We start from the raw sequence: 57,671 nt of genomic DNA on the forward strand, positions 1-57,671 counted from the left end.
GGCCGTATGGCCGTCCCTCCCTTGCGGAGTGGTGCAAAGATAGGGACTTTGGAACCGTATTTCCAAGACCCAGGGCGAACATTTTTCTCGGTAACGCCGTAACTCGCTAGACTATTGGGAGATAATTTTATCCAGATGGACCGAAAATGTACAGGATATGCCGCAATATGGTCGGAAGCCTGTCCAGGGGCAGCTTTTGGAAAGATTGGATCGGGAAGGGAATTCCCAAATACGTCCGTACTGTCACCGTCCTATCGGGAATGTGCTTCTGGGCGGATTCCGAGGGGTTCTGTTCGATACTCCTTCGGATCTCCTTCGGAACTCGTTCGGAACTCCTTCGGATCTCGTTCGGTTCAGACCGAACGAGATCCGAACAAGATCCCTATCAGATCCGACAGAATTCCTTGGGAGTATCGAAGGAAAACGGGGGAAATTAGGGGTTGGATATGAATTATAATGTAGTCATTATATTATCTATATAAAGAAAACCTTAGAATTAATGGGAAGACAATAAGGAGAACTTTAATTATAGGGAGAAATAGGTATTGAATAATATGCTATTCCAGGATAAACCCATAGCAATTAGTAATATGCTGTATCCTTATATATACGTATATACACAACACATTCTATTCTGGACACGTTCAATTAAAAAGAAGAGTGGACAAATAATGATTAAACAGAATGATTTTGTTTTTTTCTTTTATTGGAAGCTTTGGCTTTGGGGTTATAATAAAGACAAGCTTGCATCCAAAATTCGAAGTCATCGTTTCGGAGGTAACCTTCAGGTTCTATATAAGCATAGCCTTGCAATTCTTTACCTTTCATAATCATTGGTTCGAACCCGGGTCTTTGAGAAAATTGTTCCGTCAGTTCAGGAGCAAAGCGAAGCATCAATCGATTATCAGAAATATTGATGCACATTTTTCCATCTACTATAAAGGCTAATCCGGAAAACATTTCCTTTTCTTCAATGGAGGAACTGCAGTATTCCGCTAGGTATTCTCTTACCCTATTGCTCAACATGATGTCATAAGCCATAAGAAACTCCAATAAGATTAATTTTTTATTATGAATCGATATGTCATGGAACAAAATAAGCCTTAGAAAGTTTTGGAATAGCCCCCTATTGTTGAAAATAAATAAGGGAATTAATGATTAATTCCTAATGAATTTAAATTTTAACAAATTTTTAAAGCCTGTATATCAACACTTTAATTAAATTTAACACAAATTAAGAAAAAAATATTTTGACATTACGAAATCCTTCGTAGATTTGATTACGAAATAATTCGTAGATAAAGAAAAGCCAGGGATATGAAACCGACTGATAGCGAAATGGAGATCTTGCAAGTATTGTGGACGAAGGGACAAAGTAGTGTACGCGAGGTATTTGAGACATTAGACAAGAAAGATGTGGGGTATACGACCATTTTAAAATTAATGCAAATTATGCATGAGAAAGGAATGGTTGCTCGAGACACCAGTTCTAAAACCCATTTATACCAAGCTAACATTGAAAAGGAATCGACTCAGGGTCAATTTTTGGATAAGATGATCGATACGGTGTACAACGGATCGACAGCGAGATTGGTGATGCAGGCCTTAGGCAACGATCGGACAAGTGAAAGGGAGTTGGAAGAAATCAAAGCATTTTTAAGAAACCTAGAAAACAAATAGTCATGGAAACTACTGCTTATAACCTTATACAAGCCTTGGGATGGAGCATGCTTCATTCGATATGGTTCGGTGCAATCGCCTATTTATTGGTGAGCTTATTTCATTTTATTAATCCGAAACAACGATCTAGCCAGAAATACAACTTAGCATACGGTTTACAAATAGCGCTTTTCCTAGGCTTTATCTTAAGTTTTCTACATTACTACGGACAAGCAAAAGCTGTGAACAACGAATTTGTTATCGATCCGCAGCAATTGACAGTTTATTTACTTTCACCACAAGAGCATATATTCGGATTAGAAGGTATGTTTCCGTATCTCAGCATTGTCTATATCGTCGGATTTAGTATTCAACTGTTTATTTTGGTCAATAGTTATCTACGATTACGAAAACTCAAATACAAAGGACTAGATAGTATCCCTAGCACATGGACTAGTCTATTTGAAAGAGCAAAAAGCAATTTGGGGATTCAAAGACGTGTGTCCTTGTTTTTATCCAACCACATCAATGTTCCTTTGACAGTAGGTTTCATTCGACCATTTGTATTGTTTCCTATCGCCTATGTCAACCAATTGAACAGTGCACAAGTGGAGGCTATATTATTGCATGAGTTGGCTCACATAAAAAGGAATGACTACCTATTTAACTTAATCAAGGTCGTTATCGAGACCATATTATTTTTTAATCCATTCATTTGGGCTATTTCGAGAGTTATAGAGCGTGAGCGCGAGCATGCTTGTGACGATATGGTATTGGCTCAAATTGGTAATCCTCTACCCTACGCCAAGGCCTTGGTGGAATTGGAGGAATTACGCAAGAACAGTACTCCGGCGTTGAGTTTGGCATCGACGGGAAAGAAAAATCATTTATTTCAACGTATTAAACGAATTACAAAAATGGAAACCAATCATAGAAATGTTAAGCAGCAACTAATTGCTGTATTAGCAAGCAGCATCGCTTTAATTTGTATCGCGATATTAATTCCAGCCCAGGAAAGTAAAGCCCATGAAAAAGAAGTTGATAGTTGGGACGTCCAAGTTCTAGAGCCAAATGTTCCACGTGCTCCAATTCCTTCAGTTGCAAAGGTTCAGGTGGACACAATTAAGAAACCCAATCAGGTAATACGAGTTAACCATCATGTGGTTGAAGACACAACTATATTACCTCCTGCTATCCGTCAGAAACTTCGTTCAATTCAAATGGATAGCAAGGAAATGGCTAAACACACGAACTCACCAGAGTTTAAGGCTCAAATGCAGAAAATTAAAACTGAAACGGATAAGGTGAATGCTTATTTTCAATCGGATGAATGGAAGGATAAAATGAAGGCTATCAACCTATCGAATGCGGAGATATCGAAATTAATTTCATCTCAAAAATGGAAAGATATGCCTGCAAAAGATGTTCACAAATATTTTGAAGGCAAGGAATGGAAAGATGCCATAGCAAAGCTTCAGAATCAGACAAGTAAGATGACTACGGAATATTTTGAATCGGATGCTTGGAAAAATCAAATCGCAACCATTAATAGTGAAGCGTCCAAGATTAAAGATCATTTTAATTCTCCAGCATGGAAGGAACAAGTAAAACGGATAGAAGAAGCAGGCAAAGAGGTTGATCTTTACTTTAAAAGTGCTGAATGGAAGCAAAAAGAAAAGGAGATGAAGGAGTTGTATGATTCTAAAGAATACCAGGAGATTCAAGAAAGATACGAGCGTGACTTGGAACTATTAAAAAAGGAAAGAGCGCAGAAAAGAACTTCAACTTCCAAAAATTAACATAACCAGAAAATATCATTTGTTTGTTGTTTAGTTTAAGCGGGTTCCAATGGGCTCGCTTTCTTTGTGCCATACAGCTTGATTTTGTAAGTGATTTTTGTATGAATTAAAAATTCATATTTTCTGTATACTTGCATTTAGTAAAAAGTTAACAGATGACATTCATTTATTACATCGATTTATTGGGTACCATGGTATTTGCGATTTCTGGAGCAATGGCAGCAAACCGAAATGGTATTGATATATTCGGCGCGACCTTTATGGGATTTGTTACGGCTATTGGAGGGGGATCGTTAAGGGATGTGTTTTTAAATATACGGCCAGTATGGGTCGAGGATGGGAATTACCTCCTAGCGATTTTAGTAGGGGTTGTAATCTCCATTATCTTGAACAAGCAATTGGATAATTTTGCGCGGACATTATTTTTATTTGATGCGATCGGTATCGGATTCTTCACCGTTGTTGGTGTGGAGAAGTCGCTTGCCTATGATAGTAGTGCGATCTCAGCAGTGATGTTGGGGATGTTTTCGGCCTGTATGGGGGGAGTCATCCGGGATGTCTTGATGAATGTGACACCATTGATACTACGGAAGGAGATCTATGCTTCAGCCTGTTTAGCAGGTGCCATCATCTATGTTCTGTTAACATTTACTTCAATAACCGCAGGGATGAATGCTTTTATATCAGCAGCTGTTGTATTTGTTATTCGGTTTATTTCCGTGCGGTATAACCTATCGCTACCCAGCGTACCTAACGCGATGAAGGAATAATCATAGAAAAGCCAGCTTTTAGAGCTGGCTTTTTATATTCTATTTATATTCTATACTAACGTTTCTTTTTCAATTGCGGGAAGCTCATTTTATAAGCTACACGAACCATTCCTTTACTGATGGCATCTAATTTTCCTTTTAACATAGCCTTTTTCAAAGGACCTAATTTATCGATGAATAATTTACCTTCGATATGGTCGTACTCGTGTTGAACGACACGTGCCGCTAAACCAGTCAACTCTTCTTCTTGTTCTTCGAAGTTTTCATCCAGGTAATTGATGGTTACATTTTTATGTCTGGAAACCTCTTCATTAATTTGAGGAATACTAAGGCAACCTTCAGAGAAGGCCCATTTCTCACCGGTTTCATCCACCATTATTGGGTTAATAAAAACTCGTTTAAAGTCTTTAGCGGTTGGGTCACCCGGGCCATCTTCGTCGTCTTCACCAAATGGGCTTGCATCGATCACGAATAAACGAATAGGCAAACCAATTTGTGGGGCTGCAATACCCACACCATTAGCTGCGTACATCGTTTCAAACATATTATGAATAAGTTCTTTCAGTTTTGGATAATCCTCATCAATCTCTACTGTTTTTTGGCGCAAAACTGGGTCGCCATAAGCCACTATCGGTAATTTCATTTGTTTCTATTTTCGCTACAAAGTTATTAATAATTTGGCATTAGGCGATATTCTGTTGAATTAAGCTAATTTTGGAGCATGGAAAGCCAGGAGATCCAAGACATCATAAGCAAAATAGCCACAGCCTTAAGCTGTGATTTTGTGGTCAACACACAAGATTGGGGTTTACAGTTGCTGTCCGAATCTCTTCCATTTGACTTGTACTTAGGCACTTATTCTAATCGTGAGCTATCCAATACCTCCAAAAAACCCCATATATGGATCAATCCAGAACAATTTAAGCGTGAAGAGACCAAGCTATTGAACCGTTTGCTGGTTTTAGCAGGTAAGGCGAAAAAGGTATTTGCACGTCAAACTGTATTGGCCAGGATAGATAAGAAAGTAGCTATGGGCTTTCAAAAAGAACATCATTTACAAGTGCCATTACCTGGGAAGTATCGATATGGATTGTTTTGGAACGGGGAATTGGTATCTGTTGCTATTTTTAGCGGTAGTCGGCGAATGCGCAATCGAGGAGAAGATTATCGGTCTTTTGAGTTATTGCGTTTTTGTCATAAAGGCGATTTATTAGTAATAGGTGGGCTATCGAAATTACTTAAGGGTTTCACTACTGATTTTCGGCCAAATGACATCATGACCTATGTGGATATGGATTGGTCGCAGTCCTCTTCATTAGAGGTGGTGGGGTTCAAGGAATTGGATCGACGAGCGGGTCAAGAATATTGGATAACAGAAGATCAACAGTACCTTATAGCAGATGAGGATACAAGAGAAGAACTGCAAAGGGCCTATCCTGAAGGTTATTTACATGTCAATACAGGCAGCATAAAATTATTGCTCGTAGTCCAAAAGCCTGTATAAATTAGTATATTTAGGGCATAATCAATCGAAATTCACACCTTATGAAACGTAAATTACGCATGGGCATGGTCGGTGGAGGCAACGATGCCTTTATTGGCGCGGTTCACCGAATAGCTGCTTTTATGGACGGCAAGATAGAACTTGTTTGTGGAACTTTTAGTGTAAATCGGGAGACCTCCTTACAATCGGGTCGCGATTTATTTGTTCCAGAAGAACGCGTATATGAGAACTATGAGCAGATGATTTTAGAAGAGGCCAAGCTTCCAGAGGGTGAGCGGATGGACTTTGTGACGATCGTTACGCCAAATTTCTTACATTTTGCACCGGCAAAAATGGCCATGGACCATGGATTTGATGTCGTGGTAGAAAAGCCAATGACGGTTTCCTTGGAAGAAGCATTGGAATTGCAAGCTACGGTAGAACGTACAGGTCGAACTTTGTGTTTAACCCATACCTATTCTGGCTATCCGATGGTAAAACAGGCTAAAGCCATGGTGAAAGAAGGACATTTTGGAAAGATTCGCAAGATTGTTGTGGAATATCCACAAGGCTGGCTAAGCAGATTGAGCGAGCGAGAAGGTAATGCAGGCGCAGCATGGCGTGCTGACCCTACTCGATCGGGGAAATCACTGGTGATGGGAGATATTGGAACCCATGCTGCACATTTAGCTGAATATGTATCTGGATTAAAGATTACGGAGTTATGTGCAGACCTGACTACTTTTGTTGAAGGGCGTTTATTGGATGATGATGGATCGGTCTTGTTACGCTTTGAAGATGGCGCGAAAGGTGTATTAATGGCTTCACAAATATCTGCCGGAGAAGAGAATGCGGTTAGAATTCGTATTTACGGTGAAAAAGGAGGTCTAGAGTGGGCAAATGAAGATCCGAATAATTTAATTATTAAGATGCTTGATCAGCCTAGACAATACTACCGCACAGGAAATGCTTACGCTGCACCATTTACCTTGAGTTCATTCGCGACGCATAATACCCGTATTCCTGCTGGACATCCGGAAGGATTATTGGAGTCCTTTGCCAATATTTATAGAAATTTTGCATTAACAGTTTCAGCAAAAAATGAAGGCCGAACAGCAAGTGAAGAGGCACTTGATTTTCCAACTGTACAGGATGGCGTACGAGGAATGGCCTTTATAGAAACAGTAGTCAAGAGTAATGAAAGCAATGAAAAATGGACAAAATTTGTCATTTAGATTCATTTGAAAATATCATATCATTCATAAATCAGGCGAAGGAACATCTTTCGCCTGATTTTCTTATTATTCTTTTGGGCCCAACAGCCTCTGGCAAAACTGCACTAGCTGTCAGGATAGCCCATGCTCTCGATGCAGAAATCATCTCTGCAGATTCTCGGCAGGTTTACCAACATTTGGATATTGGTACCGGTAAAGACCTGAAGGAATATGGAGATGTGCCCTATCATCTCATTGACATCGTCCCTCCTACTGCAAAATATAATGTAGAGAATTTTAAAAAGGATTTTCAGGAAGCAAGTCAACTTATTAGACAAAAGGGTAAACAGGTCATTTTATGTGGAGGAACTGGCTCCTATATTCATTCTTTACTAATAGCACAACCTTATGCTGGCATTCCTAAGAATCAGGAATTTCAAGATAGCTTAGCCTCTTTCAGCAAAGAGGAGCTATCAGAACAGCTTGAGTCCTATGAAATACCAACTGATTTTCATATTGATCGGGATAGTAAAAAAAGATTGATTCGTTCGTTGGAAATTCTAAACTATTTAAAGCATCACGAGGCTCCAGAAAAAGGAGAGCCAATAGTAAAAGATTATTTGGTGCTAGGGTTAAATCCTGGTCTTACAGATCGAAGATCTAGAATAGATCGGCGATTGGATAACCGTTTAGAAGAAGGATTACTTGCAGAAGTAGAAAGCTTACTGGCAAAGGGGTTAAGCCATGAAGATTTGATGTGGTTTGGATTAGAGTATAAATATGCTTCGCTGTATTTATCAGGTGAGATGAGTTTAGCGGATTTTAAAAGCAAATTAAGGACAGAAATACATCGATATGCCAAGCGTCAGATGACTTTTTTCAGGAAGATGGAAAAAGATGGGGTGAAGATACATTGGATAGAGGCTAAGGAATAGAAAAGTAGAACCCATAAAAAAAGCTACACAGAGAACCTGCGTAGCTTTCTTATATTATAGTTTAATCTCTTCATCTTTGGAATTAAAGAAGTGGAATTCGGTCAAATAATATGAACTCATTTCCTTCACTTTAATCCATCGACCATATTTGAAAAACCACTTCAATCTGCGGGATATAAAACCAGCTTTGATGTAGGCAGCGATATAAGGATGCACACATAGTGTTACTCCTTTTTCGTTTTGCTCCTGCAAGATGAAGCTCAAATTATTTTCAATGTCATCCAATAACACGATACTGGATCTAATTTCACCTGTTCCGTCACAAGCGGGACACTTTTCATTGGTCACGATTGACATTTCAGGTCTGACACGTTGCCTAGTAATTTGTACTAAACCAAATTTACTTGGAGGGAGGATGGTGTGTCTAGCACGGTCAGAAGCCATGCATTCTTTTAAGAAACCATAAAGTTCTTTACGGTTATTGGGTTTGTGCATATCGATAAAATCGATGACTACAATTCCACCCATATCCCTCAGCCTAAGCTGACGGGCAATTTCTTTGGCCGCTTCCTTATTTACGAGGAGGGCGTTATCTTCTTGATTTTCCTTATTGGCAATACGGTTACCGCTATTTACATCAATTACGTGGAGAGCTTCAGTATGCTCGATAACGAGGTAAGCACCCCCTTGAAGGTTTACGGTTTTGCCAAAGGACGCCTTAATTTGCTTTTCGACACCATAATGGTCAAAAATCGGTTCTCTATGTTTATAGAGTTTGACGATTTTCTCCAGGTCAGGGGAAATTTCTTGGATATAGGATTTTACCTCTTCGAAGATATCCTGATCGTTCACATAGATATGCGTAAATTCATCGGTTAGGATATCCCGCAATATGGTAGATGCGCGGTCCATTTCACCGAGAACTTTTTGTGGAGGTTCGGCTGATTTAAGGCGTTTGGTAAACAATTCCCATTTAGAGATTAGGTCGAGCAGGTCTTTTTGGAGTTCATCTACTCCTTTACCTTCGGAAACAGTTCGAATAATTACCCCAAAATTTGGTGGTTTAATACTTTCGACGATTTTCTTCAGGCGGTTTCTTTCTGCACTACCTTTGATCTTTTTGGAAATGGATACCGAACTTGAGAAGGGCACCAATACGACAAACCTTCCGGCAATAGATAGGTCTGAGCTTAGTCTGGGGCCTTTAGTAGAGATTGGCTCTTTGGCAATCTGCACAGGCAACAGCATGTTACGGCTCAGAATATCAGATATTTTTCCAGCTTTGTCAATGTCCTTTTCAAGCTTCAAACTATTGAGCAGTTTTTCTTGATAACTGCCGTTCTTTACTACCCTTGTTAGTTTAATAAGGGATTGTACTTGCGGACCAAGGTCGAGATAATGCAAAAAAGCATCTTTTTCATAGCCTACGTCTACGAAAGCGGCGTTCAATCCGGGCATGATTTTCTTTACTCTCCCTAAGTAAATATCACCTACCGCGTAATTGTTGCCTACTTGTTCTCGATTTAATTCAACAAGTTGCTTGTCCTGTAGTAAAGCAATAGTCACCCCCTTATCGGGGACTGAATCGATAATTAATTCCTTTACCAACAGCTACTCAATTAAGGACGGTTGTAGACTCGCTCTACAACGTTAAATGTCCGGTTAAACAAAAAAACCGTTTAATTAAAAAACAATCTATGACGAGTGTTCTCATCATAGATTGTACACATGATTCGATAAAGCCTAAGCTTTAAGGAAGCTTATTTTTTCTTGTGTCTATTTTTTCTTAAACGTTTTTTACGTTTGTGAGTAGCCATTTTGTGTCTTTTTCTTTTCTTTCCGCTTGGCATAGCTTAATGTTTTTTAATGTTTATACGAATATGTTAATTACTTCTTGAGTTTTTCGATTTCACGATCGATAAACTGCGAGAGAGAAGGGTCAGCGGCTAAAGACTTACTTTTTTCAAAGGCAGCGATAGCTTCATTCTTCATCCCTATATTTTGATATCCTGTTGCAAGGTAGAAATACGACTCTGCATCAGGTTTTTGTTCAACCACAGTCTTGAAACGGTCGATTGCACGATCGAACTGACGAGATTGTAAAGAGAATAAACCTAAGGTTTTGTTCGCTTCTAAGTTTTTCGGATCTGCTTTAACGACTTCTTGTAACAAGGCGATTCCGGCCATAGGATTATTCGTTCCAGTAACCATCGCAGCTCCAAGGCCAGTTTTAGCGTCCAAGTTTGCACCATCAAGGTCCACTGCTTTTTGGTAAGCTGTAATGGCACGTTTGTTTAAGGCAACGACCATTGCGCTATCCTGTAAGTTAGTATAACCTTTACGGTAAGCATTTCCAGCTTTCAACCAGTATTCGAATTTCGGTGAGATGGCAGCCATATCCTCGTAGATGAAACCTTGAGGGACAGCTTTTTCTACATCGTTCCATTTATCGGCTAAGATTTGGTAAACAGCGATCTTATCTTGACCCGAAGCTTGATCAGCTTTTTTCTCAAGATCAGTGATTTCTGTTACAATAGCTGGGTTTAATCCGCGTTTGGAAGCTTCCGAAACGCTAGAAAGGGTAAATTGATCTGCAGCAGCTTCTTCTTGAGTTGCTGCTGCAGTATCTTCATTTTTAGTCACCAAACCTTTAACAGGACGAGCGAAAAGGAATCCCATGATAAGGACTACTACAACCGCAACGACAATCTGGATTTGTTTGGTGTTCTTCATGATAAAGATTATTTTTTATTTCCGTTTTTCACTTTTTCTACAAAAACTTTTGCAGGTTTAAAGCTAGGCACATAGTGCTCAGGGATGATAATCGCGGTATTTTTGGAAATATTACGCGCTGTTTTTTCTGCTCTCTTTTTTACTACAAAGCTACCGAAGCCTCTTACGTACACATTTTCACCACCGATCATGGCACTTTTAACAACTTTAAAGAATGCTTCAACGGTCTCTTGTACATCAACCTTCTCTAAACCAGTCTTGTTAGAGATCTCTGCAATAATTTCTGCTTTAGTCATATCTATTTTTACTCTAATTAATCTAAACCCTAAGCCTTACAGCCTTTTGGGGTTGCAAAAGTATCTTTTTATATTGAGTAATGAAAATATTTTTGCGTTTTTTTACTAATCAAATCGTTATTATTCAATGGATTAGTAGCTGATTCCCCAATATTACATTTCAAAAGGCTTGCAAAGCTACAATTATTTTGTTGACAATCAAAGTTTTAAAATATTTTCTCGGGACAGCAATTCGGCTATCCATTCGATGTCAGCGGGCCTATGGAGTGCAGAAACAACTATTCTGTTTAACAAGGGGCTATTTGGTAAAGGATAAGGAAAACTTGAAATGACAATTTTATGATTGACCAGGTGCTTATATAGCGTCGGTTCAGTCGATGTAAAGACTGGGAAGTTTGGAATATGATTTAATTTTAGATTTGTCACTAAATCGGCCATTTGTTGTGTATTTCTTTGCATCTGGTCGAAGGCAAAACCATAAATAGCAGTACCGTTCTTTAGGGCATATAAGGCTGCCGGAGAACAGGGTGAAGCACCCATAAATATAGGATCTTCCTTTACTGTATCTATCAATTCTTCATTTCCAAGTACCAATCCGGCATCTGTCCCTAAGCCTTTAGCTAAGGAAGCTAAGATTAGGACTTGAATATTTGGCACCTGGATTAAATTCTTATCAAAAGAAATTGCATTCTTCTTTAAAACAGCAATTCCATGTGAATCGTCCAAGACCAATATGACATTTTTTGAAGAATCGACCTTATTAAAAGCAGAGAAGTCATACAATCTTGGCGTCAGGTTATCCATGCAATTGGATATCACTAAAAACTCTTTTTCAGTACCCTCGTTAATGGTTTGTATGGTGCTTTCCAACCAATCTTCAAAATTGACATCTTGATTGGGGTTTTGATCTAGCCAAAGCGAAGGGTGTGTATCAGGCGCGTAAATGACCTTACGGTTCTTTGCAATCGCTCTAACGGTTGCTTGAGCAGCCAAATAGCCACTGGAGAACAATGCGGATGCCGGAGAACCAAAACGCTTTGCCAGTTCTTCTTCGGATTCTTCATAAATACCCAATTGTACGTTATTGGACCTGGAAGTACCGATATTCAAGCCATATTTATCTATTCCGTCTTTATAAAGCTCGATATAATCTGGATTTTGCAATAAACCCAAGTAGGCTGTACCCCCAAAGAATAAAAAAGAAGAATGATCTAAATGTATGATTCGACCCGTGGGTTGATTTAGTTTACGAAAAGAGGTCATTATGATGATTTATAATGAACAAATGTACAAAATCATTTCAATCCAATTATTCTCCATTTCATCCTGCATTCCTGTCGATTCATCCTATATAGTTTTTGAGTAATCCTTACCTGCGATAAATTTGTTAAAAAATCAATCATGCGTTATCTAATCATACTATTAATTGTCTTCCCCTTGCTCATTAAAGCACAGGAAATCAGCCTTAAGGGGCGGGTTATGAACAAAAAGAATCAACCTTTATCTGGAGTCAATATTTATATTTCGGGCAGTTATGATGGCGCTATGAGTGATAGTACCGGTCGATATCAGTTTGAAACAGCATTACAAGGCAAGCAGACCTTAATTTTTAGTTTGTCAGGATTCAAAATTCTACAAAGGGAGTTGGAATTAAAATCGGATATGGAAGTGAATATCACCTTGGAACCAGAGGCAGAAATGATTGAGGCAGTAGAGATTCGAGCAGGTCAAATTCAAGTCGGCAATAAGTACAACGCAGTTTTAAGTCCGCTGGACATAGTAACCACAGCAGGCAGTATGGGCAATATTATTGCTGCTTTGGAAAAACTACCGGGAGCTCAAATTGCGGGGGAAGATGGCCGACTTATGGTGCGAGGAGGTGATCCATCGGAAACACAAACTTTGGTCAATGGCATTCAGGTATTCCAACCCTATACTCCTCAGGCTAACAATATGCCCGTTCGGGGCAGGTTTTCACCCTTTCTGTTCAAGGGCACTAATTTTTCAACCGGTGGTTATGGCGCTGAATTTGGAAATGCTTTGTCAGGCGTTTTGAATCTTACAACTGCACAGGAGATTCAAGAACCCAAAACAGAGCTTTCCTTTTCAACCGTAGGATTGGGTATCAGCAATACACAAGCCTGGAAGGATAACTCTTTAAGTATTAATCTGACCTACACTAATTTGACTCCTTATACGAAATTGATTAGTGATCGAATAGACTGGTTAAGACCCTTTCAGCAAGCTTCAGGAGAGGCTATCTGGCGGAAGAAGGGAAAGAATTCCTTCTTAAATCTTTATGCTACCTATTCTTTTGAGGATTTTAAATTCAAGGATGAATCGGTGGAATTTGGACAACAAGTGACTACCGACATTCGCAATAAAAATGCCTATGTAAACAGTACTTATACCCATTCACTAGCCAATAATTGGAAAATAGATGTTGGTGCAGGCCTGGGATATAGCAACAAAGATTTGGGTTATCATGAGTATTTCATTCCAAACACACAATGGGGTACTCATGTAAAGGCAAGCATCCGTAAGACAGCAGGGCTTAAATGGCAGTGGTTAATGGGTGCTGAGCATTTTTACCAAAAGGTAGATGAAAGCTTCCAGATTGGGGAATCAGCGGCTGTGGACTATGGGTTTAAGTGTAATTATGGGGCATTATTTACGGAAGGGAATTACCAATTAATCCGAGGCTTAAGTCTTAGTGCCGGATTGCGATATATTAATACCTTAAAATCACAACAATTTGTTGAACCACGAGCTTCTTTGGGTTATCTGATCAACAAGAATCATCAAGTTTCTTTTGCTTATGGTCATTATCATCAGGAAGCTCCAGAGTTCATAGCTAAATTTAAACAGGATTTACCTTGGGCATTTGCTAAGCACTATGTTTTCAATTATTCCTGGTTGCAAAAAGGGCGTTTATTACGTTTCGAGGCCTATGCTAAAGATTATAAGGGCTTATACCAATATGATACCCCTAGCCCACAATACCAGAGTCAGTATGCAGCCAATGGTTTTGGACAGGTAAAAGGAATTGATGTGTTCTGGAAAGACAATAAGAGTATTCCAAATTTACAATATTGGATCTCTTACTCCCTTACTGATGCCAGTAAAAAAGAAGCTTTCTATCCAGTGTCAGTGCAACCCACTTATGTTGCAAAGCATCAGTTTTCCATAGTTGCCAAATATTGGATCTCAGCTTTACGCTCTCAGGCAAGTATAACAAACACGTATGGATCAGGACGGACATATTTCAATCCAAATGAAGTTAAATACCCGATGAGCAAAACCAAAGGCAGAAATGATGTGTCTGTAAGTTGGTCTTATCTATTGAGTCAACAGAAGATATTATTCTTATCCATGACGAATGTATTAGGGAATGAGCCTATCTATGGCTATCAGTATCGTTCAACAGCAGACAGTAATGGACATTATCAAAGTCAGGCCATTACCCCAAATGCGAAGCATTTTATTTTCGTTGGATTCTTTTGGACCATCAGCAAGAATAAAAAGGATAATCAATTAGAAAATTTATAACAGTTCGTCTTAAAAAATCGACAGTTCATCCAAGATAATTTTACAACAAATTATTTAACACGAAATTTATCATAACATTAAAACTAGAAACACATGAAAGCACTAATTATCAGTATCTTGACATTAATAAGCAGTTATAGTTTTGGACAGACAGCTTATGAGAAAGCCATGGGAAAAGCATTAGGTGATTGGCAAGCTGGGAAGGCTACGGAAGCCATTGGTCAGTTTGAACGTATTGCCCAAGCAGAGAAATCGAATTGGATCCCAAAATATTACCAGGGGTTGGTAGGAATTACAGAGTCCTTTAAAGAACAGGATGCCGATAAAAAGCAAAAGCAAATAGAAACTTCTAAAGCTTTAATCCCTACGGATGAAAAAGAATTAAATGCAGAATGGTTAGTTTTAAAAGCATTGGCATTAACTTCTGAGTTAACAATAGACCCTATGGCTACAGCTATGCTTTTATCTCCACAAATCATTGAACTTTATGAGAAGGCATTGAAAATGGAACCAAACAATCCAAGAGCACTTTCGGGCTTAGCTGATTTTCAGATACAGTCTAAAAAGTTCATGGGTGGAGACACAAAACAAGAGTGCAAGGATTTGGAAAAAGCAGTATCTTTATTCAGTCAAGAAAAGCACGAAACTAAGTTCTACCCGACTTGGGGAAAAGAACGGGCTGAAATTTTACTGAAAGCATGTAAGTAATCACATGAAATATTTTTTAAGATCCCTTTACTATTCTGTCATCATCACCATTATCCTGTTTGTTTTAATCTCAGGATATTATTTAGTGCGGCTTGGCAAATTAGAATTGGATATTTTAGTTAGTAAGGGTGCTATAACGACCATAGTCTACAGTGTTTTTTTAGGCTTATCGGGCAGTTATACGGCTTATTTTCTAAAAAAATTAATACCTGGAGAGAATAAGCTTGCAAAACGGTTTTTGTACTATTTGTTAGTTACCCAACTATTGGCCCCAATCATTGTTTTTTTAAGCAATTACATTCTCCAGGTTGTTATAAATAAAAAATCTTTCTCATTATTCTTATCGCAGATCTCTTGGGCTAATTATATCCTACCGACTGTCATAGCCTTGATCATAGGTTCCTTATTTTTCCTGGTGGGTTACATTGTAGAGAAAAAGAACAAACAAGTCAGTCAGCAAAAGCAAATTGCAGGACAAGCTACAGCACAACTGGAAACCCTAAAGAACCAGATAGATCCTCATTTTCTATTCAATAGCTTAAACGTGTTGATTGGATTGATTGAAGAGGATAAGGAAAATGCCATTCAATACACCAAATCGCTTTCAAAGATCTATCGGTATATTCTAGAACAAAAAGATAAGGAATTGACCAGTCTTCAAGAGGAAATGATCTTTGCCAATAGTTATATCAACTTATTAAAGCTTAGATTCGAAAATGCGATACAGTATCAAGAGGATTTTGTAGACTCAGAAGATTTAAAGATCGTGCCTTTGAGTTTACAACTGTTATTAGAGAATTGTATTCAACACAACAAAGTCAGTGAGGAGCATCCATTAATCATCCACATACAACGGAAAGACAATCGATTAATCGTTGTAAATAATCTACAGGAGAAATCCACGCCACATCAATCCACCAGGATTGGTTTAAAAAACATTGTTGATCGATATGCGTTATTGACAAAAGAGCCAGTAGAGATCATCAAAACCGACGATAAATTCACCGTATCCTTACCCCTACTCCCATGATGAAAGATTTTCAAGTTGTCATAATAGAAGATGAGAAACCAGCTGCTCGATTATTGGCGAGGCGACTAGACCGTTTTGGCTTTTCAGATATCACGCTATTGCATTCGGTAGCTCAGGGCAAGGCTTGGTTAGCATCAAATGCTGAACCTGATCTTATTTTCATGGACATACAATTATCCGATGGTCTTTCTTTTGAAATCCTTGAAGAATATCCAATATCATCCAAATTGATCTTTACAACGGCCTACAATGAGTTTGCATTGAAGGCTTTTAAGCACAATAGTATAGATTACTTGCTGAAACCTATTGTCGATGAAGAACTTGAATTTGCCATTCAGAAATTCCAGAAGAATCATCAGGTTAACTCCAATTTAGATGTTCAGCAGTTAAGGAGCATGCTATTAGGAGAAGAGTCTAAGTATAAAGCTCGTTTTAATGTTAGGGTTGGCCAACAGATTAAGATAATATCAGTGAATGATATAGCCTGTGTCTATTCCGAAAATAAGGGCACCTACTTGTTCAGCAAACAAGGCGATTGTCATCTATTAGATTATAGTTTAGATCGAATGGAAGAATTATTAGATCCAAAATTATTCTATCGGATTAACAGGGGTCACATTATTGCATTAGAATCAATTAGTTCTATTGTTATACATTCTAATTCTCGATTAAAGGTTCTGATCAAGGATTTCCAATCCGATGCTTGTATTGTGAGCAGAGAGCGCGTAGTGGATTTTAAGAATTGGTTGGAATAAGGATTAGTATAGATGAAACTTTAGCGGGACATTAACACCAACGCTAAACGTAAATCCATCTATAGGTTTAAAGTCTTTTTTGGTATTGATATCAAAACCATAGCCAGCGGCAAATTCCAATAAATTAAACAAGCCTATTCCTGCTTTTGCAGTCGCTGTATAAGGTGTGATTTCCCCTTTGATAAAAGGCCATACCGCAACATTATTCAAATAATAAGTGACCCCAAACTCAGGGATTACGGTACTTTTATTCATCATCCAGGTAAAGTTAACCCCTGCATCCAGTTTTATATATTGGCTTTGATTTGGTGCAAACAGTCCCCAAGCTGAAGCTTTTAGAAAACTACCACTTTGATACTGATAACCTATGGAAGGACCCCAAATCCAACCGGTATGTTGTTTTGTGTTTTCTTGGGCATGACCCAATACCACTGTTCCAATCATCAGCCATAAAACGAATAGTATTCTTTTCATAAATTGAAATTTACTGCAATGTACAATTTTTCTTATTTGGTTTACAGAATCGTGCAAATACTGTTCCGCAGAAACATTTAACTTTCAATATGCAGAAGAATTCTAATGGAATTTACGTTAAATTAATAGTAAGACCTTAATTTTCAGATCTAATATATAGTTGAATTTCAATTGTTTAAATACTGAAATAAATCAACTTAAACTTGATTTATTTCAAGACAACGTGTTATATATTAATTAAAAATCAATCAAAATAATCAAGGGCAATTATTCCATGAAAATTATTACACGATCCATCACAGAAAGACAAGAGTCACATCCATTATGTCCTTATTGTAAAGGAGCATATTTATATGCACGTGTTCATCGCCCTTGGTGGGTGAAGACCTTCCTATTCTTTCTTCCTTTGAAAGCATATAAATGCAATAATTGCAACAAAACCAGTTATGTGAAAATAAAGCCTTAGCTCGTTTGGATTAGATGAGCTCCATTAATTCCTCGTAATTGTCTTGAAGTCGTTTTTTCAAACGTTGTTTGTTTTTCTTAACAGCGTCCATCGAAACCCCAAGTATATTCGATGTTTCATGAGTTGACAAACCCAATTTCAATAATAAGATAAACTTCAAGTTATTTTCAGTAAGATCCGGGAATTTTTTCTTGAGGTTGATGTAGTATTTAGGGTATTGGTTATCAAATGCTTGTTTAAATCGTATCCAGTTTTCTTCAGTTAGAAGGTGAGATTTAAGCACCTGTTTCAATTTTCCATTTCTTTCCTCAATATGCGCTGACTTTGATTGGTTAATCTTACCTATTACAGATTGCAATTCTTCAATCTGTTCATTCTTCTCTGTCATGAATTTCAGGTAATCATTAACAGAATTATTTGCCTCGCTTAATCGCTGATCCATCAAGGCCTTTTCTAATTTAAACTGCAAAACTTTCCGTTCATATTTCTCATGTCGAGACTTGTTAAGTTTCGAAGTGTAGAAGTACCATTCAATAGCCAATAGAACGATTAGTAAACACAGAATTCCATACATTTTCTTGGCAAAGGTTTCCCTTTCAAGCTTCATCTCTGCAAGCTTTACTTCATTTAGGTAGCTCTCTTTATTTAGCAGTAATTTACCGCGTAAGATTGCCTCTTCACTTTCACCTGATACACCATCTTTATCGTAATTATATAAGGCACGGGCAGCCAATAATTCTTCTTGTTTCTTTCCTTCTTGTTCTGCTAGTCGAAATTTTATATCGAGAATTTGCTTTTTATACTCAATCAAATAAGGCACATTTTTTACATAGTCATAAGCAATATTTAATTCTTGATATCCCTTATCATACTCATTCAGTTGAAACAAGATCTTTGCTTTCAAGATTCTTGCATAAACAAGATTCACGGAGTCTTTGGCGATTAATGAAAACTTAATGTCATCATTAATATATTTCAAAGCGGTGCTTAAATCAGATTTACCATAATAAATGTTCGCAAAATTTCCTTTTACGCGGGCTAGTCTTCCAATATTATTTCTTTGTATAGCATACTCCTCAGCTTGTTTAAAATAGGAAAAAGCTTTCGCTGTGTCTCTACGATTTACATAGTTCATCCCTATGTTATCCAACAAAACAGGTTTTAAATCCGAATTATCTGGTGTAAGCTCCAGCGCTTTTTCAAGATAGATAAAAGACTTATCTGGTTCTTCTAAAGTTTCAAATACATAGGCCAAGTATTGATAGCTTTCTGCAGGATTAATTTGATCTTTGGGTTCAATATCATCGATTTTAAAGGAGGCCTGAAGAAAGTAGGGCAATGCCTTTTCAAGCTTTCTATAATGATAATAATATTTAGCTGTAGTAATATTGATCCAAAGCTTTAAGCCCTCTTTATTCAACTCTTGAGCAATTTCTAATGCTTTAGTGAAATTATTCTCACTCTTTCTATTTAAACTGTCTACTGCTTTATAATTCCCTATTGCAGTCAGCGTAAGATATATGGCATAATCTACTTTGTTATTTATGTGGGATAAGTGGTTTAGGGCTTTCTTAATTCCAGTTGTATCATTTCCTAACTTTTCGGCAACAGCAATTTCTTCACGATAATCCCTAAGCTTTCTCTTTTGGTTAAAATTTCCACAACCAACTGAGAAAACCAAAAAGATATTCATGAGAATCAGCACAACTTTGCTTGAAGTAAACATTTCTTGGTTAGATTAATAACTTAACTCTAAGGATTAGTCCCTTATGTATATTGCAATATACGGAGCGTGGAATAAGTATTTTGTCACTTTTACCTGTAAAATCAAGCTTAAACCTGATTTCCAGTGTTTTACATAACTTATTTGTCCCTTTTTGTCCACAAAACACCTAAATAAAGGATAAAATTCGCCCCTCTTTTGACGATAAATGTCCCCCTTTTGTCACCAATATGAACTGATATTGTCATTTTTCAAAGTGGACTTGATGCAAATTGTCCACCAAATGTCCCTAGGTTAAATTTTTATTGTAAAATAGTTTGCCTTTAACTTTGAATAGTTATCCTCGGAATAGCACCCAAGCGATATACATATAAGTTATAACATTTAACCAACTCAATTTTATACTCGAGAAAACCATTATTAAAATTCACTTAAATATTTTAACAGATTTCAATCAAAAAAAACATGAATATACTAAACGAATTTCAAGACTTGTGGTTCTTATTCTATACTGCACCACTAGTTATAAAAGTAGCCCTAGGGGTCATTGCTTTTGTTGTCAGCTTATTTATCGTTATACTTACCATAACTGCTATAAGTTATGCCTTTGATCGAATTAAAAAACGCAATTACAAAAAACTAAATGGTCTTCACCGCGAGTTAGCTTTAGATATCCTGTCCAGTAAGGAAATTTTCACTCCTTCAGAAATTCAAATTGCCTATGCGAACCATTGTGGCAGATTAAACTATGCTGCTTATTATTCATTGGTTCCTACCTGTCAGGAATTATTGGAGACAGATCCTTCATTACAACAGTCACCTAATTTCAGGACCTTTATATCTGCATTGGGGATAGATAATCACTTGGAAACAAAATTAGGCTTTTCTTCAGTGGCTAGTAAATTAAAGACCTTTCATCAATTATCGCGTTTTAAGGTCCTAATTGCAGATTCTAAAATTCTTCCTTATACCTTCAGTAGAAATAGGTTTATCAAAAAAGCATCAAGATCAGCCTATATCGGTGTAAGTAATAACAATCCCTTCAAATTCTTCGACCAACAAGACAATCAGATCAATTACTGGGATCAGATCATTTTGTTAGAGCAGTTAGAGCACCATCATAAGGATAATCTTCCAAATTTCAGTAATTGGTTGAAGTACTCTAAAAACGACAGTCAAACCATTTTCTTAATCAAAGCTGCGAGTCATTTCAAACAATATGGTTGTGTAAAAACCCTTATAACCTTATTGGATGAAGAGAATCCCAGCATTCGCGAAGAGGCCATCAAGGCATTAGGGATAATGCAGGTTCAAAAAGTAGAAAATAAATTAATCAGTTTATATAACTCGCAACCAAACGCATGTAAAGATGCCATCATCGAAGCCATCTTTAACATTAATAGTAAAAATGCCTCTGACTTCCTTAAAGAAGCTTTTGAACAGAGTCCCAATTACGAATCCAAGAAGCTTATTGCAGAAGTGTTGTATTCCTATGAAGATAAAGACCATAAAACTTTTAATGAATTAATGGAAGGTACGGAAGGATTTAACAAAAGGATATTGGAACACGTATGCAATCCGCTTAATAATCATTCATTAACAACTCCAGAATCAAACAATGTATTGCTTTTAGATAGTAATGAGTCTTCAGAAGATTCTTATGTTATCAAATCCGCCAATTAAATATTAACTAAATAATAAATTCGCCATGATTTACAATTATTTTGAATATTTCATATTCTTTTACTCCTCTGCTATGCTACTCTCGTTGCTTCTTTTGGGCATCTTTAGCAGCATCAAACAATGGAGATTCCGAGTTTACAATACTAAACAAGATGATTCATTCTTGATGAACTCTAGTTTAACCCCAGGAATTTCAATTATTGCTCCGGCATTTAACGAAGAAAGAACAATCATTGTCAATGTTAAGTCTTTGTTGACAATGGAGTACCCAACTTTTGAAGTCATCATTGTCAATGATGGAAGTACCGACAGAACTTTAGAATTGCTCATTCGAGAATATGATTTAGAAGAAACTGCTTATGCCTATGTTGAGCGTATCAAGACCGCACCATTTAAACGGATCTTTCGTTCAAGAAACCCACTATATAGCAATTTAACGGTTGTAGACAAAGTAAATGGAGGTACTAAGGCTGATGCCTCAAACGCTGGTATAAACGCCTCTAAATATCCTTATTTTATCTGTACGGATGTTGATTGTATCCTAGAAAGAAAAACCATGCTTAAGATGATTAAGCCAATATTAAACTCCAAAAACAGAACTATTGCTGTTGGAGCAGTATTGCGCATGTCGAATAGCTGTGACATCAAGAATGGTGTTATCACGCGAGTTCGACCTCCAAGAAGACTGATTCCTCGATTCCAGGAATTAGAATACATGCGCTCATATCTTTTTGGGAAATTGGGTTGGAGCTTTATCAATTGTGTTCCCAATGTATCTGGAGGATTAGGTTTATTTGACAAGGAAGTAGCCATCAATGCCGGGGGTTATGATGGTAAATCACATGCCGAAGACATGGATCTATTGACCAAGATGGTGACCTATATGTCCAACAGTAAACAAAAGTATACTGTTGACTATATTCCGGTGTCATGTTGTTGGACCGAAGGCCCTAGTAACTTGAGGATATTAGCAAGACAACGTATTCGCTGGGCAACAGGATTGGCACAAATCTTCTTTGTACACCGTAAGGTATTTTTTAATCCTTCCTATCCAAAATTGGGATTCCTTGTATTCCCATATATCTTTATTTTCGAATTCTTAGCACCAATAATCGAAGCATTTGGATTATTCTGGTTCCTCTTACTTATCGTTAAAGGTGATGTCAATTGGGATACTGTTGCCTTCATGTTTCTCTATGTGTACACATTTGGTATTGCCATAAGCTCTTTGGTAATCTTTATGGACTATTTAGTCAAGCGGCAATACAAAACCTTTTGGGAGTATTTTAGTGTGTGGGTAATTTCACTAATAGAAGGTTTTGTTTACCACCCATTTATCATCTATTTCTCCATCGTAGGCTATATAAGATACTTTACGAGCAGAAAGATACAGTGGGGCACCATGACTAGACAGGGCTTTGATATTCAACCTGAGATCGAACATGCAAAATAAATTGAAGACACTTGTCATTGGTCTAGGGCTAATGATGGGTTCCATGAGCATGGTATATGCGCAGGCCGACTTGGATTATTATCAATTGGCAAGAGCAGAAGGTAAGAAAAACAATTTCGCAAAAGCTACCACCTACTGTTTAGAAGGTCTTAAGCAAAGCCCTTCCGATCTTGATTTAAAAGAATACTTAGGAAAATGCTACTTGGAAACAAGAAAGCTAGACCAGGCACGTATGACCTTACTTGATGTATTGCGTAAAAGTCCTGATCGAGATGATTCACGCCGATATTTAATTACTATTGAATCCCTTTCTAAAAGACACGCCTCGGCTATTTGTTATGTCAATGAGTTATTGGAGACCAATCCTTACGACAAAGACCTGTGGTTGAAGAAAGTGAGCCTGTATAAGGAATTGCACAATAATGTAGAAGCAGAAAAATCAATATCTCGTTTATTGCAAATCTTCCCTAACGACAAAAACGTTCAGTTAGCTTATCATACCATTATCAAGGAAAATGCTTCTAATTCTGTGAAGAAGGAAAACTTGGAGGAGGCTGTTATACAATACCAGCAAGCCTTATTAACCGCTAAGCGTGATCCTGAAATGTACGACAACTTGATCAATACACAGATCAAATTAGGGAACTATTCAGAGGCACTGAACAGTACCAATAAAGCAATTTTCCTAATGCCTAACAACTCAGAATTTACTTCTAAGAAGGCAAGCATATTGGAGGCTCAAGGAAATTACACTTTAGCTATCAGCACCTTAGAAGAAGCATTAAGGAGACAAAACAACCCGCAATTGCGCAGGCAGTTAGATTACTTAATTGGCGAATCGGCTAGAATTCAAGCCAACAACGACCCTTATGTACTTTACAGCAAACTATATGCAAAGAATAAGGGAGACCAAGTTGCCTTAAACTATCTTTTGAATACATCCATTGAACGCGGAAAATACGACGATGCTCAAGATCTACTTCGGAATGCATTACGCAGTAATCCAAACAGCAAGGATCTATTATTAAAGCAAGTGGTTGTTTATGAAAGGACACAACAAACGGGAAAATTAGAGGCTATTTATGAGCGTTTGAATCAACTTTACCCTAGCGACACTGATATCGCTGCGAAATATGTACAAATAAGGTTCAATAGAGCAAAAAAAGATTTACTGAACTTAGAGTACAACAAAGCCATTGAAGGGTTCCAAATAGCATCCAAACATTTAGAGTACGAAGAATCTGCCTTACAAGGCTTATTCCAAAGTTACGCTGCACAAAAGAATAAGGTCAAGGCCATGGAGACCATCAACCAATTGATCGCGTCCCACCCTACCGAAGAGCGTTATGCGCTAATGAAGTTAGATTATCTACTTCAGACACAAGATTATGAATTGGCCTTAGCATACGCTAAACAATTACAAAGGCAATTCCCTAATTCAAAAGCAGTACCTGACGAATTGGAAAATATGGCGAACCAATTTGCCAAGGTATTGATGGCTAATGAAAAGTATGATGATGTGATTAGTCTAACCGATTATGTTATTGGCGTAAATCCAGACAGATTACAAGCGTACCTTTATGGTCTGAATGCGCGGGTTTCTCAAGATCGATTTCAAGATGCGGAAGATTATACTAAAAAAGCCTTAGTACAATTTCCAAATCATAAGGATCTACGCATGCGCTTGGCAGGTATTCAAAGCGAGATGAATAAGCACCAAGAAGCTGCACAATTATTGGGAGACCTGCGAAGGGAATACCCTTACAACGACACGCTTGCCAGTGCCTGGATTGAGCAAATGATGATGCATGCCAAAACTTTAGAACAAGACAACCACCGAGTTGAGGCTATACAAGTTTACCAACAAGTTCTAAACGAGCGACCTAAGGATCTAATGACTTCCATCAAACTTTTAAGCTTATATGGAGCAGAAAATCAAAATGAGCAAGCCCTAGCCCTAGTAGAACAATGCTTGAAATACCATCCTAACAATAATGATTTGATATTTCAAAAAGCAGTCATTTATGAGAATACAGGCGATATCAATCAAGCCCTTTCTTTATATGAGCAATATGTACCAACAGCAGATAGAGCGGAACGGATGAAAGACCATATTAAGTTTTTGCGTTCCAAGAATTACCAAAATACCATTACCGCATCATTTACTAACGTAAAATCAGATAGCATTATGCTTAATATTCCTGTAGCATCATTAGAATACAGTTTCAAAGGTAGCCTATGGAATAGTTTTGTTGCTCGTGTAAACTATGCCGGAAAAAATACAGGAGTGGGTATACAAGGTGAACTGGATTGGTACCATACATTTAAAAAAGGAACTAACTTCCTAATCAGTGCTGGTGTAGCGAATCAATTTTTCCAAAAATATAAGTTCTCTGCTTCGGTATTCCAACCATTTGCCAAGGATTGGCAGGTAGAAATTGGAGGTCGTTATGCACGCTTAAATAACGATGCTAACTTCTATACCGCAGTCTTAGGTCTTGAAAGATCATGGAAAAGCGTCTGGGTTAATGCCAAAGCATTTTACATGAACGATGGCAAAGAAAACTATTATAATCTATTAGGACAATCGCGCTTCTATATGATTAATGATCGCGACTACCTGACCTTGATGGCTGGTATTGGTAATGCTCCGGAAGATCAACGTTTAGATTTTCAACTTAATAATTTCCTTAGCTATGCAAATAGTATGGTTGGTGCTGGATACCGTCATCACATAGGGTACAAGTCATCTTTAGGACTAATGGGCAACTGGTACAGCTATAAGATGAGCAGCGAAAGCTATATCAATCAATATAATGTTAGTATTCTATTTTCAACTAGATTTTAATCCATCATGCGGTCTGTTTTCCTATATATGATTTTTGTATTTGCAATGATGGGTTGCAGCAATGCTTCGGACCTTCTCCTTTACCAAAAGGACAAGGTCCTACCTTATATTTTGGTCGAAGACAAACGGGCAAATGCTGCAGCTAATATCTTTAAGGAATTATTTAAAAAGACTACTGGTACCGAATTAGAAATATTGAATCAAGTACGTGACTTTTCTGGTCAACCCGGTATAAACCTTATTTTAACGGATGACAAGAAGGATCATTTCCATATTGAAGGTGCTGATGAAAAACTCCTCATAAAAGGTAGTTATCCTGAAGATTTAGAACAAGGGATATATTATTTTTTCGAGCATATTGTACCTGCTGACTCTACAAAGCATAATCAAGGCGTAGGAAAAAAATTAGAGGAAATTTTTCTACCAAAAAAACTGCTAATAAAAGGCGAAGAAGTCCAAGATTTCCATTACAGGGAGCCTTACTTCCCGATTAACAGCAGCAAGGACTTTCAACAAAAATACAATACCAATAGTCTAGAAAATGCTTGGGGTCTTTGGGGGCATAACATCGGGAAATTTATTAGTCTTAGGGAGGACATGTACGCGCTAGTGGATGGCAAACGTAATCCAGAGCAATTAGACTTTTCAAGCTCTAGCTTGGAAACAGCCTTAACATTTCAAATCAACAAGTCCATGACAGAAGATCCAAATAGAAGGAGATTCATGATCATGCCGAATGATAATGCATTGGTTTGTAATTGCGATGCTTGCTTAAAGGCTGGAAACACCAAAACTAATTCAAGTCCGGCAGTATTAAAATTAATCAACAAATTGGCACTGGTTTTCCCCGAAGCCATATTCTTTACTTCCGATTACCTAAGCAGCTCAACACCAATAGCACAAAAGATGCCTATAAACACCGGGGTAATGATTAGTACCATGGATTTCCCCAAAGGAATAGTCCTTAAAGGATCTAAATATGAAGCCGGAATTAAAGACCGTTTCAAGAAATGGTCTGAAATAACAAATCATATCTATATCTGGGATTATGCCATCAATTTTGATAATTATATGGATGCCCACCCCACCCTGCTCATCCAACAGCAAAATCTACGATTTTATAAAGAATTGGGTGTTACGGGAGTTTTCATGCAAGGGAATGAAGATGGTTATTCAGCATTCGAAAATCTAAAAGCAAGCATATATGCACAATTAATGGAAAATCTTGATTTAGATATCCCTCTAGCGATAAACAAATACTTACAGCATTTTTCAGCTGAGCATGGCAAGTTTGTGGCGGATTATTATCTACAAATCAACGAGCGTGCGCTTCAGAATAAAAATCCATTGGATATCTATGGAGGTGTTCGACAGGCATTAAAAAAGTACCTTAAACAAGATGAACTTCAAAAGTTTTATAAAGATATTTCCTTAGCTGGAAAGGATATTGACCCTTCTTTTAGAGATGAACTTTTTAAATTAAAAATTTCGGTCTTGTTCCAATTATTAGAATTAGCAAGAACAAATGGCTTGGCTGACAATGGTTATGGAATCTACGACTTCAACTTACAACAAGGCCGAATTAATGAAGATCTAAAATCTCAGTTTTCCGTACTTAAAAAACTAATTGAGCTGATCGATTTAGAGGTCTATAACGAATCAAATGCAAAGTTTGCCAATTACTTTAAAAACTGGGAAGAACTGATTTTTAATAAACCTTATAACAATTTACTCTATGGTCAAGGTCTAACTATAAAAAGTAAGTTAGATGAAGAATACGATGATCCTAAATTGCTAACTGATGGTGCAATTGGATTTGAGGATTATTACAACAATTGGATGATTTGTACACAAGACAATTTATCGATCCAATTCCCAATAAATAATAAAATTTCAGGCAAAAGAACATTAGAGATTACCTTCCTTATCGATCGTAGACATCGCTTAGATTTACCTCAAGGAATACAGGTACAATATGATGGAAAATCGCCTGTAATAAAACACGAGTTTAGTGCCACACTAGAAAAACTAAAACGTGTCACTTATAAATTTCCGTTGAACATAGCAACGGAAGATAAAATACTATCCATTACAATTCTTAAACAACCGCTAGCAGGTTTTGCCTGTGATGAAATCATTTTAAATTAAAAACATCATGAAAAAGCTATTCTTTTACATTTCCATATTGACATTCTTTTATGTAATAGTTGCTTGTCAACCCACTACTCATCAAACTAATTTGGTCATTGAAGATTCTGTGAGAACCTATTTACCCATCTTGCAAGGGGATAAACAGGACATAATTGTAAAGGTCAAGAACACAGGAAAAGAACCTTTGACCATCCAGGATATATATCCATCATGTGCTTGTACGGATGCAAAAATTCTCAATTCTGTTATTCCGGCTGGCAAATATGGCTATATACAAATGAAATTTGATAGTAATAAAAATGTGGGATATGCTGGAGTCTACACCACCTTTGTGGCAAACACGCCTCAAAAATTTCATACCTTCTTCTTTGAAATCAATGTAGTACCAGATGCAAACGAGGACAAAGATTATGAAGAGATCTACAGGGATAATTTAATGGCCAATAAATTCTTCTTAAGAGAAGGAAGCAAAGGCATGACCATTTCAAAAAATTATATTTCCAATTGATAAAACTATCATTATGTAAAACCTTTAAGACTATTCATTTAGTTTTATTTCAGTAAGAAAAGGCGTACCATCTAAATGGATACGCCTTTAACTTTTTAATTATATTAAGAAATGGAACTAATACGTGTATTTCTTTTGATAACTTAATCTTTGTTCATCTGAAATTTTTAAGCCCTCACGGATGAAGTTGTCCATAGTGCCATATTTTTTAATAATTTCATTTAATCCTGCTTCCAAATAGGCTTTATCCACCATCATCAATTGGGTAACTACTTCCTTGTCTATTTTAACAGGTGCTGATCCAAACATTTTGTCCATACCTCCTTGGATTTTATCATAGGTGTAATAATTGGTCATCAAATATTCGTCTAGGATAGTTTCTTGATCAACATTTAATACAGAAAGTATTAAGGCAGAAGTAAATCCTGTTCGATCTTTCCCTGCTGTACAATGAAATAGAGACGGAGAGTCAGCATCCAACATCTGTTTAACTAATACTTGGAATCTCGGAAGGTTCTTTGTTGCAAAGTCCTGATTAGCTTTGATCAGCAACTCATTTGCTGCTTCCTTCGTCATACTGCCATCCATAAACTTTTGCATCACAGCTTTCATCTGCGCATCATTCCCCTCTTCAAAGATGGGGTAATGAATCCATTTCATGGATTCAGGCAAATGATCTTTTTTGCTATTCACCTCATCCTGACTACGCAAGTCATAGACCTGCTTGATTCCTAAACTATTGAGGTATGGAAATTCTGACTCCATTAAACCAGACAGCTCATCAGCACGATAAAACTGCCCCCAAACAACGTGCTTTCCATCTTTGGTTGGGATGCCTCCAATATCCCTGAAATTAGAAGGACCAGATACAGTTATCTTACGCTCTGTGATGACAGTCGTATCGCCATTATTGGTCAACATAAAATACAAACGCTCAGATTTTGGCGAATTGATAAGTGTATCACCATATACAACAATTGATTTAGAAGCTAATAACTCCTTTTTATCTCGCCCTTGCTGCATTTGGTAAGTACCTTTAGGGATAGACAATTTATAATCGCCATTCGCTTGGCGCTCTGCTTTAAAGTTCTCTTTCAAAGTGATTTTCTTTTCTATTCCTTGCGCATTGGCATATGTAAAGCTTGATGCAGCCAATGCTACCAGAAACCATTGTTTCATGTTTTTCATATTATTGGGGTTAAATGTTAAAATATTTGATAGTTGATCCCGATTAATCCACGTTGTGAATAATATTCCAACTGCTCCAATCGACGCTGATCGCCATGGTAATATTGCATTGCTGCATTATTCAGGTTATTCAGTTCCAGGAATAGGTTGACTTTCTTATTGATTTTATAGTTTGCCGAGAAGTCAACAGTGAAGTTCGCTCCATACCAACGGTAGTTTTCCGGATTACCCTGCACTAATGCTAATGCAGCTCCTTTATAGTTTCCTGCTAAGCGCGCCATAAACTTATCGTTCTCATAGAATAAAGCCGCGTTGAAAAGGTGCTTTGATTGGCTTGGTAAAGCTTCCTTGGCGATTTCTACTTGTACTTTCCCTTGTGCATCTACCTCATACCTTGGCACATTCATTTCAGAAGTGGTAAAAGTATAATTGACATCTACACCAAATCCTTTCCAAAATCCAGGTAAGAAACTCATACGCTTGGAGATTCCGGCTTCAAAGCCTGCCAACCAACCCTTTTCTGAGTTCTCTGGCTGTACCACACGGTGTAGTACCCCATCTATCGTTTGAAAAGATTGTGAAGAATAAATAACATTGCTTAAACCTTTGTAGAAAGCCCCAAAACTTGCTACACCAATATCCTGAAAGAAATACTCGGTCATCAAGTCGAAGTTATTGGCAAAGGTCGGTTTCAGGTTGATATTTCCTCGAGTAATAACCGGAGGCGTAAATATTAGGTTGACACTTTCGGTAGGATTCAGATCCGAGAAATTTGCCCTGGCAAAAGTACGCGTATAGGCCAAGCGGATATTCATTGGCTCAATTGGCTGATACTTTAGATGTACCATTGGCAAGAAGGCACCAAAACTACTTGTATTCCTTACTGGATTTATTTCAAATACATCTTTCCCGTCTACCTTCTTGCTAATGACTTCATTTCCATTATACGCAAGGTCTGTATGTTCATAACGAATCCCTCCTACTAATTGGATTTGATCTGTAATTTTCCCTTCAAACATACCATAGCTGGCCCAAACATTTTCAGTACCGCTATAGAATGAAGGTGCCGCATCAGGACTGCTGTCATCACGTTTTAAATGGTAGAATTTTCCTTCTTTCAGGTAATTATCTTCCAATAGCGCATCCAATTGACGTAAGTTTATCCCGGGCAATTGAACCGAAGCATAATCAACACCTGTTTCATTTAGAAAGCCACCATTGTAATTGTATTTCTCCTGTTCAAGATCTGCTACTGTTGTTTTCAATGCGGTATTGATGTAAATATCCATAGGATTTCCGCGACGGAGGTATTTACTTTTATACTTTCCGCCCGCTTTAATGGATAACCAAGATGCAACTTGGTATTTTACATCTGCCTCGGCAATACGATCTCTTTCAAAGCTTTGCAATTGCATTTCTATTAATTGAGAAATACGCAAATCCTTATCGGTAATTGCCGTTTTATACGCTGGCAAGAATTTTCTGAAAGTAGTGCCGGTATATCCACTAGGTGCATCCAGATCTAGGTACATCTTACCATCATTTGCTAAATTGGCGTAATCCACTTTACTACTGAAGACCGCCATTTTATAGGTAGGTTTCGCATTTGTTGAACCATCTGGCCTGCGGGTTTCCATATCCGTTTGGTAAGTAGAAGCCTTCCATTTTAAGTTCACTTTATCCTGAAATAGATCGTGATTACCACCTAACTCTCCCCCTGTTAGCCCAATACCGATCAACCCTTCCCTACGGCGCTGAGACATACTGCTTTTGTTGAGGTCCAAAGTATGCTCTAATGCCGTTTCCTGATCTTGAAAATCGGTCATCAAACCTCTGAAATAAAGCTTATGAGAAGGACTGAAATTATATTCTAAACCTGCATTAATACCATAGGTCGTACGGACACCTTTATAATCACGTAGTTCAAATCGCTCCATACTGAAATCATCCAAATTATAGATAGATTCCACATTGTCTGTCGCCCAATTACGTTTCCAATAAGATGCCCCTATAACAAAACCTAATTTCTTATTGAAGAAATGATCGCCGTATAAAAAAGATCCACTATAAATTTCTTTTTGTGCTTGCCCATTGTATCCTCCAGCAGCATTTACCTTAAAGATTTTATGCGTAGGAGCTGTGCGGGTAATGAAATTTATCGAGCCCCCAATAGCATCTCCTTCCATATCAGGTGTTATGGCCTTCGAAACCTGAACAAATTCAATCATCTCTGAAGGGAAGATATCCAATGGAGAAGTACGGCTTCCGGAAGTATTATCGGACGTACCTTCTGAAGTAGGCATGCGGTTACCATTGATTAGAGTGGAGTTCCATTGTAGAGGGGTACCACGTACGCTGGCATATCGACCTTCACCATGATCTCTTTCAATTGAAACCCCTTGAATTCTTTGTACGGCCTCTGCCGCATTACGATCCGGAAGTTTACCAATGACATCCGAAGCAATTACATTCATAATGGCCGAGCTGGTTTTTTGAATATTCAAGGCCTTTGCTTGCGTGCTCGCCATGGTTCCTCGAATAAGCACTTCTTCAAGATCCTCTCCCCTTTGCTCAGCAAACTGAACTGTTCCAAGGTCCATAGTACTGTTAGCGGAGCTAAGCTCTACTTCTCGTTGAATAGTAGGATAACCGATGTAAGAAAATTGCAGGCTATGTTTGCCTATTGTCAAACCACTTAATCGGAATGTTCCATCCAATTCACTTTTAGTTGACCATTTTCCATCAAGCGTTTTAATGGTCACACCGGGCAAGCCACTTTGTCCATTGACCACCTGTCCGATGATGCTGTTGTTCTGTGCAAATCCTATTGGGATTTTTACCAGAAAGAATAATAAAATAATAACGTAACGAAATAACATGATGTGGAAATATTTAGTTCGCCACAAATAGAAACAATAATCGTTTTGCCATCGACCTAGCCAATTGGGAAGAACTAAATCAAGGCGCACGCCATTGCATGTTGTTAACTATCAGGTATTTACACCGTATTAACAAATCTTTATCAAACTATTACGAGAATTTTAACAAACTGGGATCTTTAAGATATTCTGTTGGAGAAAAACCAGTTTCTTGTTTAAAATATTTGTTGAAGGTACTTTTGGACTGAAAACCGGAAGCATATGCCAATGCCAAGATGGTTCTCTCCTCCTTTAATACGGAATCACTGTTTTTAATGAAAAACGCTATCTGTTTGGCATTAATATAAGAGTAGAAATTCGTCTTAAGCACGTGGGAAAATACCATTGAAAGATCGTGATTGCTTATCCCCAATCCAGTAGCCAAATCACTTAGGCTAAATTGAGGGTTCAAATAGGGTTTTTCATCTGTAAAGAATAATTCCAGTTTATCAGCATAGCTTTTTAGTATTTCCAAATCTACATGACTTTTCTGGTATTTTACAGATGATGATTTGATCATTGTAAAGGTATTTGTAGCATTTTTTAACTGCATCGAATAAGGTCTAATAAATTTAAAATAGACGATCATTAAGATGACAATACTGGAGGATGCTAATCCGACAAAAAGAATAATATAATTTAGGTTCTCAGGAATTAATTCAGCAAGGAGAACCAAAAGGGATAAGAAAAGGCTATGTGCAGCAAAACCAATGCTAAGTTGAATATCTTGTTCCTGTATCCTTTCTCGAACAGCAGCACGGAACCTCCAGAGCCAATACATATCCGCTAGGAAAAAAGAAACAATAACTACTTTTCTAAAATTATGATAGAATAATGTTCGGGCATGTTCTAAAATTCCTACTTGCAAAAATTGCAGCTTAAAAATATGTTCCACGACAAACATAATCACCGTTGCCGTATAGGGTATCGAAATCAACACTAAATCTCGACGTTTCAATTCTTGCTTTTGAAGGGTATTCCGAATGTACAGAAAGGCAAAACTGACAAAACATATAGAGGAAGATATACCCTGGATGAGCTCTCCATTATTTTGATCGTAAAGAATAAGTATTTTAGAAAAAAGACCTAAGGCACATCCAAAGAGGATAATTAATAACAATTGATCCTTACTTTCCTTTTTAAAAGCCTTGAACCAAAAGGCAATAAAAATAACGACTTGTAACGTAGTAAAGATTAAAAACGGTTCCATGATTCAATTATATCATTTTACTATTAAAAAACTTTTGCCTCAATGTTAAATTTAATTATAAGTTCGTTTGTGTAGCAGGAAATCTAAGTTTAAATAGCACATAGAGCAATAAACTTTAAGCAGCTCTTTTAATATCATTACGTCTGCACTATATCAGTCCTAATTAAGGCATGTATTTGTGTTCAGAATAGTTCGTATAAAACTCCTAAATCCATCTTGTTTGCTTTGATATTCCTAAGGAATTTCTTAGGATATTAATCGGAACTCCTTCGGATCTCGTTCGCTTCTAACCGAACGAGATCCGAAGGAGTTCCGAACAAGTTCCGAAGGAGATCCGTAAGAGTGTCGAAGAAAACCCCTTGGAATAGATGTGAGATAGGAGACCGCTACGCTGTTAGATGTGAGACAGTGGAAAGGAAAAAGTGGAAAGTAGAAAGGGTAAAGACACCAGATTTTAGAACTGTAGGCGGGTTAGGAAAATAGGATTTACAACGCAGAGCGAAGCAATGAGTCTTAATAGTTCGTCATAAGATTCTGTCATTGTTTATCGAAGATGAACGAACTCTAAACTATGAAGGAGATTTTCAGTTTGGTAATAGGCGGGCGATGCATGCATTGACCCTACAAACAATCGTGATTTTATTATTCCTTACCCCCATAACCGTAGGGTCGAAGCATGCTTCGACCGCATCTACATAATCTCATAAAAACAAACAATAACGCAATAAAAGCCAATTCATTGACTTTCTATTGCCTTTGAAGTTATAGCTGAAAGTTCACTCAGCTAGCTTCGTAATTGTTTTATGAATTTGAATTTCTGGTTATTTCCAGGTCTTTCCGCTGGATTAAATCGATGACGCAATTTTCCTGTATCTCAATTTAGATTCGCTAATTGTATCTTAAAGTTTAATGGTTTTGGTCCATGCCTTCTGACCAGAAATGGAATGTTCAGCTGTTAAAACAAGTAATTTCTGGTCTACATTGTATTTTACCTGTATGGGGCCATGTCTTCTGGAATAATCGTAATAATACTCATTGAAGACTTCCTTTTGCAGAAACGGTAAAAAAGCAATCTTTCTATCTACATAAACGCGAATAGGTTTTGCATTACTGGACATACGCGCACCAGTCACACGGTAAACATGTCCATCACCTAAATCCTTTACTTCCTTATAGCTGTAGTCGTACATGAAGTAATCCACTCCTAAAATACCCAAACTGCCCATAAAGAATCCGACAAAAAAGACAAATACTGTTCCCAGAATAGCCAGTACTCGCCATACTTTTCTACTGATATGGATAAGGTAAAAGAGCAAATTGGCGATGACAAAATAAAAGAAAGCTATACTAAAATAATTCCAAGCACTAGATGTCCATGATATATCTGTCATCATGACGATGATAAATAAAAGAAGGTATACGGTGCAGAATTTCACCCACCTGCCATAAACCTTTGGATTCTTTCTAATTATAAAAAAAAGAATTAAAGCGAATAAAGGCACTAACCATGCACTAAAAAGGATGTAGTTGAATAGCATAATCTTCGGGTTTATATAAGCAGATGTAGACCACCGTGTGATTCTAGACTTTCGATAGTCAGCTATTAAATATACTGATTCCCAAAAAGATTTAGGTTATAGGGTTAATAAAAAAAAATTGCCTGCCGGGAATTTGGGCAGACAATCATTTCAGAGGGAACTAAAAGGAATATCTTCAAATTAAAGCATTAGTTATTCCAAAAAGGGTCGTCCCAAACAAGTTCTTGTATGGGAACATCATGTACTTTTTCGACAATTACCAATTGTTCTTCAGTAGCGACCTTTTGGATTTCAGGGAAGATAACGCGTTCTTCTAGTCTGATGTGACTTGACAAATTCTTTTCAATTCGCGCTAAGGTCAAGGTTGTAAATGGCTCTAATAAGATGAGCCATTTTAACAACCTATGATCAGCAATCGCATCAAGTATGTATTCATGTTGGTGTCCGATAATCGGATACAGAAATTTCTCTTCCAGCTCAAAGTGTTCGGACAATTGGTGTTTCCACATTTCCTTCACATAAGCACCAATTCTTTCCGGGTCAACGGAATTTTGTAAGCCTTTTCGTATTTTCCAGCAAAGTAAGAGGGCAAAATGATGCTCTCGACTCAAAGGCTGTAAGGCAGCATGTCTTTTTAAAGGTTTGTTTTCCATTTTCCTAAGATTTAATGAATAATTCGAGAACAAGCTATTAACCAATAAAAAGATACATAAACAAATAATACATCGCCCAGCCTACAAAGCCGATGATGAGAATCCACACCCACCATGGAATTCCTTGTGGAGTTTCACTACCTTCGATCATGAAGTTGGCAGAATCTCCTTTACCATAGGCATTAATCATGATAGGAACCAGGTCATCCAATACAGCATTCTCCTTGATTCCTGTTATTTCTATAGCTGGTCCATTCCTCACTTCAAATGGGATTATTCTTAATCCCTCCTTTCCAAAAGGATCTTTACTGACAATTTTTAAGGTATGCGGCCCATCCACTAATTTACGGGTGTCCAATTCAAAGTTTACTGGTGCATATACTTCCGCAACAGGAACTGTTTCTTCATCAATAAAGATGTATATCTTACTTTTCTGACTCATATCCTTCCTGATTTAAAATATATCGCTTGATATGATGGGTGTTTTTCTCTCCAGGCCTAATAATCCAGCGTAAGGTTAAAATCAGACTAATTACGGCGATAATAACCATGGCTATGACAATAAAATAATCAAACCCACCATCAGGACCGGCGCCATGAGTCCAACCGCGTAAAAGTTTAGGTTGGTTCCGCTCGCAAACTGGGCAAGCCCAAGCACTTGAAGACATGAGAATCATGATGGCCCAAAAACTTATCTGCTTTTTCATTTCTATTATTTCGTTTGAGTTTTAACAAAATCCACAATCTCCTTAATTTCGGCAGCCTTAATCGGTTTACCTTTATTACCCCAATTGCTTCGTTCATAATTGATAATTGCGGCTACTTCTTTCTCCGTAAATCCTGCTGTAGCCCCTACAGCTGGCATTTGTCCATATTCTGGTCGGCTATCATAACCATTCATGATAATATCGACATAGAGGTCTAAGTCATCACTTTCTACGATTTTACTTCCTTTCAGAGGAGGAAATGCTCCAGGGAGGCCGTTTCCATCGGCTTGGTGACAAGCTTGACAGTGAGCCACATATAAGGCTTCACCATCCAGCTCCCCTTCTCCACCTTCAGCTGCGGCAGCGGTCTTTGCTTTTCTTTTGAATAAGAACTCAGGGATCTTTTCTTCATCAGCAAGTTTGACTTGTTTTAATGATTGCAGGTAAGCGATTAATTGCAAGGCTTCTTGCTTAGCAACCACCTTTCGACCATCCTTTGGAGCAAATTCTTCAGGTATGTTGACTAGCACATCGGTACTATCAATGTTAGTTTTAAGTTCAAATAGATAAGGGTATGCAGGCATGATAGACTCTGCCACGACAATTCTAGGATTGAAAAGGTGTACGAGGTTCCAATCTTTGGAAGGTTGTCTGTTACCGATATCGGTTAAATCGGGACCTGTACGCTCGGTACCCATGAGGGTGGCGGTATTACGCCAGAAGTCCATTCTTCCGATAGCGGCATAATCTGCGGCCATACTGGGTCTTTGTCCGAATACTTTATCCATTTCTATATTTCGCACCTGTTGGCTATGGCAGGCTACACATCCGTTGGCTACGTACAAGGCTTTTCCCGCCATAGCATCAGCTGATAAGGGTTCCGCATTGGGAAGTGGAGCATTCATGGCCTGGTTATTCAGGGCCGGCAGAATCGCCACAAATAAGGTTAACAGCACAAAGAAAGCTGTTGCGGTGAGGAATAGTTTTTTATGGTTATCAAAATAACTCATGATCAATTTCTTTACTTCTGAGGATTACTGTTCGTCTTCTTTTCGAGTTGTTTTACGATTGCTTCTCCAAAATCGATGTTTGGATTCGGCGATAGCATTTTGTACATGTTATAGGCAAAAACCAAATGGGATATCCACATTAGGCTACCACCGATTGCACGCCATAACCAATATGGCGCCATCATGACGACACCATCGATAAATGGTTTCCCTTCCATCCATGCCATACCTTTTAAGGTACTGCCATACATCAGTGGGACGGTGTACATCATCATGCCTAGTAAGGCCATCCAAAAATGGGCTCCAATACTGATCTGCGGTGCTTCTTGACCTGTAAATCGTGGCACTATAGCATAGATACACGCCCAGAGGAAAAAACAAATGATACCATACATGGTCAAATGGGAATGGGCAACGGTAAAGTCTGTAAAGTGCCAAATCAGGTTGGTTTCACGGAATGCCTCAGCAGTTCCTTGCATGGAACCCGTAAAATAAAAGATCGTACCTACCAGGAAAAATGGAAGAATATAACTATCGCGAACCTTATACCAGGCTCCTTTAAAAGTCATCAGAAAGTTGGTTGTCCCCGCTATAACCGGAATGGCCATACCGGCACTTCCGACAATCGCCACGGTCTGTAACCACCATGGAATAGCAGAAAAAACAAAGTGGTGACTACCGATTAGGGTATAGAATAAGATCTGTGTCCAAAAGGCCAAGATACCAAGGCTATAAGAATAGATTGGTCTATTCAATTGCTGCGGCAAGTAATAGTACACAAGCCCTAAAGTGAACAACATAAACCACATCCCCACACCTTGGTGCATATAATAACCTTGAATGATGGTTTCACCTAAGCCTTGTTGCCAGAACGGCAAATAGGCAGAAAGGCTGATCACAATGGTGAAGATTATGGCGGAGACAATGTACCAATTCGAAATATAGATTTCCTCGGTAGTCTTGCGAGCAATAGTTTTATAAAAATTGATCAGGGTTAATACCAGTGCAACAGCAAATGGCAACATAATTGGCCAAATGTATTCACGGTATTCACCTCCACCATTGTTTATCCCTGCCATCAAGCTGATGGTTCCGGCAGTGACCGTAAGGTTGATCAGCCATAAACTAATCCAACCTAATTTTAAGGAGTATAGTTTGGTATTACTGACACGTGGCACGACATAATAGGCCAGACCAATCATGGCCATAGATGCCCAACCCCAGAACACGGCATTGGTATGAACAGGTCTTAGTCTTCCAAAGCTCAACCAACTAATCTGCTCTAAATCTGGCGCGACGAATTTAATACCTACATACTCCCCTATAGTTGTTCCAAATAGCAACCAAAAAGTAGCTGATACAAGAAACCAAATGACAAGCTTAGCTAAACTAGGATCAATATTAGGGCGGCGAGTTGCTTTCTTTTTCCGGGATACTAAGGGTATCTCCAAGTGTTCATTGATGTTTAATAAACCCTTCGGGTCTCTCGCATTATTTTTTCCAGACAGATGGTCATCATTTAAACGATAATCCAAGGCTGCTTGATGCTCCAATAAAGTAGATTCAATCTCTTCAAGTTCGGAATCTTCCAATTGATTGGCAATGGCAATGGCTTCCTTCTCCTGAGACTGAACTCGTAATTTGAACAAACGCTTACTAATTTTCACAAATAGAAGCCCAATGGCGAAAAGTGTTGGAATCAGTAATAGCACCAGTGTGATGATAATTCCGGTCTTACCCCAAAAACTGCTGTTGTTTGTTTGGGAAAATGCCTCTAATGGCCACAAATGAAGACTGGATAAAACAAATAACAAGATGAGCGTTTTGTGCTCTTTTAAATTTCTTTTAATAGTCAATAGGCGTGTAATTTGTTTACTACTCAAATGCTTTATAGATGATTTGAGATCTTTTGAATGTAGATCTAGCTTCTTTCGGGTGAAAAAGCGTGAAACTCCGTGAATTCGTTCTATCAACAGTAGAACGACAAACAATAGGGATAACAAGACGATAAGCAGCGAGATCATCCAAAAGTCATATCCACTGACTTGGTAATGAAAAAACTGCGACTTTATCGGTAATTCTGCATCCAACATGGGTATGAATAACATGGGTTGATGACTGAGATTTAAGAAAAACACATTTTAAATTTTAATTATAATTTTAGCAATTATCTAAAAGGGGAGTGATTTATATCCTTTGTCTAGGTTTGTTTTTTACATTTTGATTTGTCAACTTATCCATAGGCCTAACTGGACAGCCAAACAATCAAATGATTACAAAAAACAAAGCATGGTGACTTGCTAATTTGAATCAAAGTTAGGCAAGAATTAATAAAAGACAAAATTATCTTTTATTAATTTATTGGAAAGTTTAGATCAAGTTAATGTGAAATCGAGAAATATTTGGCTCTAAACGCAGAAGTAGTAGAATAAATAATTAACTTGTTAAGGTTTTTGGATTGTATTTTTAACAAGCTTATTGGAATAGGTTTTTAGGATTTTACTTATGGGAATGTTTTCGAAATCAACGGAATACGCGATACGCGCGGTATTTTACATTGCGAAATCCACGCAATTGGGTCGTAAGGTTGGGATCAAAGAAATAGCTTCCAATATTGAATCTCCAGAAGCCTTTTTGGGCAAGATATTACAGGAGTTAAGTAAGAATGGAATTATTCGATCCATCAAGGGTCCGAATGGTGGATTTTACTTAACTGAAGAGGAAATGAACAAAAAGCTCATCGAGGTTGTAAAAGCTATCGATGGAGACAATATTTTTACCGGTTGTGGTATGGGTCTTCAACAATGTTCGGAGAAATACCCCTGCCCTTTGCACAATGAGTTCAAAGCCATTCGAAATGATCTAACGCGTATGCTAAACCGCATTACGCTATCCCAATTTAATGATGAATTGATTCTAGGGAACTTGAACTTAAATAGGTTTAAAGTCGAGGAGTAATCAAGCAATAAAAAAAGCAGTAATTTCTTACTGCTCTTTGTTAATTTATTGCGCCAATTGATTTAATACGTCTTTTGCCTGATTTAAATCTTGATTCCAGGTTGGCGTACGTTTAAAATTACGTAGTTTATAGATTGCCTGATCGAGTTTCTTTAAGCCTTGCTGATCATTTTTAGCGATGAGCTGCTGTCGAATGATATTCACTTTTTCAAAATCCTGAATACCTTCTCTCATACGTTCGAAACGGATGGATGATCGTCCATCTGGATAGGTGACATAAGTGTCCCCAGCAGGCCAAGTCCTAAATCTAGAGTCTTGCAATGGATTTTCTACCCAAGAATTATATGCCCAACGTAACACGCCATTATAGCCATTTGCTTGTGCAAACCAACCTAAGTAGGTCGATTCTGCTGGGTCTGAAAAGGTGAATTGATTGGGGAAGTTGTTTCCACAATAGATGTAAAAAGTCGTATTAAGGCCTTTTTCCTTGCGTTTCACAATATCCATGGAATCAATTGGATGTTGTACCGCGGTACTTACATCGTCACTATTCGGATAACGTTTATAGGTTTGTTGGTTATCAGCATAAGCTACTCCTAATCCAGGAGCTACTTTTTCAATTAAATCGAATGCTGCACCCATTTCTTCTTTATTGCGTTCATCCAAGGCAATATTTGTCATTTCCAACCATCCTTTTGCTTTTAAATGTTTTGAAAAGTCTTTTAAGAATGGAGTCCATAAGCTGGTGAAAATCTCTGTACCAGGTTTAGCCACAACATTGACAAATTCGCCTGTTTGAGCATCCTTATAATGGATTTCATTGTTCCAAGGAACGATGGAATAGCAATTGATCGATTTTTTAATTCCTAGATCAAGCATGAAAGACACCCATTTATCAAATGCATCGTAATTATAAGACCAGGAACCATCTTTTTCCTTTGTCCAGATAATCATGTCAGCGTATGGATCTTGAGTCTGTACATTCCAAGGGTCTTTATTCAGGGTTGTGGTGATGACCTTTTGACCTGCATCTGCTAACATTTTCATTTGAGGCTTTAGGGCATCAAAATGTGCTTTACTCCACATAGGCACTTTTTTCCAACGGGCAACCGCTGAAGGGTGTTGCCATTGGTCCAAATGGAATGACCATTCGGTAGCTTCAGGAAGTGTTTGATTGAGCACCTGAATGTTCAATTTCAATTCTTGCGTTTTGATTCCCGTTCCTTTTACAAACACAGTTGCTGAATATTTTCCTGGTTTCGCATTTTTAGGCATATCAACAGTCAACCAAACAGGGCGAACGGTATTGGCAACCAAGTCCATACTTGACAAGTCATCCAACATATCTGGCGATAGACTAGCCTTAAAGTCTCCGGGCTTACGCCAACCACATCCAGGACCAAACTCATCGGTCATCACATAGCGTACGAATCGAGCTTCGGCAATCTTAGCAGGTAGTTTATCATTTCCGGCAGACTTAAAATCAGAGAAACTTAACACAAGATCTTTAATGTCTTCCTTTGACCACAATAACACTTGTGCAGAGGCCATCTCTCCTCTCCAAAGCGTTAATTCCGCAGTACGTTGTTCTGGAACATTAGGTTTAAGGGACTTCGTAAACCGTTGATCTATACTGACAAAAGAAGTGGATAGCCCTGCCGTTTGATTGGACCATGATTTTAAATAATCTTTACCAAGTGGATCAGGTAGTTCTTCAAATCGGGTAGAAGTTGGTTTATCAACTTTTTGGTTAAGCTGACCACAACTTAAAATAGTAAGGCTGAGACAGAGCATTCCTATTTTATGAAATGTAGAATAGTAATTCATACTAGGTTTAATGTTTGATTAATCTATTAACAATCGTTAAGCAATTATGATTAAGCCAGGTGCTTCAATAGTCCTGGCTTAATCATAAAAATACGAAACAATTGTTGTTTATTTCACGGTAAACTCTGCACCTGAGGCAAAGTCTTGACCATTCTGTGAGCTTAGTGCTGTAAAACGAATATAACGTCCCACAGCAGGTTTACTAAAGTTCACAGTCTTAAGCGTTCTATTCTTGTCAAACTCCCCTTCTGCAATTGGTTCAGACCAATTCTGACCATCCATACTCACTTGAATAGAATATCCTTTTATATGACCATTGCTACCATCTTGACGAGGCAAGTAGGTAAATCCTTTCATGGTTTTCGCATCACCAGCATCAAAATCAATCCAATGCGGATATTGCGCCACAGTAACAGAATACATGGTATGCCAAATGGTCGATGGATCTCCATCCAACAGATGCTCCGCATTTCCCTCGCCAACTTCTTGACTGGAAACAGATTTGATCAGCATTGGAATTGCTTCAATTTTCGGGAAGTCCATGCTGGTTGCCAATTTATCATTGCCAACATACCATGCCTTTACTGTTCCTCCATCGCGAAGAGCTATAGCTTCAGCATAAGGTACAGGTTTATTTTTGTTGACTTGAACCATGATCTTCGCATTGATAAGTTGCGAACGAACTTCTACATTGCCTTTACGGTCGCGGCTCATTGATAATGGCATGTCCCCTGCAACAGCAACCTTAGCTTGTTGTGCTGCATTTTTACCTTTAACCGGACGAATAATAAAGCCAAAGTCATGACCATTTGCTTTCACACGGTCTTTCTCCAAAGGAGGCCCTTGACCACAGCTGTTTCCACCAAGCCCCGTTACGCCAGCCATCAAATAAAGCTGTGTACCGCTACTTTTTGGTAGTTGGTACCCATGTGGTGCCAAAGTCATTTCTAGCTCAGTCCACGGAAGCGCAGAGGCTGAGAATTGATCTTTAGCAACGAATACCAATCCGCTTCCTGCATTATTGGTCAATGCACACCAGCGAACCTCTTCTCTATTCCCTGTGGATTGTGGTTTAGGCCATGCCACCATTTGATCCTTTACTGCCGAACTATACTGCTCAATAAATTGACCCGTCTTACGGTCAGCAAAGTTATTGATAGGTCCACGACCGTAATATTGGTAGTCAGAATAATTTTCCGGCACAGTCATACGGAATCCAATATGAGGCAACACCACTGAACTATTATTAGAAGTAATGCTGCTTTCTAATTCCACAGAACCATCAGGATATACTGTCCACACATAGTTACTGGTGAATTTAAAGTCTTCTTCTGTAAACGGTCGATCCTTATGATCATCTAAAGTATAGTTACCCGAACTTCCACCTCGGATAGTACTACCATTAGCTGCTTGCGAAGTAACATTGAAAGATAACACCCATGCTCCATCAGCACGTTGGTAAGAATTTTTAGAGGTTACTCGGTGATTTAATTGATGTAATCCTTTTTCAAACCATTGTTGATAAGCCCAATTATCGTTGTCCAGTGGAGCACGTAGTGCATCCAATTGCGGTCCTTCACCAGCGCGAATAACATCTTCATTTTGATAACGCAATTGATGAATGGTTCCATTCTGCTGATTGAATTTAACCTCAAAACCATCACCTTTTAAAACTTGTAAATTGTTTTCAATAGTAGAAGTCAATTTTGAACCCTTAGCAAGGCTAGCAACAGTTGGAACTTGTTGCGCTGTTTTAACCAACAATTGCTCCTCCATTTGAACATCACCTTCTTTAGCCCAAAACTTATCAGCAGTATGAGCAAATTGAATCTTCACAAAGTATTCCGATTGAGCATCTAGACGACTTATTTGAATTGGTAATTGAACAGTTTTATGCGCTCTAGGTGCTATAGAAGCGCCAAAAGCTGCAGGTAATTGTCCTTGGTCGACTTGCTGTCCATCTTTCCATAAAGACCATTTAACGATATAATCTGCCAAGCTATTGAAGTAGTTTTTATTAAAAATATCGATTTCCCCTGCGTGGATATTGATGGCTTTAACCCCAACATTTTGATAGACCTTTCTTACCTCATAGTATTGAGGCTTTGGCGTTAAGTCGGCAAATATCAAACCATTCATCACAAAGGTTCCGTCATTTGGTTTATCACCAAAATCTCCTCCATAGGCTAAGAACTTCTCCCCTGTTGTTTTATCGTAATAATACATGGATTGATCAATCCAATCCCATATTGCCCCACCCATAAAAAAGTTGGTAGACTCCATTGCCTCCCAATAATCAATCAGGTTCCCTGCTGCATTACCCATGGAATGTGCATATTCAGAGATGTGGAAAGGATATTTTAAGTTATACTTGCCTTTTACGGCACCACGAACCCAATCAATAGAAGGGTATTGGTTAGAACCGATATCGACAATGCTGTTATTTCTTTCATATTGAACCGGACGGGAAAGATCAATCTTTTTGATGGCATTATATGCCGCTACGAAATTCTTTCCTGGACCAGCTTCATTTCCTAAAGACCAGATCACAATAGATGGGTGGTTAATAGTAGCATGCACCATTTCCACATTACGTGCCACATGGGCATTTTCCCATTCCTTTGGATGAGAAAGCGAAGCATCCCCGTAATAGTACTGGTGGCTCTCCACATTGGCTTCATCCTCTAGGTAAATTCCATATTTATCGCATAAGTAGTACCAATAAGGATCATCAGGATAATGTGAATTACGTACATGGTTAATATTCGCTTGTTTCATAAGGATAATTTCCTTTTCCATCTGTTCCCGGCTAATTACTTTTCCTTTTTCCGGATTGGTTTCATGACGATTTACCCCTTTTAGCTTAACCGTCTTTCCATTGACATAGAAATACCTACCTGCCAGTCCAAACTCATCATCCTCGGCTTTGGTATCTTTCAGTTCCACTTCGCGGAAACCAATGTAGCTTGATACAACTTCTAATACTCGATTCTTATTATCTAATAGCTCGGCTACCAAGGTATATCTGTTGGGTTCTTCTGCAGACCATTTCTTTGGTGCATCCACCTTTAAGCTTTGTTCTACCGTTATGGAGGAATTCCCTGCTATTGGGTCTACTGAACGACGAAGATCAATGGCATCATAACGTTTTGAAGCATCACTATACAGTTCATTCTCGTACAAACTATAACGGATTTTATAACCTTTAACGGCTTTACCGTTGCTGTTCTTTACTTCTGCAGTAACTTTCAACGTAGCATTTTGGTAATTGTCATCCAAATCAGGGATGGCAACAAGATTTCTAATTTGCACTTTCGGCTTTGCCGTTAGGGAAACAGTGCGGAATATCCCAGGTAAGCGGAACATATCTTGGGCTTCTAGGAATGAGCCATCAGAATTACGATAAACTTCAACAGCTACCGTATTCTCTGCCCCTTCTTTCAGATAAGTGCTGATATCAAAAGAGGCTAAGTTGCGTGAGTTTTTGGAAAAGCCCACATATTTTCCATTTATCCATAAGTAAAAGAAAGAATCTACCCCATCGAAATTGATGTAGATCTCTTTCCCTTTCCAATCCTTAGGAATGGTAAATGAACGTTTATAAGAACCTACCTCATTTCGGTAAGTAAAAGTAGTCCAGTTTTGAGGAGGCGTACGCATCACCCCACCACGCCAGTCATCTACCTGAACAGCATGCTTAAAAATAACTTGTTGATTGACATAAATAGGTACTCCATATTTCAAAGAACCGTCTTTCTGTATACCAAGAATATTCCAACTCATAGGAACAGGCACATCATCCCAAGAATTGGTATTGTAGCTATCTTGATAAAAATCCTTAGGTCTTTCCTCGGGACTTTTTACCCAATGGAATTTCCAAGTACCATCCAAGCTTTTCCAATTGCTGGAGTTCTCCGGTAAAACTTTACGTGCTGAAGCAACATCGTTAAAAGAAAAATGATAGGCACGCGGAAGTTCTTTGTTTAAGGAAAGGTCTTCTGGAGACTCCCATTCTTTTCCACTTGGGGCATTGAATTGGCCATATGCAAATCCATTTAATTGTTTGGTAACTGGAATCGCCTGCGCAAATACCGCTGCAGGAAAACCTAGTATAAACAGACCATAACAAATGGAATGGGCAATTTTTTTATTCATAAAAGTTGTTTTAGGTTAAGACAAATGTAAAAAGCTTTAGACGCAAAAACCACCCATATGTCTAACTTATTCGTTAGATAGGAGCCTAAATCAAGTTCAAAATAGTTATCAATCGATTGTGTATTTTTTATTTTACGTTAATTTTAACTAGCCATTTCAAACACTTTAAAGCATAAACTAGCCATTTTGAGTCTTTTAAGCCATAATTAGATTGACGTCATATTTATTGCAAATAGGGACAATTTGTGATTTGAGTCGTCTTATCTTTTATTACGTTAAATTATGATGATGAAAAAATATCTATTAATCTTATTAGTACTTCCGTTATTTGTTCAGGGTCAGACTGCGGATTATATCGATGAAGAGGCTTTATTCATGAAACTTGTTTATCAGGTACAATCCCCTGCTTTTAAGTTTGCTGACTATTCCAAGGTTTATGAAACGGTTCATTTGAATCGTAGTCGTAGAAAAATTGACTTGAAGACTGTGCCTGCAAAGAAAAAAGTACTTAGTCCAAAAGAGATTTACAAACAAAACCGTCCAGATGTATATCGATTTGTAAAGGTATTTGTCAACCCAAGGAATGGCAAAAACACAATCGACAATATTTCTACAGCATTTCCGGTATCTGAAGAAGGACACTTTTTAATTAACCACCATATGGCAGAATTATGGGAAGTAGGATCAGGCGATTCGAGTAAGGTAGACCGCAGCGTGGTCTATTTCCTTGCTGATTACGATGGCAATATGTTTAGTATTGATTCCGTTTGCACCTACGACAAGAAGTCTGATGTAGCCATTATCAAAGCCAATACCGGAGGCAAAAAGATTAAAGCATTTCCATTGGGTGAAGATTTAGAAACTGGAGAGCATGCCTATATCATTGCCCATCCGAAAGCCTATCTCTATTACTTTAGTGAGGGCATGGTTAACCGTATGACACAAGATGGAGATGATGTATATAGTAGAAAAATGGAATTATCAGCAGACTATGCTGGGGGTTCAAGTGGAGGACCTATTTTTGACAATAAAGGAAATATTATAGGCATGGTTTCCCAAACACTTTCATTTTATTATTATCAAGAAGAACAGAAGAGTTTACAGATGGTTGTTAGGCAATCAGTACCTGTGTCTTTAATTAAGGAATTTATTAAAAAGTAATTAGCTTATAGAAAGCTATTAACACCGTAGAATAAAACAGGATGAATAAAAAAGGTCTGGAATTCATGGGTAGAATGTAGAATTATGGGAATATTCCCATTTTTTAAAAACGGTCAAATTTATTTCCTCCAAGAGGTTAAATAAATTTGGCCGCCAGATCTTAATCCAACCAAAATACAGCCTAAATCCTTACTGACATGACATCATAAAAAAAGGAACCACCGAATCGGCAGTTCCTTTGTGGAATTATATTTAACAACAAACTATAATTATCAGTATTAATTATTTTAGGTTTTCCATTAAGAATTTTTCCAAATCCTCTCCTCTTAAATCCTTAGCAATAATCTTTCCTTCAGGAGATAGAACCATGTTTGATGGTACAGCACTGATCGCGAACAATTGTGCTGCTTCATTACGCCAGCCTTTTAAATCAGAAACATTCGTCCAGTTTAATCCATCATCTTTAATAGCTTTCAACCAGTTCTCCTTTTTATCATCTAAGGACACCCCTAGAATAGTGAAACCTTTATCCTTATATGCTTGGAATGCTTTAACAACATTTGGATTTTCTTGTCTACAAGGCACACACCATGATGCCCAGAAATCTACCAAAACATATTTACCGCGGAAATCAGATAGCTTAACCATCTTTCCATTTGCATCAGGCTGTTCAAAGTCAGGCGCAATGGATCCTATTCTAAAATTAGAGGCATTAAAGATATTCTGAAGCTTCTTCCCTTTAGCGCTTTTTTTAAGTTCTGGGTTCAAAGCATTAAATAAGCTTTTTACTTTATCATTAACCGTCTCTACACTTACCATGGATTCCAAAAACTGTATACTTAAACTGCTATTTGGATGCGTTTCGATAAATTTTAATTGTGCTTCTTGATATAAGTCCTCCCACTTTCCGAACTTTTGATCACGCTCTGCTTTCAACTGTTCAATCTGTCCTTCCAAGCTTTCGATTTTATCTTCGTAAGCTTTGTAATCTGGCGTTGCGAACTTATTTCTTATTTTAGTTCGTTCATCAGAAAAAGCTAAATATTCTTGCGCACCTTTATCGCCTGACAACATTTTCGCATTGCCTTGGCTTGCATCAACTACTGTTTGACCAGAGCTTAGATAGAACCAATAATCCGAAATAACTGAAGATTGTTCATCTTTGAAGTCCTTTCTAAATATTAATCCGGCATAGCTTGTACCATCAATCTCTCCTTCAAAGGAAAATTGACCTTCCTTAACATCAGTAGAATCTATAACTTGTTCATCAGTTGTAAAATCATAATAAAACAGATAAACTTTTTTCAATTCTTTTGGGGCATTTCCTTTTAATAAAAAGGTGCCACCATCTTGGGCAATACCAAGTGTTGGAACAGCTAATAAACCCAACAATAGGCCTTTTATTATTTTATTCATATTGATCTTCATTTATGCACTTGGCATGATTTTATTTAATTACTCAACTCCTAAAGCTATTGACACGGCTTCATCTATTTGATATAGGCTCTTTGATATCAATGTAAGTGGATTTCCAGAGCCATCTGATTTAACAGAATAATGATAGAACGAACCTTTCTTTTCTTCTTTTGCACTTGGATTGAAGGTAGCAATTCCTACGTGCTTGTGACCTCCACTTTCATCTCTGTCAAAAGACCAAGCAACGATATTACCTGTTCCATCTTCTGGGAGGGTAAAGAAAGGTAGGGGGCTAACACTGAAAAACGGGAAACGGTATAAGGTTCTTCCAATGGCATAATAATACATCCTAGCCCATTTATCGTAATTGAAACTTACTGCTTTTTCAATTCCAGGGATATTTGCCCTCGCATTTTCTTTTACTTTGGTAAATTCAAATTTTCGAGAAGCATTGAAATTCCCAAAAGTGGAGAAATTGTACACTAGATCGCCCTTTCTAAGGATTAAGCCATATAGCAATCCACCAGTTGTACCAAAAGCATCTGGACCAGCACCAACTACTTCCAAGTCTCCCAAAGGTTCGGTACTTAAATTTTCTGAAATTTGGTCAAAATTGAAACGCTGTCTAGCACTTTCAAAGAACAGAATACGTTTGCTTATCTTATCATAACCCATCAGGAAGCGACCAGCATAACCACTAACATTAAAGTCATCATAGCAAATTCCATTCTTTCCAAAATCATATTTGGCGACACCTCTAATGGCTTCTGGCCATAAATATCCCTCCGAAACTCTGCGGACACGACCATTGTCTAAAATAAATCCGGTACCATTGAGTGCAGAATAACCCATCCTAAAAAAGGTAGGATGTAAATCCCCTCCACTCACTGAAGTGCCTATTCCCTTAACAATAGCATAAGGTTCCATGCTCGGAAGGTCAACCGTCATAATAGGATTAGCACCATCTTTGGTTACAACTGTGAAGCCATCGTAAACACGGTACCTGGATTTTAAATCTATTGCCACCGGATTTTTTCCAAGAGGATACGGATTCTCCTTACCTAAACTAGTTAATCGGAACCAGTTCGAATTAGGTTTTCTACTTGACTTGATATATAAAATACTGTTAAGGTCAGTATCTTTAGTTAACACAAAAAACCCTTTGGATACTGTTTTACTAACAAAAACTGAAAAAACATTTAAGTATTCTAGATTTGTTGTAGGATCCGTAGCATATAATTTGACATTATTTGACCCAGGCTTAAACTGGCTAGCTTTCAGTGTTACTTTTGACCCGACACCTAAAGTATCCTTATCAACTGCCCAAACATATTTCACCTTGGCAGGATCAAAGTCGGGCAAAGTTCCTTTTGCTTGTACTTCAATTGACAGATCTTCTCCTTCTGCGACCTCAAATTCTTGCCTATTGATTGGCTCTCCGGCGGTATCCACTACCACCAATTTATTTACTTCCGTGTAATCATAATTTCCTTGATCCTTCGAACAGGAAGCCATAAATAACAGCGAAATATAAAGACAAAATACATATATAGACTTCATAATGAGTTAAGATTTAAGGTAATAAAATACGTGGTTGGCTGGTATCACCATTCGGATAAACCACATGATCCTGAAAGTATTTCTTTACTAGCAAAATATGGTTATAAAGAATAGGTTTATCATTTGGCAGGTCTGTAAAGTAACCTGGCATATTGTCCCAATAATAGACAAATCTTTCACCAGAAGAATTTGGTGTTGGGTCAGCACCTTTATAATAAGTTAATATCCATTGTTGGTAAACTTCGGAATAAAATGGACCAAAAAATGCAGAATAATCTTCCCACCAACTAGGTTCTTCTAACTTATTTGAAACATTCAATTTCATGCTAAGGGTATTTTTCACCCCTAATAAAAACTGATCATTTTCCTTTAAGGTTAGCTTCAGCGCATAGGACTTGTCATTCATATCAGCCTTTTTATGAAGAATGACAAATAAACTGTCATTAATCAAACCTTTATGAAAAACTGGTTTTTCTATCTGGTATAAATCTTTCGATAGGGTTGTTTCCTTATCATCTACTATTACGGAGAATTCTTTGTCCTGGTCCAGAGGCATACCAATTATCCCGACAGGAATTCCGACACGGATGGTTTTTACATCCAATTCATGGAATGCAAAAGAGACACTCTTCTCATTGATATAATTGGTAGTACCGCCATCCAAGTTATAATCATTAAAAAAGATATAGGTTTTGGAGGTATCATATGGAACTAAATCTTCCTCTTGTTTACATCCAAACAAGGTGGTAAACACCAACACAAATACGGTTAAAAATCTTGTTTTCATCGTCTTAAGGTTTTGGGTTGTATAAATCTTCACTTAAAGGAATCGGGAATTTATAAATCGCCAAGCTTGGCTGAACAATCTTCCCGGTTACAGGAATTGGTAAGAATTTACGTTTATAAAAACTGAACAAAAACCCTTCACCAATATATTCACGACGAACCTCATCGATTAATGCTTGTTGAACCTCTGCTTTGCTAGAATTTGGAATATCATCGTAAATCCCCCGCGCTGCTCTAAAATCTTGCAATAGACTTACCGCCTCCTCTAAATTATCTTCAATCTTCACTTCGGATGCAATAAAGTACAGTTCAGGAAGATTCATTAACTGAAGCTCATGAGAGGCATGATTAACTAGATCAGGAATAGATTCATTTTCTGGGGAAAAGAATTTCACAAAGTACTCTTCCGATATGCCATCAATTCCCCACACAAACCGCAAATCATAAGGCGAACCTGTACCGGATTCATAGATTTTATCTAAATTGTTTTCATAAGCCACTGAATGTCCATTACCTTTAACAAAATCATTAGAGAAATTAAAATAGGAAAGGTTATTATATACAGCAAAAAGATTCTCAGGTGTAAATCGAAGATCCTTATGGTCGTCATAAATATCATCAAAAGTGACAAATCGTATTGCTTCTGTTTCTTTCAATTCATTGATAACCTCCATTGCTCTATCATAAGCAACTTTAGAATCTCCCGCTAACAATGATTTCCTTGCCAAAAGACCTTTTGCAGCATAATAGTTCATGCGAATACCACGGCGATCTAATAAAGCGCTGTAATCACCAACATTGGGGTTGTTTTGATTACCGGTACGTCCTATTTTGATGATAGGATCCTCTTTTAATAATTCTGCAGCCTTTTGTAAATCAGCTTCAATAAGATCCAAAACTTCCTTAGCAGTTTTATATTTTTCGGGTTTATGCGTTGGGGTTAAATAGTAAGGAATCGCAATAGCATTTATTCCTTCTTGCGAAATCACTGGTCCAAAAATTTTCAATATCTCCATATGAAGATAGCCTCTTAATCCATATGCCTCACCAGCAATAATATCATAATTCGGTTTGCCTTCTATATTAGGTAAATAGGAAATAATAATATTGGTTTGGTGAACTGCATTATAAAGACCTGTCCAAATGGCATCAATCTGTCCTCTTGCTGTGCCATTATTATAACGGAAATTTTTAAAGTCATTCGACACAATATCATCGGCTTGGACATTCCAATAGCCAACCATTAGATCCATTACCCCATATTTGAGCGATCGTCCATATAGGCCATTTGAGGCCATTGCTCGATAAACGCCAGTTAATGCTTTTGTAAAACCACGTTCATTGCTGAACACTTCTTCTTCATACACTTGATCATCGGGCTTTACGTCCAAGAATTTATTACAGCTGGAAAAGCCAAGCAATAAAAGTGTATATATGATTAATTTTTTCATAACAGGTCTAATATTCTAGGTAAATACCAAAGTTAATACTACGTGAAAACGGATAACTGGTTCCTCTTTCCATTCGGATAGTACTGAAACGGAATAGGTCATTTGTAGATGCGTTTAAACGTAGGCGTTGTAGTTTCAATTTGGAAACAAATTCTTTACTGAAATCATAGTTCAGATTTAATGAGGCCAGCCTTAAGGTGTTTTCTTTTTGTAAGAATCGGCTGGTTAATTGTGTCTGGGACCTATCGGCAATATCTTTAAAGAATGTTTGATCTCCAGGATTTTTCCAACGATCTGTCAACACTCTTAAATCGACATTGTATTTTGGTTCTACCGATTCCACTTTGTCAACTAAGGTTGAGTTATAGACATGTTGCCCTAAGACATAATATAAAATACCTTGCAAAGAAAATCCCTTATAATTGATGGTTGTTCCAATGGTTCCATTCAATTTTGGAGCTCCGTTAGCTAATACGCGAAGGTCACTTGTTGACCATACAAAAGTTGGAGAACCATCTAACTTCTGATAAACTTCCTTACCTGTTGCTGGGTCAATTCCTAAAGACAATACACCTTTGATGTTATCTAATGACTCTCCTTCTTGGTAATACGGCGTCTGTGGTACCGAACCTACGCCATAGTCATTGTTGTTTTGTTCATTTAAGTCACGTAATGCTTCCGATATTTTAGTTAGCTTATTGATATTTCGAGCTCCAGAAGCATTAATGAACCATGAAAATCCTTTTTCACTATTTCTATAGGCTTCTAAGTTAATATAGGCTTCAATACCTTTATTTGTTACCTCGCCCATATTTTCAAAATATGTATTGTTGTGCAAGCCTAACGATGGTGCAACAGAAATCTCCGATACCATATTCTTGGTTAGCTTATGGTAGGCATTCAATTTTACATTCAAACGGCTATTAAACAATGCGCCTTCAATACCTGCACTCAAGGAATAAATTTGTGGCCATCTTAATTGGTGATTCCCTTCTCCGGAATACAAGAAGCCCACTTGTTGATAATACAAATTGTTACTTTTGATTTCATAGCTTGTCGATGTCATACCCGGAAGGAATGAATCTGCACCAGAAACACCATAGTTTCCGAATAGACGTAGCATATTAATACCTGAGTTTTCCATGAACTTCTCTCGGTGCAAATTATAGGCAAGACCGGTAGACCAGAAACTAGAAAATCTATTATCTTTTCCAAAAGCTGAAGACCCATCTACACGATAGGTTCCTTCAAGGATCAGTCGGTTATCGTAGTTATATGTACCATTTAGCATCACACCCATTAAACGGGTTACCAGGTTTTCATACGGAGGATTGGAATTGCTATAACGAGCAGCCATTTTTGGCGAAATAAAATCATCATCCATAAAACCAATTACTGAATATCCAGTATTGTTTTGGTTTGTGGATTTTACCTCTGTGTTGGCCATTAGGCTTAGAATATGTTTGCCAAAGGTTTTTCCATAGTTTACATTAAGGTTTCCCAAAACACTGTAACCATCAGCTCCACCATAGGAATAAACACCTTTTTGGGTAATGTCTGTAGCTTCAAAATAACTCGAGTGATTAGGAGAACGGAACATTTCCGACTTGGCAAAAGTTTTAGAGATCATACCTGATGCAACAACCCTCAACTCCGGCAATATATAGTACTCTAAGTTTAAGTTATTGCTAATAACGGTGGAATTGGATTCATCAATATAGGGCAAGCCTGCATCATACAGTGGGTTATATACTAATTCTGGTTTCCCATTCATCGCATAAAACTCCAAATTATAAACCCTATTTAACTCTCCTGCTTCATTATAAATACGATAATAAGGATTAATGCGGGAATAAGTGCTTAGCGATCCATAAGGAGAGTTATAAGCTTTTACATTTGAAAAGGATGCTAAATTTCTAAAAGATAACTTATTTGCAATACGGTATAATAGGTTAAATCCTGCTCCTGCACGTTGTCTTCCGGACTCTTTCATCACACCCTTAGTATCGCCATAATTTCCATCAATACTATATCGTACGCGATCATTACCTCCCTCTACGCGGATACTGTGTGCCAAGGAAGTCTTGGATTGAACAGGCTGATGAATCCAATCGGTGTTTACACCAGCAGCGGCCTCTTGATAGCGATGTTGATATATGGACTGTAAGTTCAACAAGGTATTGGTCGATTCACTGTGGTACAAACCTGAAAGCTTTTCATATTCCAACTTCTGCATCGCATTCATTAAGTTGTAATCAGAAAGATCAACTATGGAAGTAGAAGGCTGCTGTGAATAGGAAATGGTAAACTTACCATCTTTTGGCAATCTTGTTTCTAATACTAAAACACCATTAGCACCTCTTGATCCATAAAGAGCAGTAGCGGTGGCATCTTTTAGAATGGAAATGGATTCAATACGGTTGGGATCCATATCGTATAATCGCTCCATGGAAGATTCAAATCCATCGATAATAACGAGCGGAGAATTCACGGCATAGCGACCTCTTTCACTAGATCCTAAGCTTGATCCTGCCACCATGTTTTGACCACGAACAGTGATATCAGCTATGTTATTGGGATTGGACCCTTGTGAATTGTTTTCATGTATTTTGAAAGAAGGATCTAAACTTTCGATGACACTAAGGATGTTTCTATTATTAAACTTCTCTAAGTCTTTACGTGTTATGGTTGTTGAAGCCCCTGTATAAGATTCTTTAGATCTACGGGAATATCCTGTAATTACGGTCTCTTCAATGGCAATATTTCTTTCTTTCAATTGCACATTAATGTGTCTTTTTCCAGCCACATTTACAGTAACAGATTCGAAGCCCTGCATGCTGAAATGAATTTGGGAATTATCAAATGCCTCAACAGCGTATGATCCATCATCACTGGTAACACTTGCCCAATTGGAAGAGTTTTGCAACTTCACTGTAACCCCTTCGATAGGCTTATTGTTAGCATCAGTAACAGTTCCTACCAATGTAAAGTAGCTTCCTTTAGGGCCATCGTTTCTTTCCGCTGTTTGTGTTTTTTCTTTTAAATAAATGGTTTTTTTACTCAGAATCAATTCAAACGGTTGACCTTTGGACAGCTGATTCAACACCTCCTGAATCGGTCTGTTCTCTACTTGAATAGAAACGGGTTTGGCTCTTTTAAACAGGCTCATGTCACCTATAAAATCCAATCCATGCTCCCTTTTCATCTTTTCAAGGACGCGTTCAATGCTTGTGTTTTGTTCCTTTAGCGTAACATTTTGTGCAAAAGCATGAACACTAATCAGCATAAGAATGGTTAATCCCATTCCAATTACTGCTTTTCGAAAAGACAACAGAGCTTTTAGGGAACCTATTAAGGTTCCTACTTGTAATCTTGCATTCATTTTTATAATGGTTATTATTTAAGGTTAGTAATTAAAACTTCATTATTATTCCATTCATATTTGATAGGAATTACGGTATTGATTGTTTCTAAAACATCCTTTAAACTTCGCTGACGGTCAATTTGAGCATAGATACGTCTATTCTTTAATGCTCCGGCAACTTTAATTTTCACATCATACCAATTGCTCAGCTTAACTGCAGCCAATTCCAGAGTTGTGTTGGAAAAATCAAAATAACCTTCTTTCCAGTCGATTGCTCGATTGGCATCTTCCTCAAAGATTATTCTATTTCCATCGTAACTCTGGTTTGGTCGCAATTGGACTGGAAATTCCAAGTCCACTTCTTCCCCTAGCGCTGTTGCTTTATTTGTTAGTGCTATTTTTCCTTCTAATAACGTCGACTTATATTCATTATCATAATTCTGAACATTGAATCTCGTTCCTAATACTTTTACAGTGTGCTCTCTAGACTTAACATAAAATGGTCTAGTGGCATCTTTTTCAACTTCAAAGTAAGCTTCCCCATTCAACGAAACCTCCCTTTGATGCTTGGCAAAGGATATCGGATATTTTAATTCAGAATTGGAGTTAACCCATACTCTGGAGCCATCCGCCAATTGGACAGAAGTCATCCCTCCAGCCTTAGTACGAACCGTATTGTAAACAGGCTGTCCTGTTGCACTCGCCACCTTATAGGTTATCTCGCCATGTTCATTGCGAAATACCTGATATCCATCAGCATGGATGGTGTCACCATTTTTTAATTTATCAAGTTCTACTTCACGCTGGTCACCTAAAACTATCACGGCATTGGTACCTTGAGGAGCCTTTATATCGGCAAGCAGATCTTTTTGAGTATTACTCTCATGTTTCTGGCTGAAGAAATAAATTCCAAATACCAATAGAGCAGCTGCCGCAGCTGATGCATACCAAAACCGTAGAGACTTCCTTGTTGATAGTTTCTTAACAGGAATTTCAGTAAGCAATCCTTCATTTTGCATGCGTTGATCTAGGCGCATGCTGATACGATCTACCTTTTTTTCATCCAATGAAGAATCTGCCCCCAATTGTGCATACCATGCTTCAATTAGTTGCTGCTCTTCAGGAGTCGATTCTCCCTTTAGATAACGATCCAAACGATTCTTGTCAATGTTCATTGATTAATGGTTTGTTAATCCAAGGATTACTTTTTGGTTACATTCAGAACTAAGACGATTCTGAATTTCAATTGTCCCTTAGAAAAAATAAAAAATTGTAAGAATTTTAAGCTTTCCACTTAAAGCTTTGGTTATTAGGCTATATTTATTACGAACAGTCTTCTCAGAAAGACCTAAATGTTCTGCAATTTCGGTATTGCTATAGCCCTGCATACGCATTTTAAGAATCATGTTATCCTGCGGGGAATAATGAATCATTAATTTATCCAGTTCCTGAAGGAACTGCTCTTCACGGATAGTAAAATCAGACCCTTCTGCATAATCATTCTCATAATCGACTAGAGAATCCAAATATTT

General features: G+C 37.8%; 43 protein-coding genes (1 of these 43 running past the window's edge). 17 read left to right on the top strand and 26 right to left on the bottom strand.

Annotation, left to right across the window (positions count from 1 at the left end; translation table 11 throughout):
- Nucleotides 1-675 precede the first annotated feature (675 nt).
- Entirely contained in the window at nucleotides 676-1,041 is a 366-nt protein-coding gene (locus ABD676_RS13045) for a TfoX/Sxy family protein (protein WP_344675155.1), read from the bottom strand.
- Nucleotides 1,042-1,317: 276 nt separating this feature from the next.
- Between ABD676_RS13045 and ABD676_RS13050 the strand changes: the two genes are divergently transcribed.
- The 3 genes from ABD676_RS13050 to ABD676_RS13060 all read left to right on the top strand — a co-directional run bounded on the left by ABD676_RS13050 (nucleotide 1,318) and on the right by ABD676_RS13060 (nucleotide 4,228).
- Nucleotides 1,318-1,680, top strand: coding sequence for a BlaI/MecI/CopY family transcriptional regulator (locus ABD676_RS13050; RefSeq protein WP_344675156.1), 363 nt, complete (start codon nucleotides 1,318-1,320; stop codon nucleotides 1,678-1,680).
- 2 nt (nucleotides 1,681-1,682) lie between these two features.
- Nucleotides 1,683-3,458, top strand: coding sequence for a M56 family metallopeptidase (locus ABD676_RS13055; RefSeq protein WP_344675157.1), 1,776 nt, complete (start codon nucleotides 1,683-1,685; stop codon nucleotides 3,456-3,458).
- Between the two features lie 155 nt (nucleotides 3,459-3,613).
- Nucleotides 3,614-4,228 carry a trimeric intracellular cation channel family protein gene (locus tag ABD676_RS13060; protein ID WP_344675158.1) on the top strand — a complete coding sequence of 205 codons (615 nt, stop codon included), beginning with the start codon at nucleotides 3,614-3,616 and terminating at the stop codon, nucleotides 4,226-4,228.
- 55 nt (nucleotides 4,229-4,283) lie between these two features.
- Here the strand turns inward: ABD676_RS13060 and def are convergent, their stop codons facing one another.
- Entirely contained in the window at nucleotides 4,284-4,871 is a 588-nt protein-coding gene (gene def, locus ABD676_RS13065; protein ID WP_344675159.1) for a peptide deformylase, read from the bottom strand.
- Nucleotides 4,872-4,949: 78 nt separating this feature from the next.
- On the opposite strand from def, the gene ABD676_RS13070 reads away from it, so the two are divergent.
- From ABD676_RS13070 to miaA, 3 genes are read left to right on the top strand one after another with little or no spacing between them, the layout of a single operon-like run.
- The gene (locus ABD676_RS13070; RefSeq protein ID WP_344675160.1) at nucleotides 4,950-5,732 is read left to right on the top strand and encodes a hypothetical protein; all 783 of its coding nucleotides are present in this window, start codon (nucleotides 4,950-4,952) and stop codon (nucleotides 5,730-5,732) included.
- 41 nt (nucleotides 5,733-5,773) lie between these two features.
- Entirely contained in the window at nucleotides 5,774-6,946 is a 1,173-nt protein-coding gene (locus ABD676_RS13075; protein ID WP_344675161.1) for a Gfo/Idh/MocA family protein, read from the top strand.
- Nucleotides 6,925-7,860, top strand: coding sequence for a tRNA (adenosine(37)-N6)-dimethylallyltransferase MiaA (gene miaA / locus ABD676_RS13080; protein ID WP_344675162.1), 936 nt, complete (start codon nucleotides 6,925-6,927; stop codon nucleotides 7,858-7,860). The genes ABD676_RS13075 and miaA overlap by 22 nt, the downstream gene beginning before the upstream one ends.
- 54 nt (nucleotides 7,861-7,914) lie before the next feature.
- Here miaA and ABD676_RS13085 read toward each other — a convergent pair whose 3' ends face one another.
- The 4 genes from ABD676_RS13085 to ABD676_RS13105 all read right to left on the bottom strand — a co-directional run bounded on the left by ABD676_RS13085 (nucleotide 7,915) and on the right by ABD676_RS13105 (nucleotide 12,152).
- Entirely contained in the window at nucleotides 7,915-9,468 is a 1,554-nt protein-coding gene (locus ABD676_RS13085; RefSeq protein WP_344675163.1) for an Rne/Rng family ribonuclease, read from the bottom strand.
- A 279-nt stretch (nucleotides 9,469-9,747) separates the two neighbouring features.
- Complete coding sequence (locus ABD676_RS13095; protein WP_344675164.1) at nucleotides 9,748-10,593, bottom strand: tetratricopeptide repeat protein; 846 nt, start codon at nucleotides 10,591-10,593, stop codon at nucleotides 9,748-9,750.
- A gap of 8 nt (nucleotides 10,594-10,601) precedes the next feature.
- On the bottom strand, nucleotides 10,602-10,889 hold the full coding sequence (locus ABD676_RS13100; protein ID WP_093099732.1) for an HU family DNA-binding protein: 288 nt from the start codon (nucleotides 10,887-10,889) through the stop codon (nucleotides 10,602-10,604).
- A 198-nt stretch (nucleotides 10,890-11,087) separates the two neighbouring features.
- Nucleotides 11,088-12,152 carry an aminotransferase class I/II-fold pyridoxal phosphate-dependent enzyme gene (locus ABD676_RS13105; RefSeq protein ID WP_344675165.1) on the bottom strand — a complete coding sequence of 355 codons (1,065 nt, stop codon included), beginning with the start codon at nucleotides 12,150-12,152 and terminating at the stop codon, nucleotides 11,088-11,090.
- 138 nt (nucleotides 12,153-12,290) lie between these two features.
- On the opposite strand from ABD676_RS13105, the gene ABD676_RS13110 reads away from it, so the two are divergent.
- From ABD676_RS13110 to ABD676_RS13125, 4 genes are all read left to right on the top strand, one after another.
- Entirely contained in the window at nucleotides 12,291-14,438 is a 2,148-nt protein-coding gene (locus ABD676_RS13110; protein ID WP_344675166.1) for a TonB-dependent receptor, read from the top strand.
- A 93-nt stretch (nucleotides 14,439-14,531) separates the two neighbouring features.
- Entirely contained in the window at nucleotides 14,532-15,146 is a 615-nt protein-coding gene (locus tag ABD676_RS13115) for a tetratricopeptide repeat protein (RefSeq protein WP_344675167.1), read from the top strand.
- Nucleotides 15,147-15,150: 4 nt separating this feature from the next.
- Nucleotides 15,151-16,176, top strand: coding sequence for a sensor histidine kinase (locus tag ABD676_RS13120; protein WP_344675168.1), 1,026 nt, complete (start codon nucleotides 15,151-15,153; stop codon nucleotides 16,174-16,176).
- A complete protein-coding gene (locus tag ABD676_RS13125) occupies nucleotides 16,173-16,931 on the top strand; it encodes a LytR/AlgR family response regulator transcription factor (RefSeq protein ID WP_344675169.1) in 759 nt (252 codons plus the stop codon). Before ABD676_RS13120 ends, ABD676_RS13125 begins: the two co-directional genes overlap by 4 nt.
- A gap of 3 nt (nucleotides 16,932-16,934) precedes the next feature.
- Here ABD676_RS13125 and ABD676_RS13130 read toward each other — a convergent pair whose 3' ends face one another.
- Nucleotides 16,935-17,405, bottom strand: coding sequence for a hypothetical protein (locus ABD676_RS13130; RefSeq protein WP_344675170.1), 471 nt, complete (start codon nucleotides 17,403-17,405; stop codon nucleotides 16,935-16,937).
- Between the two features lie 476 nt (nucleotides 17,406-17,881).
- Nucleotides 17,882-19,597, bottom strand: a complete 1,716-nt coding sequence (locus ABD676_RS13135) for a tetratricopeptide repeat protein (protein WP_344675171.1) — start codon at nucleotides 19,595-19,597, stop codon at nucleotides 17,882-17,884.
- A gap of 462 nt (nucleotides 19,598-20,059) precedes the next feature.
- Between ABD676_RS13135 and ABD676_RS13140 the strand changes: the two genes are divergently transcribed.
- Genes ABD676_RS13140 through ABD676_RS13160 form a run of 5 tightly spaced genes read left to right on the top strand, consistent with a single transcriptional unit; the run spans nucleotide 20,060 to nucleotide 28,237 of the window.
- Nucleotides 20,060-21,277: a HEAT repeat domain-containing protein gene (locus ABD676_RS13140; RefSeq protein WP_344675172.1), complete on the top strand. Its 1,218-nt coding sequence runs from the start codon at nucleotides 20,060-20,062 to the stop codon at nucleotides 21,275-21,277.
- A 25-nt stretch (nucleotides 21,278-21,302) separates the two neighbouring features.
- Entirely contained in the window at nucleotides 21,303-22,730 is a 1,428-nt protein-coding gene (locus ABD676_RS13145) for a glycosyltransferase family 2 protein (RefSeq protein WP_344675173.1), read from the top strand.
- Complete coding sequence (locus tag ABD676_RS13150; RefSeq protein WP_344675174.1) at nucleotides 22,720-25,578, top strand: tetratricopeptide repeat protein; 2,859 nt, start codon at nucleotides 22,720-22,722, stop codon at nucleotides 25,576-25,578. The genes ABD676_RS13145 and ABD676_RS13150 overlap by 11 nt, the downstream gene beginning before the upstream one ends.
- A 27-nt stretch (nucleotides 25,579-25,605) precedes the next feature.
- Nucleotides 25,606-27,726 (top strand): DUF4838 domain-containing protein, encoded by a 2,121-nt coding sequence (locus tag ABD676_RS13155; protein ID WP_344675175.1) that lies wholly within the window; start codon nucleotides 25,606-25,608, stop codon nucleotides 27,724-27,726.
- 7 nt (nucleotides 27,727-27,733) lie between these two features.
- A complete protein-coding gene (locus ABD676_RS13160; protein ID WP_344675176.1) occupies nucleotides 27,734-28,237 on the top strand; it encodes a DUF1573 domain-containing protein in 504 nt (167 codons plus the stop codon).
- A 117-nt stretch (nucleotides 28,238-28,354) separates the two neighbouring features.
- On the opposite strand, the gene ABD676_RS13165 is transcribed toward ABD676_RS13160, so the two are convergent.
- The 9 genes from ABD676_RS13165 to ABD676_RS13205 form a co-directional block, all read right to left on the bottom strand.
- The gene (locus tag ABD676_RS13165) at nucleotides 28,355-29,416 is read right to left on the bottom strand and encodes a tyrosine-protein phosphatase (RefSeq protein ID WP_344675177.1); all 1,062 of its coding nucleotides are present in this window, start codon (nucleotides 29,414-29,416) and stop codon (nucleotides 28,355-28,357) included.
- A 26-nt stretch (nucleotides 29,417-29,442) separates the two neighbouring features.
- A complete protein-coding gene (locus ABD676_RS13170) occupies nucleotides 29,443-32,304 on the bottom strand; it encodes a TonB-dependent receptor (RefSeq protein WP_344675178.1) in 2,862 nt (953 codons plus the stop codon).
- Nucleotides 32,305-32,455: 151 nt separating this feature from the next.
- A complete protein-coding gene (locus ABD676_RS13175; protein WP_344675179.1) occupies nucleotides 32,456-33,553 on the bottom strand; it encodes a helix-turn-helix domain-containing protein in 1,098 nt (365 codons plus the stop codon).
- A gap of 899 nt (nucleotides 33,554-34,452) precedes the next feature.
- Entirely contained in the window at nucleotides 34,453-35,091 is a 639-nt protein-coding gene (locus tag ABD676_RS13180) for a hypothetical protein (RefSeq protein WP_344675180.1), read from the bottom strand.
- A 188-nt stretch (nucleotides 35,092-35,279) separates the two neighbouring features.
- Nucleotides 35,280-35,744, bottom strand: coding sequence for a hemerythrin domain-containing protein (locus ABD676_RS13185; protein WP_344675181.1), 465 nt, complete (start codon nucleotides 35,742-35,744; stop codon nucleotides 35,280-35,282).
- A gap of 37 nt (nucleotides 35,745-35,781) precedes the next feature.
- Nucleotides 35,782-36,186: a cytochrome C gene (locus ABD676_RS13190; protein ID WP_344675182.1), complete on the bottom strand. Its 405-nt coding sequence runs from the start codon at nucleotides 36,184-36,186 to the stop codon at nucleotides 35,782-35,784.
- Complete coding sequence (locus ABD676_RS13195; protein ID WP_344675183.1) at nucleotides 36,170-36,451, bottom strand: hypothetical protein; 282 nt, start codon at nucleotides 36,449-36,451, stop codon at nucleotides 36,170-36,172. The genes ABD676_RS13190 and ABD676_RS13195 overlap by 17 nt, the downstream gene beginning before the upstream one ends.
- Nucleotides 36,452-36,456: 5 nt before the next feature.
- Nucleotides 36,457-37,461 (bottom strand): cytochrome c, encoded by a 1,005-nt coding sequence (locus ABD676_RS13200; protein ID WP_344675184.1) that lies wholly within the window; start codon nucleotides 37,459-37,461, stop codon nucleotides 36,457-36,459.
- Between the two features lie 11 nt (nucleotides 37,462-37,472).
- Nucleotides 37,473-39,569, bottom strand: a complete 2,097-nt coding sequence (locus ABD676_RS13205) for a cbb3-type cytochrome c oxidase subunit I (protein WP_344675185.1) — start codon at nucleotides 39,567-39,569, stop codon at nucleotides 37,473-37,475.
- 397 nt (nucleotides 39,570-39,966) lie between these two features.
- Here ABD676_RS13205 and ABD676_RS13210 point away from each other — a divergent pair, with 397 nt between their 5' ends.
- On the top strand, nucleotides 39,967-40,419 hold the full coding sequence (locus tag ABD676_RS13210; RefSeq protein ID WP_344675186.1) for an RrF2 family transcriptional regulator: 453 nt from the start codon (nucleotides 39,967-39,969) through the stop codon (nucleotides 40,417-40,419).
- 45 nt (nucleotides 40,420-40,464) lie between these two features.
- Here ABD676_RS13210 and ABD676_RS13215 read toward each other — a convergent pair whose 3' ends face one another.
- Nucleotides 40,465-42,246, bottom strand: a complete 1,782-nt coding sequence (locus ABD676_RS13215; protein WP_344675187.1) for a DUF4091 domain-containing protein — start codon at nucleotides 42,244-42,246, stop codon at nucleotides 40,465-40,467.
- A gap of 108 nt (nucleotides 42,247-42,354) precedes the next feature.
- Nucleotides 42,355-46,401: a glycoside hydrolase family 2 TIM barrel-domain containing protein gene (locus ABD676_RS13220; RefSeq protein WP_344675188.1), complete on the bottom strand. Its 4,047-nt coding sequence runs from the start codon at nucleotides 46,399-46,401 to the stop codon at nucleotides 42,355-42,357.
- Nucleotides 46,402-46,683: 282 nt separating this feature from the next.
- Between ABD676_RS13220 and ABD676_RS13225 the strand changes: the two genes are divergently transcribed.
- Nucleotides 46,684-47,562 carry a S1 family peptidase gene (locus ABD676_RS13225; protein WP_344675189.1) on the top strand — a complete coding sequence of 293 codons (879 nt, stop codon included), beginning with the start codon at nucleotides 46,684-46,686 and terminating at the stop codon, nucleotides 47,560-47,562.
- A gap of 282 nt (nucleotides 47,563-47,844) precedes the next feature.
- Here the strand turns inward: ABD676_RS13225 and ABD676_RS13230 are convergent, their stop codons facing one another.
- The 7 genes from ABD676_RS13230 to ABD676_RS13260 form a co-directional block, all read right to left on the bottom strand.
- On the bottom strand, nucleotides 47,845-48,978 hold the full coding sequence (locus tag ABD676_RS13230) for a redoxin domain-containing protein (RefSeq protein WP_344675190.1): 1,134 nt from the start codon (nucleotides 48,976-48,978) through the stop codon (nucleotides 47,845-47,847).
- Between the two features lie 39 nt (nucleotides 48,979-49,017).
- Nucleotides 49,018-50,493: a PKD-like family lipoprotein gene (locus tag ABD676_RS13235; protein WP_344675191.1), complete on the bottom strand. Its 1,476-nt coding sequence runs from the start codon at nucleotides 50,491-50,493 to the stop codon at nucleotides 49,018-49,020.
- A gap of 58 nt (nucleotides 50,494-50,551) precedes the next feature.
- Nucleotides 50,552-51,325, bottom strand: coding sequence for a DUF4843 domain-containing protein (locus ABD676_RS13240; RefSeq protein ID WP_344675192.1), 774 nt, complete (start codon nucleotides 51,323-51,325; stop codon nucleotides 50,552-50,554).
- Between the two features lie 4 nt (nucleotides 51,326-51,329).
- Nucleotides 51,330-52,775: a RagB/SusD family nutrient uptake outer membrane protein gene (locus ABD676_RS13245; protein WP_344675193.1), complete on the bottom strand. Its 1,446-nt coding sequence runs from the start codon at nucleotides 52,773-52,775 to the stop codon at nucleotides 51,330-51,332.
- Between the two features lie 7 nt (nucleotides 52,776-52,782).
- Nucleotides 52,783-56,157 (bottom strand): SusC/RagA family TonB-linked outer membrane protein, encoded by a 3,375-nt coding sequence (locus ABD676_RS13250; protein ID WP_344675194.1) that lies wholly within the window; start codon nucleotides 56,155-56,157, stop codon nucleotides 52,783-52,785.
- Nucleotides 56,158-56,171: 14 nt separating this feature from the next.
- Nucleotides 56,172-57,314 (bottom strand): FecR family protein, encoded by a 1,143-nt coding sequence (locus tag ABD676_RS13255; RefSeq protein ID WP_344675195.1) that lies wholly within the window; start codon nucleotides 57,312-57,314, stop codon nucleotides 56,172-56,174.
- Between the two features lie 78 nt (nucleotides 57,315-57,392).
- Nucleotides 57,393-57,671, bottom strand: the 3' end of a protein-coding gene (locus ABD676_RS13260) for an RNA polymerase sigma factor (protein WP_344675497.1). 285 nt of this gene lie beyond the right edge of the window; the window shows 279 of its 564 coding nt (coding positions 286-564); its start codon lies off the right edge, out of view; its stop codon occupies nucleotides 57,393-57,395.

The organism is Sphingobacterium kyonggiense, assembly GCF_039536825.1.
In the GTDB taxonomy this organism is placed as follows: Bacteria; Bacteroidota; Bacteroidia; order Sphingobacteriales; family Sphingobacteriaceae; genus Sphingobacterium; species Sphingobacterium kyonggiense.

Bases quoted from the DNA above. Each gene is read 5' to 3' on its own strand.
- ABD676_RS13110 (WP_344675166.1), top strand. From the start codon at position 12,291: ATGCGTTATCTAATCATACTATTAATTGTCTTCCCCTTGCTCATTAAA.
- ABD676_RS13215 (WP_344675187.1), bottom strand. From the start codon at position 42,246: ATGAATTACTATTCTACATTTCATAAAATAGGAATGCTCTGTCTCAGC.
- ABD676_RS13120 (WP_344675168.1), top strand. From the start codon at position 15,151: ATGAAATATTTTTTAAGATCCCTTTACTATTCTGTCATCATCACCATT.
- ABD676_RS13100 (WP_093099732.1), bottom strand. From the start codon at position 10,889: ATGACTAAAGCAGAAATTATTGCAGAGATCTCTAACAAGACTGGTTTA.
- ABD676_RS13135 (WP_344675171.1), bottom strand. From the start codon at position 19,597: ATGTTTACTTCAAGCAAAGTTGTGCTGATTCTCATGAATATCTTTTTG.
- ABD676_RS13255 (WP_344675195.1), bottom strand. From the start codon at position 57,314: ATGAACATTGACAAGAATCGTTTGGATCGTTATCTAAAGGGAGAATCG.
- ABD676_RS13105 (WP_344675165.1), bottom strand. From the start codon at position 12,152: ATGACCTCTTTTCGTAAACTAAATCAACCCACGGGTCGAATCATACAT.
- ABD676_RS13185 (WP_344675181.1), bottom strand. From the start codon at position 35,744: ATGGAAAACAAACCTTTAAAAAGACATGCTGCCTTACAGCCTTTGAGT.
- ABD676_RS13230 (WP_344675190.1), bottom strand. From the start codon at position 48,978: ATGAATAAAATAATAAAAGGCCTATTGTTGGGTTTATTAGCTGTTCCA.
- ABD676_RS13235 (WP_344675191.1), bottom strand. From the start codon at position 50,493: ATGGCTTCCTGTTCGAAGGATCAAGGAAATTATGATTACACGGAAGTA.
- ABD676_RS13045 (WP_344675155.1), bottom strand. From the start codon at position 1,041: ATGGCTTATGACATCATGTTGAGCAATAGGGTAAGAGAATACCTAGCG.
- ABD676_RS13095 (WP_344675164.1), bottom strand. From the start codon at position 10,593: ATGAAGAACACCAAACAAATCCAGATTGTCGTTGCGGTTGTAGTAGTC.
- ABD676_RS13245 (WP_344675193.1), bottom strand. From the start codon at position 52,775: ATGAAAAAATTAATCATATATACACTTTTATTGCTTGGCTTTTCCAGC.
- ABD676_RS13075 (WP_344675161.1), top strand. From the start codon at position 5,774: ATGAAACGTAAATTACGCATGGGCATGGTCGGTGGAGGCAACGATGCC.
- ABD676_RS13145 (WP_344675173.1), top strand. From the start codon at position 21,303: ATGATTTACAATTATTTTGAATATTTCATATTCTTTTACTCCTCTGCT.
- ABD676_RS13195 (WP_344675183.1), bottom strand. From the start codon at position 36,451: ATGAAAAAGCAGATAAGTTTTTGGGCCATCATGATTCTCATGTCTTCA.
- ABD676_RS13205 (WP_344675185.1), bottom strand. From the start codon at position 39,569: ATGTTATTCATACCCATGTTGGATGCAGAATTACCGATAAAGTCGCAG.
- ABD676_RS13250 (WP_344675194.1), bottom strand. From the start codon at position 56,157: ATGAATGCAAGATTACAAGTAGGAACCTTAATAGGTTCCCTAAAAGCT.
- ABD676_RS13160 (WP_344675176.1), top strand. From the start codon at position 27,734: ATGAAAAAGCTATTCTTTTACATTTCCATATTGACATTCTTTTATGTA.
- ABD676_RS13140 (WP_344675172.1), top strand. From the start codon at position 20,060: ATGAATATACTAAACGAATTTCAAGACTTGTGGTTCTTATTCTATACT.
- ABD676_RS13210 (WP_344675186.1), top strand. From the start codon at position 39,967: ATGGGAATGTTTTCGAAATCAACGGAATACGCGATACGCGCGGTATTT.
- ABD676_RS13125 (WP_344675169.1), top strand. From the start codon at position 16,173: ATGATGAAAGATTTTCAAGTTGTCATAATAGAAGATGAGAAACCAGCT.
- ABD676_RS13050 (WP_344675156.1), top strand. From the start codon at position 1,318: ATGAAACCGACTGATAGCGAAATGGAGATCTTGCAAGTATTGTGGACG.
- ABD676_RS13070 (WP_344675160.1), top strand. From the start codon at position 4,950: ATGGAAAGCCAGGAGATCCAAGACATCATAAGCAAAATAGCCACAGCC.
- ABD676_RS13055 (WP_344675157.1), top strand. From the start codon at position 1,683: ATGGAAACTACTGCTTATAACCTTATACAAGCCTTGGGATGGAGCATG.
- ABD676_RS13060 (WP_344675158.1), top strand. From the start codon at position 3,614: ATGACATTCATTTATTACATCGATTTATTGGGTACCATGGTATTTGCG.
- ABD676_RS13115 (WP_344675167.1), top strand. From the start codon at position 14,532: ATGAAAGCACTAATTATCAGTATCTTGACATTAATAAGCAGTTATAGT.
- ABD676_RS13200 (WP_344675184.1), bottom strand. From the start codon at position 37,461: ATGAGTTATTTTGATAACCATAAAAAACTATTCCTCACCGCAACAGCT.
- ABD676_RS13180 (WP_344675180.1), bottom strand. From the start codon at position 35,091: ATGCTATTCAACTACATCCTTTTTAGTGCATGGTTAGTGCCTTTATTC.
- ABD676_RS13240 (WP_344675192.1), bottom strand. From the start codon at position 51,325: ATGAAAACAAGATTTTTAACCGTATTTGTGTTGGTGTTTACCACCTTG.
- ABD676_RS13220 (WP_344675188.1), bottom strand. From the start codon at position 46,401: ATGAATAAAAAAATTGCCCATTCCATTTGTTATGGTCTGTTTATACTA.
- ABD676_RS13165 (WP_344675177.1), bottom strand. From the start codon at position 29,416: ATGAAACAATGGTTTCTGGTAGCATTGGCTGCATCAAGCTTTACATAT.
- ABD676_RS13190 (WP_344675182.1), bottom strand. From the start codon at position 36,186: ATGAGTCAGAAAAGTAAGATATACATCTTTATTGATGAAGAAACAGTT.
- ABD676_RS13175 (WP_344675179.1), bottom strand. From the start codon at position 33,553: ATGGAACCGTTTTTAATCTTTACTACGTTACAAGTCGTTATTTTTATT.
- ABD676_RS13155 (WP_344675175.1), top strand. From the start codon at position 25,606: ATGATTTTTGTATTTGCAATGATGGGTTGCAGCAATGCTTCGGACCTT.
- ABD676_RS13170 (WP_344675178.1), bottom strand. From the start codon at position 32,304: ATGTTATTTCGTTACGTTATTATTTTATTATTCTTTCTGGTAAAAATC.
- ABD676_RS13130 (WP_344675170.1), bottom strand. From the start codon at position 17,405: ATGAAAAGAATACTATTCGTTTTATGGCTGATGATTGGAACAGTGGTA.
- ABD676_RS13225 (WP_344675189.1), top strand. From the start codon at position 46,684: ATGATGATGAAAAAATATCTATTAATCTTATTAGTACTTCCGTTATTT.
- def (WP_344675159.1), bottom strand. From the start codon at position 4,871: ATGAAATTACCGATAGTGGCTTATGGCGACCCAGTTTTGCGCCAAAAA.
- ABD676_RS13150 (WP_344675174.1), top strand. From the start codon at position 22,720: ATGCAAAATAAATTGAAGACACTTGTCATTGGTCTAGGGCTAATGATG.
- miaA (WP_344675162.1), top strand. From the start codon at position 6,925: ATGGACAAAATTTGTCATTTAGATTCATTTGAAAATATCATATCATTC.